The organism is Mycobacterium sp. ST-F2, assembly GCF_001905655.1.
Lineage (GTDB): Bacteria > Actinomycetota > Actinomycetes > Mycobacteriales > Mycobacteriaceae > Mycobacterium.
This window is the reverse complement of the sequence record NZ_JMHT01000002.1, coordinates 1-56093: the sequence shown is the minus strand read 5'-3', so window position 1 is coordinate 56093 and position 56093 is coordinate 1. Positions and strand designations below refer to the sequence as shown.

Here is a 56093-nt window from a genome sequence, read left to right as displayed (position 1 = left end):
ACGGCGCCTCCGGCGCCTGCGTGGCCACCAAAGGGAAGACGTGGGGGTGCTGTAGCGCAATCTGACGCACCCCGTGACCAAGACGGATCAGATAGTCCTGCCAGCCGTCCTCTTGCCGACGAGCCGCCAGCTGATCGGCATACAAGCGGTCGATGACGTGATCGACCACACCGGTCAGCAGATCCGCTCTGCCGTGCACGTATCGGTACAGCGCCATCGCTTCCACACCACATGCCGCACCCAGCCGGCGCATGGTCAGCTTCTCCAGGCCGTGCTCGTCGATGAACTCAATGGCCGCGTCCAGGATGAACTCACGGGTCAACGACGGGTGACCATCGCGCGCCCCGGCGTCGACGCCCGAGTCATTGAATCCCGACACCCGTCCGACCTCCCAGCACCCGTGACATACCGGCACCAACGCTAGTTGCAGAAGCCGCGAAATGCTGAACCTTTGCGGCGGGCGGCAGGCCTGTTTCAGGAGAGGGTCCGGAATAGCGTGAGGGCACGGCCGTCGACGGTCACGGTGGCCCCCGCCTCCACGGGTGCTGCCTCGGCGTCTGCGGTCGCCACATCGCCGGCGGTATCGAGTAGTAGTTGCCATCTCTGGCCGAATTGATCTGGCGGCAAAGTGAATTCGATGGCTTCATCGTGGGCGTTGAAGCACAGGACAAACGAGTCGTCGACGACACGCTGCCCTCGCTCGTCCAAGTCTGGGATGCCCTGTCCGTTGAGATAGACCGCGACGGACTTGCCGAAGGCGGTGTTCCAGTCCTCGTCGGTCATTTCCGAGCCGCTCGGAGTGAAGAACGCGACGTCCGGTACGTCCTGCGCCCCGCGGGTCCGCACCGGCCGGCCGGTGAAGAAACGGCGACGCCGGAAAATCGGGTGCGCCGTGCGGATCGCGGCCACGGCGCCGGTGAACGCGATCAACTCGGTGTCAGCGGACTCCCAGTCGACCCAGGTGATTTCGTTGTCCTGGCAGTAGCCGTTGTTGTTTCCGCCTTGGGTGCGGCCCAGTTCATCGCCGTGGCAGATCATCGGGACGCCCTGGCTCAGGAGGGTGGTGGCCAGGAAGTTGCGCTGCTGACGTCGACGCAGCGTCTCGATGCCGGGATCGTCGGTCGGTCCTTCCACACCGCAGTTCCAGGACCGGTTGTCCGACTCGCCATCGTTGTTGTCGTCACCGTTGGCCTCGTTGTGTTTCTCGTTGTAGGAAACCAGGTCTCGCAGGGTGAAGCCGTCGTGGGCAGTGACGAAATTGATCGACGCGACCGGCCGTCGCGAGGTTTGTTCATAGAGATCCGCCGATCCGGTGAGTCGCGAGGCGAATTCGCCGAGAGTGGACTCCTCCCCGCGCCAGAAGTCGCGAACGGCATCGCGGTACTTACCGTTCCATTCCGTCCACTGCGGCGGGAAATTCCCGACCTGATATCCACCGGGCCCGACGTCCCAGGGCTCGGCGATCAGTTTGACCTGGCTGATCACCGGATCCTGCTGGACCATCTCGAAGAACGTCGACAGGCGGTCCACGTCGTAGAACTCCCGTGCCAGCGTCGACGCCAGATCGAAGCGGAAGCCGTCGACATGCATCTCGGTCACCCAATACCGCAGTGAGTCCATGATGAGCTGCAGGGCGTGCGGATGACCGGCGTTGAGACTGTTGCCCGTGCCGGTGTAGTCCATGTAGTACTTCTGGTCGTCGTCGACCAGGCGGTAGTAGGCAGCATTGTCGATTCCCCGGAACGACAGCGTCGGGCCCAGATGGTTGCCTTCGGCGGTGTGGTTGTAGACCACGTCGAGGATCACTTCGATGTCCGCTTGATGCAGCGCACGCACCATGGCCTTGAACTCTTGGACTTGCCCGCCCGCGGTCACTCCGGAGGTGTATTTGGGATCCGGCGCGAAGAACCCGATCGTGTTGTACCCCCAGTAATTCGACAACCCTCTGTCGATCAGCGTGGAATCGTTGGCGAAGTGGTGCACCGGCATCAGCTCGATGGCCGTGACGCCGAGACCCTTCAAATGCTCGATGATGGCCGGGTTGGCGACACCCGCGTAGGTACCGCGGTCACGCTCGGGGACGTCGGGATGACGCTGCGTCAGCCCCTTCACGTGCGCCTCGTAGATCACCGAGTCCGTGTACGGGCGCTGCGGGGGCCGGTCCGTGCCCCAATCGAAGTACGGGTTGATCACCACCGATTTGGGCATGCGACCGGCAGAGTCGTCGTCGTTCCGGCTGTCCTCGTCACCGAAGTTGTAGCTGAAAAGTGCTTGATCCCATTGAAATTCGCCGTCGATCGCCTTGGCATAGGGATCGATGAGGAGCTTGTTCGGATTGCACCGCTGCCCCGCAGACGGATCGTACGGTCCGTGTACCCGATAGCCGTAATGCTGTCCAGGGACGACATCGGGCAGGAACCCGTGCCAGATGAATCCGTCGACTTCCGGTAGTACAACACGTGTTTCGGCGCCGTTGTCATCGAACAGACACAGCTCCACACGTTCTGCGGCCTCGCTGAAGAGCGCGAAATTGGTTCCCACACCGTCATAGGTAGCTCCGAGCGGGTAGGCCTTCCCCGGCCACACCTCAGTGCGACCGGACCCGGTGTCCTGCGAACCGACCTCAGTCATGCGCTCTCCTCGACCAAGAGATAGCCCGAATCAGGGTCGCCCAATCATGTCCAGGGTTGGTTTGACCGGGCACTGCCGTGGGTACCTGTAAGCCGTCGGCATCGACGAACACGTCAATTGCCCTGAGCAAGGAGCGCAACAATGATCATCCTGGGCATCATCTTGCTGATTCTGGGATACGCCTTGGGGGTACCGATTCTGGACACCATCGGGGTGATCCTGATCGTCATCGGCGCGGTCCTCTGGATCTTGGGCGCCGTTGGACGGCCGGTTGCAGGCCGCAAGGTGTGGTTCTGACCGGGCCATGACCGTCCCTGTTCACGACGGGCATTGTCGTGACGCGCGCCAGCCCCGATGCGAGGGGCCAGCCGGTCGGCGAGACGAAACACGTTGATACGACGGGCGGTACGGGACAGTCGGCACACGACGACATGGTGGCGCAGCCGCACGGCACAGATGAGGAACCGATCGCCGCCGCCGAAGCTGCCGCCGCGCAGATGAAAACCGACGCGCGTCCCCACGGGGAACTGGGTCGGCGGTTCAATCGGCAGTCACCATTCTTCGTCGGGATGACAGCGGCGGCCGGCGTGGCCGTGACCTACGGCGCCATGCACATGTTGATCACCGCGCGGTCGGTGCTGGTGCTGATCGGGGTGGCGTTCTTCCTGGCGTTGGGCTTGGAACCCGCCGTCTCGTGGTTCGTCAACCACCAATTCCCGCGATGGCTCGCCACCACAACCGTTTTCGTCATCTTTCTCGCCCTGATGGCAGCCTTCGTGGCGGCTGCCATCCCGCCGTTGTCGCAGCAGGCCACCCAGCTGATCCATCAGGCACCGCACTACATTCAGGAAGCCCAGAGCCATTCGTCCACCATCGGAAAACTGAACGACCGCTTCCACATTCAGCAGCGGATCACCGACATGATGAACGGATCGGGCGGCTCGATACTGAATGAGATCGTCACCGCCAGCTCGGCGGTATTCGCCGCATTGGCCGACGTCCTCATCGTCATCGTGCTCACCGTGTATTTCCTGATCGACTTTCCCCGCATCCGCGCGACGCTGTATCGCCTTGTCCCCCAGACCCGTCGACCGCGGGCGATTCTCATCGGGGACGACATGTTCGCCAAGGTCGGCGCCTACGTGCTGGGAAACGTGGCGATATCGGTGATCGCCGCGGCCGCCACCGCAGTCTGGCTGACGGCGTTCGACGTACCGTATCCCCTGCTGCTCGGCATCTTCGTCGGGCTCTTCGATCTGGTGCCTGTCGTCGGCTCGACCATCGCGGGTGTCGTGGTGGCGGCGGTGGCGCTCACGGTGTCACTGCCCGTATGTATCTCTACCGCAGTGTTTTTCGTGGTGTTCCGAGCCCTCGAGGATTACCTCCTGGTACCCCGCATCATCGGGCACGCCGTCAAGGTGCCCGCGTTGGTCACGGTGGTGGCGGTTCTCGTCGGAGGCGCACTACTGGGCATCGTCGGAGCGCTGGTGGCCATTCCCATCGCCGCCGCCGTACAGCTGATCGCACACGAGGTGTTGTTTCCGCGTCTCGATGACACCTGAGAAACGCGGTGTACGACAAGTCACAGCACCGCAGCGTTTGGAGGCCGGCCGGACTGGAAATTCTTCAGAGCAGGGCGCGACAGCAATGCCGCTCCTGACGCAATCCGTCCCATGAATAGCGGAAGGGTAGATATGACCGAGAAGGACAAGAACACCGGACCCGAGGAAGCCGTGCGCGGCGTGGTGGAAGGTGTCAAGGGTAAGGCGAAGGAAGTCATCGGCACCGTGACAGGTCGCGACGACGTCGTGCGCGAGGGTAAGGCCCAGCAGGACAAGGCCGATGCGCAACGCGACGCCGCGAAGAAGGAAGCGGAGGCAGACTCGGCGCGTGCCGGCGCCAAGGCCGCTGAGCAGCGTCAGGAAGCTGAACAGCGCCGCTGACTCATGACGAAGGAGAGGCCCCGCCGGGATTCATCCGGCGGGGCCTCTCGTCGGAACGAGTTGTCAGTTCGGGGCCGACGTGCACAAGATGCCGTGCGCGGTCTTCACAAGCGCGCCGGCAGGGCCCGCATCGGCCCCGTACTGCCCCGCCAGCGCGCCAATGACATCGGCACGCGACTGGCCACTGAATGCCATCTGACACGCCTGCAGCCCGGCCTGCATCACCGCGTCGTCGTCGCCGGGGAAGCCCACGTTACGGGCTTGGTTGATGAACCGTTGTTGTTCCGGCGTAAACGGCATCGGCCAGGCCGACGCGGGTCCGGCAGCGGCAACGGACAGCGCGGCGGCCGCGGCGACGGCACCTGCAATCAGGCAAATCTTCATGGACCTTGTCTCCCCCAAGTTTCCGGCCCCGCGGGTCGCGCGACCTCAACATGAATGAGCGTAATCCCCCCAGACCAGTCCCCGGACCGATATTTTCGCGCTGCACCGACACGAGCGCCCATCCCTTCGACGTGGCCGGAGCGGCGATCGAACAACACCCCGTCGGCCCTCGCGCTGCCCTTGCAACCGTCAGAACGGTCGGCTGTTCGCCTGCCATTTGGCCGATTCCGGTCGCGGACCGAAGCGCTCGACGTAGCGGTCGTGCATCTGCGACTGCTTCTGCCGCAGGACTTCGTCGATCAGGTTCGGGTCGAGGCCGTGCTGGCTCAGGCGGTAGCGGCGCCACACCTTGTTGAGCACGAACGCCATCACCAGCGCCCAGAAGTAGATCGGCAGCGTCATCTCGGAGTGCACATACACCGACGCCGGCAGCAGCCACAGCGGAGCCAGCACGAAGATCGGCGGGATGGCGTATCGGATCATGTGCCGGCGCACGGCCCCGTCGTCGGTCAGGTCCTGACGAACCCACTCCTGCAGGTGGTCCGGCAGGCGACGCCCGTAGGCATAGGTGATGCGCTGCCAGAACGTCGGACTGTCGGCGACCATGACGACTCCTTTGACTGATCATCTGGGGCCACGGCGCGTGTACCCTAATAGTTAGGACACTAACAGTTAGGCTGCTATTCCAATAGCCCGAAAGAACGTGATCCAGGCCGCAGATGAGCACCACATGCTGTGGGCACAAAATATTAGGACGCTAATTGGGTAATAAGCTGGGCAGCATGTCCGCTGCCTCCGAAGACGTCGACCCGCTGGCCCTGGAGCGGCAGGTCTGCTTCGCGCTGGCCATCACCAACCGTGCGGTGCTGGCCATCTACCGGCCACTACTCGAACCACTCGGGCTGACGCATCCGCAATACCTGGTCCTGCTGGCGTTGTGGGACAACGCAAAAGCCAAGCACGAGCCGTTGACCGTCAAGCAGATCGCCGCGCTGCTGCAGATGGATTCGGCGACCGTGTCGCCTATGCTCAAACGGCTCGAGGCCCTTGAGCTGATCCATCGCACGCGCAGCGCCACCGACGAACGCACCACCCACATCACCCTGACGCCGAAAGGCGTCGCCCTGCGCCGCCGCGCCCTGAAAATTCCGCCGGCGGTTGTCGAACAGCTCGGCGTCGACCTCGACGAGTTGGAACGCCTGCACACGGTGCTGACCAGAATCAACACAGCGGCCGTTGCCGCCGGCACGCTGACGGCAGGTTCGGGGTGACAGTTTCTAACTGAGCCCAGAGGACTGCGCAGCCGGCTGGGCCGGCTTCCCCGTGACCCCGAGTCGGCTCGCCACGTGGTCGGCGGCGCGGTCGGTGAGCCCGCGCGCCTGGTACGCACCGTGGGCGCTCTGATCGCCGCCGGTCGGTGAGCACACCGGATCCTCGGGGATGCACACGTCATCGGTCTTGCCGATGTAGCGCGGGCCGACGGTGATGGGCGGCGCGCCCGTGTAGATCATCTGCAGGAATCCGCTGGACGGTTTCCCGAAGAGGACAACGCCGGCCACGCGATCGGCCACCGATGCCGGCATCGGTCCGCTCAGCCCGGGCGGCAAGACGAAGCCCTGCGGCACGCTGTCCTCGGTGATGTAGGCGGCGACCGCCGCGCCCTGCGAGTAGCCGCCGAGCACGACCTTGGTGTTCGGGCAGGTGTTGGCGGTGGCCATGACCTTGTTTTTCGCGTCGATCACGCCGTCCGCAGCGGTCGCGAAATCAAGTGAGGCAGGGTAATTGACGGCGTAGACGTCCACCGACTTCCCCGGCGTCCTGGCGCGGAGCGCATCCACGAACGCCTGCCCGACGCCACCGACACCCGCGGGTTCGAAGGTGCCGCGGGCGAATACGACTTGCACGTCCGGGCAGGCCTCCGCCGCGACGTGCCCGGCAGTGGCGACGCCCCCGGCCGTGACCGACACCGCTGCGGCGGCAGCAATCAGCCACCGATCATTTCGATTCATCAGGACGCGCCCCCAACTCGACAACAATGCAGCGGCGGCGGCGATGCCCCCGCGATCACCCAATCCATGTCTACCCCATCTGACGCAGTTGAATCCCCCACCGCCCAGTGATTCACACCACGTGGGCGGCCCGAGGCAGCGAAATCGGCTGCCTCGGGCCCGAACTCACGCTCAGACGGACGTCAGCTCAGATTCGCGTTCGACCGGCTTCGGCCAGGGCTGCGGAATCGGGCGCTGACGCACGCGCTGCGGCCACCAGAACCAGCGTCCGAGCAGGCCGGCGATCGACGGCGTCATCAGTGACCGCACCACCAGGGTGTCGAACAACAGACCCAGACCGATGGTCGTACCGACCTGGCCGATGATGATCAGCTTGCTCACCGACATGGACATCATGGTGAAGGCGAACACCAGGCCCGCCGAGGTGACCACCGAACCGGTGCCCACCATGGCACGGATGATGCCGGTGTTGAGCCCGGCGTGGATCTCTTCCTTGATCCGGGAGACCAGCAGCAGGTTGTAGTCGGCGCCCACCGCCAGCAGCACGATGACCGACATCGGCAACACCATCCAGTGCAACGGAATACCGACGATGTGCTGCCAGAGCAGTACCGACAGGCCGAAGGCCGATGCCAGGCTCAGTACCACGGTGCCGACGATCACCGCCGATGCGACGACCGCACGGGTGAGGACCAGCATGATGATGAAGATCAGGATCAGCGCTGCGGCCGCGACGATCATCAGGTCGTAATCGGCACCGATCTGCATGTCGTTGTACATGGCTGCGCTACCACCGAGATAGATCGAGGAGCCCTCGAGCGGGGTGCCCTTGATCGCGTCGGCCGCGGCGACCTTGAGCGGCTCGATACGCGAGGTACCCTCCGGCGTCAACGGGTCACCCTGATGAATGATGGTGAACCGCACCGCATGTCCGTCGGGCGACATGAACAGTTTGAGCCCACGCTGGAAATCGGCGGTCTCAAAGGCTTCCGGCGGCAGGTAGAACGAGTCGTCGTTCTTGGCCGCGTCGAACGCCTCACTCATCGCGGTGCCGGTCTTCTGCATCGCGATGGTCTGATCCTGCTGCGCCTTCTGCATCTGGTACTGGTTCAGCAGCACCTGCTTCTGGTGCTTCATCGACGCGATCTGTTTGGGCATGGTCGCGACCATCTTGGGCATGAGGTCAGCCATGCGCTGCATGTCGGGAACGATGGCCTGGAAGTCATCCGATATCAAGCTGATGCCGTCGATGCTCTCGAAGACCGACCGCATGGACCAGCACACCGGGATATCGAAGCAGTGTGGCTCCCAATAGAAATAGTTGCGGATGGGCCGGAAGAAATCATCGAAGTCCGACAAGTGATCTCGAGTGTCACCCATGTCATCCGAGGTGGTCTTCATCTTGTCGGCCATGCGCTGTGACACCGCTGCCAGATCTGTCTGAACGCTCATCATCTCGGTCATGGCGTCGATGCTGTTCTGCAGATCGTCGGCCTGAGAGAGCAGATTGTTCAGATTGGTCTGCGTGTAGTCGTTGTTCATGAGCTGCGTGGAGCCGCTCTGTCCCACGGTGTACGGGATGGTCGAGTGCTTGATCGGGTCACCGTCGGGTCGGGTGATGGTCTGCACCTGGGCGATGCCGTGCACGTTCTTCAGCGCCTTGGCGATCTTGTCGATCACCAGGAAGTCGGCCGGGTTCCGTAGGTCGTGATCGGACTCGACCATCATCAGGTCCGGATTCATCTTTGCCTGCGAAAAGTGCCGGAACGCCGCGTCATAACCGACGTTGGCGGCGACGTCCTTGGGCAGGTAGATGCGGTCGTTGTAGGTGGTTTGATAGCCCGGCAGCGCGATCAGACCGACCAGTGCGGCCACCACAGCACCGACCAGGATGGCGCCGGGCCAGCGCACCGTTGCGGTGCCGACCCGATGCCACCCGGCGGTTCTCGTGTTCATCCGGGGTTCGAGGACCCGGCGGAAGCGGGTGCAGACCGAGATCACCGCCGGCCCCAGGGTCAGCGCCATCGCGACCACCATCACCATGCCGATGGCCAGCGGGAAGCCCATGGTCTGGAAGTACGGCAGCCGGGTGAAGTGCAGGCACAGGGTCGCGCCGGCAATGGTCAGGCCCGAGGCCAGCACCACGTGTGCGGTGCCGTGAAACATGGTGTAGTAGGCCGATTCTCGGTCCTCACCGGCCCGCCGCGCTTCCTGATAGCGGCCGATCAGGAAGATGGCGTAGTCGGTGGCCGCGGCGATCGCCAAGGTCACCAGCAGGTTGGTGGCGAAGGTGGTCAGCCCAAAGACGTTGTGGTAGCCCAGGAATGCCACCAGCCCTCGCGCCCCGGACAGCTCGAGCACCACCATCACCAGCACGATCAACGTCGCGATGACGGATCGATAGACCATGAGCAGCATGACCGCGATGACGGCGAAGGTGACCCCCTCGATCAGCTCCATGCTCTTGTCACCGACGGCGTTCTGATCGGTGCTGGTCGCCGCGGGGCCGGTCACGTAGGCCTTTACCCCCGGCGGAGCGGGACTTTCGGTGGCAATGTGGCGCACCGCGTCGACCGACTCGTTGGCCAGCGTCTCACCTTGATCACCGGCGATGTAGACCTGAACGTACGCCGCCTTGCCGTCGCGGCTCTGGGCGCCCTTGGCAGTCAGCGTGTCGCCCCAGAAGTCCTGGACGTGCTGTACGTGGGTGGTGTCGGCGCGCAGATCGCTGACCATCTTGTCGTAGAACGCATGGGCGTCGGCTCCCAGCGGCTTATCGCCTTCGAGCACGATCATCACCGAACTGCTGGTGCGGTATTCGTCGAATACGTTGCCGACGCGTTTGGTGGCGATCATCGATGGCGCGTCGTTGGGGCTCATCGACACGGCGCGCAGCTTGCCGACTTCCTCGAGTTGCGGGACGACAGTGTTCAGTGCGGCGATGACTCCGATCCAGGCCAGGATGATCAGCACGGCGAATCGTCGGAGGAACCGCGGTATTCCCTTGTGCCCCTTGCTCTCCGCCACCGGGATGGCGTCGGTCTGGGCCTCGTTGGCCGGCGCGCTCATGCGGCCTTCACAAAGCAGAAGGTTTCGGCGTTCATACCGGTGGCGGTCCTCTCTTCTTTGACCACGTCATCGACACTGACCCGGCAGCTGATGCTGTTGCCGTCGCCCTGGGCCAGGATGTTGGGCTGGACCGAGGGCAGAGTGGTCTGCAGGACCAACGTCCACGGCAACGACACCCCCGCGGCGCGCTGCGGCTTGCCTTCGAGGTCCATGTAGTTGATGACGGCCGTGCTACCCGTGCCGAAGATCTCGTACTTGACGAATTTGGGGTTGAAATCCTCGGCGTTGTCCGAGCTCTTCTCGGTGATGACCACGGGATTCGAGCCGAATACCTGTCGTACGTTCGACACGATCACCACACCGGCGGCGACCGCGACGATCACCAATAGCGGTAGCCATGCCCGCCGAAACACTCTCGTCATCGCTGCCTTCTTCAGAAGTTGCCGACCGCGCGGTCGTCGGGCATCTCGGGGGCACACCGCCATTGGCGAGCCGCCGCACATCTAGCTAGGTAACCTAACGGAAAAAGTGGATAGAGTCCATCCGCTTAAGTGTCGTCTTCGTTACAACCCGACGCAGGCCCGGCGCATTCCTGCCGCGGGCACTCAAGACTGATCTGCGACGGGAAACCCTTGGCCAGCAGGGAAATTCAGCCGCCGATCACCAACTGTTACTCAGCTGTTGGAGGCGAAGTCCCAGACCTGCATATTGCCGGCGGGGTAACTCATGCACACGTCGGTGGCCTTGGCGACCACGCCCTTGTTGTTGAAGAAGATCTTGGCCCAGTTGCCCCAGTGGGTGGCCACCTGTTCGTAGTAGACGTTGGTGGCGGTGTCCTCGGAGTACTGCCGGCGACCCGCGGGATCGAGCGAGAAGAACCAGTGGATGCGGTCCTGCGCCATCTGCTGAATGTCGGCGGGCCGGTTGTTCCGGTCGATCATGTAGCGCTGGTAGTACACCGGACTGGTGTCACGTACCGCCTGCAGGTACTGCTCGGCATCGCAAGTGGTGGCGACGATCCGGTGTGGGATCGGATAGTCGTCGGTCGCGTCAGCGGCAGCCGGCCCGGCCAGCGGCAGAGAGGTCGCCGCGAGGCCAATCACCATGGCGGCCAACGCATGTGCGGTCCAGTGGTGTCGCGTCATGCTGCGGGCCTTCCTCATGGCGGATCACCCACAACCGTCGGCCGATCGCAGTGTTCGACAACGAAACTATTCCAGTAAGTGGATGAAGTCAATCCACTTACCGGAACAGTGTCTCGGATTACACTGCGTGGGTGATGACCCGCCCGACCACAGATCGACCGTTGCGCAAGGATGCTGTGCGCAATCGTCAGCGGGTGATCGATGCGGCCCGCGATCTGTTCGCAACACGGGGCCTGAGCGCGACGCTCAACGAGGTGGCGCACCACGGTGGCATCGGCGTCGGTACGGTCTATCGCAGGTTCCCCACGAAGGAAGAGCTGATCGAGGCCATCTTCGAGGACGCGATCGACGAGGTCGCCGCCTTGGCCGATACGGGATTGGAATTCGACGACTCCTGGGCGGGATTCACCTGGTTCGCGGAACAGATGGGTCAGCAGACCGCCACCGATCGTGGCCTGCGAGAAATCCTGTACGGCAAGGGCGGCGGCAACCGGGTGGGAGCGGCACGTACCCGCCTGGTGCCGAAGCGCGCGAAACTTGTTGAGCGCGCCCAGAAAGACGGCTATCTGCGGCCGGGTATCACCGACAGTGACATGCCGATCCTCGGCCTCCTGGCGGGCACCGTCAGTGAATTCGCCGGGCACGTCGACCCCGAACTGTGGCGACGGTACGTGGCGATCTTCCTCGATGGGCTGCGCAATCGCGATGGGCAGGACAAGCTGCCGGTCGATGCCCTCGATGAAGACCAGGCCGCGATAGCCATGACCACCGCACCGCCGGAATCCTGCTTCCGCAGGTAGCGGCCGGCGCCGCCGTCTCCCCCTGGTTCCTGCCCGCGGGCTACTGGCTCATGTCCGGACCCGCACAACCGCCCTGGTTCCCCTGGCCATGGCGCACCCAGCTGTACTGACGACCAACGCCAATACCGTTGGAAGCGTTGATAACCCAGCGCATCGGTCGGTACGTGATCTGGATTCAGGCCCGCCTGGGGACCGTTGCCACGACAGTATTGGTCGTTCTGCTGCGACGGTGGTGTGCTTGAGGTTGTATTCGGGTGGCGACAGCGCTGGTGTCGTCGACCAGTTTCTGCGCGATCGAGGTGAGCGGTGCCTGACGGATTCAGCGGCCCGCCGGATGCGGCGGCACACGGCGCCCGTTCGTGGGAGGTCGCCGCTGTGCTGGCCGGCGGCTACGCGCAGAAGATCGGTAGGTTCCAATACTTCGTCGCTGATCACCGGTGGGTGTGGTCCGATGAGGTCGCCCGCATGCACGGCTACGAACCCGGGCAGGTCGAGCCCACGACCGAACTGCTCCTGAGCCACAAGCACCCCGACGATCGCGCCGAAGTCGCCGAGATCCTGCAGCGGGTCACTGATGGCGGCCTGTTCAGCAGCCGGCACCGGATCATCGACACGACGGGGAACATCCATTGGATGGTGGTGGTCAGTGATCACTTGTTCGACGACAACGGGAAACGCGGTGGGTACTCAGGGCTACTACATCGACGTCAGCGCCGGCTTACAAGCCGATCTGACCAAGGCGATGGCCAAGGTGGTCGAGTCCCGCGAGATCATCGACCAGGCAAAGGGCGTGCTGATGGTCGCGTACGGCGTCAGCGCCGATCAGGCCTTCGGCATCCTCACCTGGCGCTCGCAGGCCTCCCAGCGCAAGCTCAAGGATGTGGCAGCGGACTTCGTCAACGGGTTGATGCGGGAAGGTCTGTCCGCTGAAAGTGTCAACGCCATCGATCGCTTGCTGCTGGCGGATGGCTCGGGCGAGGACTGAAACCCGTTGCGGCATAGCCGACCTGGTCATCGGCCGACGGCGACCGGCCGTGGCTTCGATGAGTTAGTCCGCGAGTGCATGCCGGTCAGACCTTTCCACGAGCGGGTGCCGCAGGGTGATCCACACGGAATCATCGAGGGTGGTGATTTCGAATTCACCGTCATGTACGGTGCCAACTTCTGTTGGCACCTCGGAGTGCCGCACGTCGTGGCACATGATGCTGAGCTCCAGCGCATCTGAATCGACTGTCAGTGTGATGCGGGCAGTGCCCATGGTCGCAGTGAGGGCATGGGCCGTCAGTTGCGCGAGACGCCGCGCCGCGGTGTCGTCGACCGCGGGCAAGGCGCCGTAGGCGGTGATGGATGCGTCGATGTTGCGGTCCTGGGCGGCCTCGACGACGGGACGAAGTTCACGCAACAACGTGTTCTCGAATGACGACGATTGGTCGAAAAGTGCACGCAGTCGCTGATATTCGAGTTGCGCTTGACGCCGCATGGCCGCGTCTGCTGGTTTGCCCTCGGCAAGCGCCCGAAGCAGTGGGCTGATCGTCTTGGCCAGGTCGGCGTAGCGGTTCGTGTACTCCGCCTGCACCGCTTCGGCAATGCGAGCCGAGGCAAGGAGGCGCTTATGGCCGGAGATTTCCGCGTCGGCTGCAGCTGCCGACGCGCGAATGAGATTGTCGAACAACAGCGCTCGCAACTGGACCAGCAGAATGCCCGCAGCGCCGAATCCGACAGCAACGACGTTCGGAGTCGACGGATCACGAACGAGAACGGCGACGGCGGGGACGGCCCAGCACCAGGCGAGGACAGCAATGCTGTAGCGGAGACGCTCGTTGAGCACCAGTGGTAGGGCAGACCAGCCGATGGCGCCGTAGGTCCACTGCGCGTGCGATTCCAAAAGTTCGGTCGGCTGAAACACCGTCTGCACCGATGAGATCGCCAGGAGTGCCGCGATTGCGGCACGGCGGGGCAGGCCGGGTAACCCGGAGCTGCGAGCGGCCGATGAGACGGTGATCATTGCAGCTGCGGCCAGCAGCGCTGAATGCAACCGTGGATGCGTGGTCGCGTGCAGGGCGAACGGGATGACGGCGACCACATTCGCGACGGCGTAGGTCGTCATCGCCAGGTAGTACCGAGACCGGCCCCGTTCGATCAGCCGTTCCGGATCATCTGGCAGCTCCGCGGCGACGGGCACTTCAGCGGGCCAGCGCAATTCAACGGTTGTGCCGTGGCCAGGCCGGCTCAACACCACACCTTCACCACCGAGTCGCTGCATGCGAGCGACGATCGAGTCAGCGATGCCATGACCGCGCGACGGTCGAGTGGTGTCGAACCCGCAGCCGTCGTCGGCAACGCGCACCAATTCCGGCTGCACCGTGATTGTCACCTGGGAAGCACGGGCATGGCGATCCACATTGGTCAGTGCCTCGCGGGCGGCAGCGGACACCAAATTCGCGATGGCACCATCGATCCACATCTCCTCCGCGCCGTCGATCCGGCACGGTGTCGCGAGGTGATCTGTGTTATTTCGCAGGGCCGCAACCAGATCGGCGCGGGCTGCCGGCGTAGTGGTCTCATCGGTGAACACCAACAGATCACGCCGTGCCTGCACGGCGACCCGTCCCGGCGACAGGGACGTGCCGGCACTCACCATCAGCAGCGTGGACGCAACGGTGTCATGCAGCAGCCGTAGCTGTTCACGGTCGTACTCGCGCACCGCGGCGTCGACCTCGTGTTGCAGCTCTGCGGCGAGCCGGTCGGTACGCGCGGCGTCGACCGAGTCCGTGAGGCGCAATATCAGGGCGCGAATCACCATCGACATTGCCCAAAGCCCGGCAAAGTAGTAAACACCGAAGTTGTCGGCGACGTGACTCCAGCCAACAACGGAAGCGGCACCGATCGCATATGCGGCCGCAACCCCGGCAGTGAGGGCGACGTTGACCCGTGGACTCAAACCGGTGAAGCTGCCTATCGCCGTTCCGGCGATGGCCAACGGCCCCAGCGCGGCAAGGTGGGCCTCGGACACCAACTCCGGGATGGCCGCGCATGCGGCGACGATGACGATGTAGTCGACGGCGGTGTACCGCGGTGTGGTGGATCGGTTGAGCAGTCGGAATACCGACCAGCCGCCGGCGACGACACCGAATGCGACGCCGCCCGGTCCAGCCGCCGACGAGGTGCCGAGCATGACCAAATACACCACCAGGCTGCCGCCGTGGCGCAGGATCAAGCTGAGTGGAAGTGTCTGCTGCACCAAGTTGCGCCGTGCCGCGTCGGCGGCTTCAGACATGTCGGAACCACCGGATCGTATCGAGATCGAGAACAACGAGGCGTACCCGGGCATCACGTTGATCCGGCAAAATCATCGGCGCTCTCGCTTCTGGGCCACTCACCCCACTCGTGCGATGGTTCTAACACGCGGGGAGACACTTGGATCAGTGGCCGTGCAGCCGCCGGGCGAACGAGCGGTCAATTCATACGTTCGGACGACACAATTCGCCGCCAGACATCCGGTGCCGCCACTCATCGAGCCGGCGGTTTGCAAAGTCCTGCCATCTCAGATGACGAAGTGCCACGGAGTTTGAGAAGTGACACCCTCGGTCACTTTGCAAACTCCGTGGCAAACCGTATTCGTGGGTTGCTCCAGTTTTCGGATGAGCCAATTACGCTTGTCGCGTCACCTCGCCGGCTCAGGCGCCGGCGCCGCCACCAACGATTCGCGGGTCTGCCTGCGGGCGATGCGGGCAGGCCCTGCCACATACCACGCGGCCGCGGCGAGCAGCACTGCCAGGAAGATCCACGGGATCACGTCTGCCGGCCAGGCCGGGATCGGATACACGTTGCGGTAGAAGACATACGCGAGGCAGCACGTGACAGTCAACCCAATGATGGCCGCGACGCCAACGCTGGTCTGTGGCGCCAGGCGCCGCACCAGAATCGGGATACCCAATCCCATCAGCATGTAGGCGATCATGTAGCCGAAGGTTCCCATGGTTCCGGTGTAGGAATACACATCGAGCTCGTTGATTCCGCTGAGCCCCAAGCCGAGTGCCGCGATCAGGGCAGCCGCACTGAGCAAGATGATCGCCACATGCGGCGTCTTGCGGGTGGGATGCGTCGCGGCGAGCTTGCTGTGCACCAACTGCGACTCACCCATCGATCGCAGTACGCGACTGGCCGCTGTCAGTGAGCCGGCCACACAGGCGAAGTTGGAGGCCACCGCACCCAGATCGATGGCCAGCCCAAGCCAGTGCATGCCAAGGCCGTCGGCCAATGTGTTCAAAGGCGTTGCGTCGGCGGCCAGATTGTCGGCACCACCGAATCCGACGATCTGTGCATAAGACCCATACAGATACAGCGCGCCGGCCAGTAGTGCACTGCCGGTGACGGCCCGTGGGATTGTCCGTTGCGGGTCCTTGGCCTCGACCGACAAACAAGCGGCTGACTCGAACCCGACGAAACCCAGGGTCGCCAGCACCATGCCGCTGACCACCTGTTGCACCGTGATTCCGGTGGGCATCAGCGGCGCGAGACTGACCCCGTGCCGAACCAAAACCAAGGTGAGCACCAACAGAATTGCTCCGATAGAGAGCACCTCGAGTACCACACCGGTCCACGCGGAGATCCGGACGCCGCGGATCATCATCCATGCCGCGCAGACCACGCACACGATTTCCAGGATCACCGTGACCGAGATCGAAGTAGCGGGCGCTCCGGCGCTCGCCGGTGGCGCCACTCCGAGAAGGGGTTTGGCGTACTGCGAGAATTGTGCGACGCAGCCGACGGAGATGAGCAGGTACCCGAAGGCGAGACCGGTCGACCCGACGAACCCGACCGCCCTACCGAACGCGGCGGTGATGTGTGAGAGCAGGTCTTCTCCCGGCCGCAACCGCGCCGCCCGGGATACGCACCAGCCCACCAGGAGCAGTACGCACAAAGAGACGGCGTAGGAATACAAGGTTCCTGCGCTGGCGCTGGCGGCCACAAGCGTTGCGCCGGAGACCATTACAGCACTTGGCGCGATGCCGGCGGTCGACTGCGCGACAAGCTCGACACCGCTCATGCTGGCGGCCGCGAGTCCGGTACCCGAATTCTGCTGAGCATCTCTGAGTTCCTCGAGCCGCTCGACATTGGATATAGACGGCATTGATCGGCCTCCTCAATGGTGATTGGTCGGTCCACGAACACGGCACGACCGCATGCCGGCTACGATGCCGACGGCTGATGTGTGTATTGGGCGAAGTGACCAAGCAGCACAACCGCTTTCGGTCCATCACCACCCTCAGCCAACATTAGGGTCGGGTTGTTACCAATAGTGACAACGAATGTTAAAAACACCAACAAAAACGCTCTGCCGCTCGGCATTGAATGTGTTCTCGATTACTTTCGCCCACCGCGTTGCGGGATGCGAAAGCACTACCGATGACGCAGCTCACATGGTCAGAATTATTAGACCTGCGGCGGGCCAAGTGGAATTGAACTTCGCAGGAATGCGCCTGGTTCTGCAATCAGCGATCTGACTGTCAATGAATGGCCGCGCGGCTGGATCATGTTGCACCACAAACCCACCCGGTCAGGACGCGCAGATGTTGGCATCCTCGTCACACTTCATGACGAGCGGTCCGGACGATACGTTGTAGGCCCTATATCCCCGGACCCCGAATTCCTCGCACATTACCAACGTGAAGTACTCAACAGGGATATTGGCGCCCAGGATTGACGTCGGTGATCGCGCGTACTGCTACCTCTTGGCGAAGATAATTCGATGCCAGTCTTTTTCGGCGACCGAGGTGATGTCGCTCATCACGTGTTTGATGGTCAGGTATTCCTCGAACGAATACGCGCTCATGTCTTTACCGAACCCGGAAGCACCGAAACCGCCATGTGGCATTTCGGAAATGATCGGGATGTGATCATTGATCCACACGCAGCCGGCCTGGATTTCGCGCGATGCCCGCTGAGCCCTGTACACATCGCGAGTCCACGCCGAGGCCGCCAGCCCGTACTCGGTGTCGTTGGCCTGCCGCAGTGCGTCATCGTCGTCGGTGAAAGGCCGTACGGTCAGTACGGGGCCGAAGATCTCATCGCGGTAAATCTCGGAGTCTTCCGCGACATCGGCAATCAGTGTCGGCGGGTAGAACGTGCCCGGCCCCTCCGGCAGCGCTCCCCCGGTGACGATCCGCCCGCCGTGCTGCTGCGCGCGCTCCACCATGCCGGCGACCTTGCTCCGGTGTGGCGCCGAGATCACCGGTCCCAGATCGGTATTCGGGTCATGCGGGTCTCCGGTGACGACCTTGCCGAACAGTTCGGCAACTCCGGCCATAAAGTCGTCGTACAACGGTTGTGCCACGATGGCCCGGGTCGCCGCGGTGCAATCCTGGCCGGTGTTGATCAGCGATGCCGCCACCGCGCCATGGATCGCGGCATCCAAGTTTGCGTCATCGAAGACCACGAACGGCGCCTTGCCGCCCAGTTCGAGCTGAGTGCGGTGGCCGTGGACCGCCGCAGCTGCCATCACTCGTCGCCCGACTGCCGTCGAGCCGGTGAACGTCACCATGTCAACATCACGATGCTCGGCAAGGGCCGCGCCGACGTCCGCGCCCAGCCCAGTCACGACATTGAACACACCTTCGGGCAGGCCCGCTTCGCCGGCCAACCGGGCCAGCGTGAGGGTGGTCAGTGGGGTAATCTCGGCCGGCTTGATCACCACGGCGCAACCAGCTGCCAACGCGGGCAACGCTTTCCAGACCGCCATCTGCAGCGGGTAGTTCCACGGCGTGATCGTGGCGACCACGCCGACCGCCTCACGTCGGATGCTCGACGTGTGATCGGCCGAGTACTCGGCCGTGGCCTTGCCCTCGAGGTGTCGGGCGGCCCCTGCAAAAAAGTCGATGTTGTCAACGCTGCCGGGAACATCGAAGTTTGCCGCGAGCCGCACCGGTTTACCGGTCTGACTCACCTCCTGATCCACGAGCTCGTCAGCGTTCTCGGCGGCCAGTCGGGCCAACCGCGCCAGAACTGTGGCCCGCTCGGCCGGAGTTGCCCGCGCCCAGCTCGGCTGCGCGGCACGGGCCGCGGCCACGGCACTATCCACGTCAGCTGGCGTCGCCAGCGCATAGGACGCCACGACAGCACCCGTCGCCGGATTGATGATCTCGAACGGACTTCCGGCCGTGGTCACGCTCTTTCCGTTGATGAAGCTGCCTGCGACGACCTGGCCTGCACCTGCACCTGCACTCACGATCCTGCACGCTACCCCAACCCAGTTGCGGTTTCCACTCGAAATAGCATGCTCCACGACTGATTCCGTCGCATGCGTTGTGCACAACGACGGAATCCGTGCACAATTGACGCTATGGCCCTCTCCGATGCACCGCCCGACGCCACTGCGACGCCGGCACGCAGCAGCCAACCGAGGGGCGGCGGCGCATTCCAGCTCGACGAACTCTCGAAAGAGATAATCGAGAAGCTGCAGCAGGATGGCAGGCAGTCCTACGCGGCCATCGGGAAAGCGGTCGAGCTGTCGGAAGCGGCTGTGCGCCAACGGGTCCAGCGCATGATCGACTGCGGCGTCATGCAGATCGTCGCCGTGACCGACCCCGTGCAGATGGGCTTCGGACGCCAGGCCTTGATCGGTGTTCGCTGCACCGGCGATACCACCAAGGTCGCAGACAAACTTGCCGCCATCGCGTCCGTCGACTACGTCGTGCTGACCGCCGGAACCTTCGACATCATCATCGAAGTCGTCTGCGAAGACGACAGCCACCTGCTCGACCTGCTCAACAGCAAGATTCGAGCCGTACCCGGGGTGCTGTCCACCGAAACGCTCGTCTACCTCAAACTCGTCAAACAGCAATACAACTGGGGCACGCGATGACAACAATCAATGCAGCACAACCGCTTTCAACCGACCTGGCAGCCAAGGCCAAGCGGCACCTGTGGGGCCACTTCGCCCGTCATGGCGCCGACATCACCCCACCCATCATCACCCGCGGCGAGGGCGTCACCATCTTCGATGACCGCGGCAAGAGCTATATCGACGGACTTTCGGGCCTGTTCGTCGTGCAGGTCGGGCACGGCCGCGAGGAACTCGCGGCGGCCGCTGCCCGCCAGGCCGAGCAACTGTCCTTCTTCCCGTTGTGGTCCTACGCAACGCCGCCCGCGATCGAACTGGCCGAGCGCATCGCCAACTATGCGCCGGGTGACCTGAACCGAGTCTTCTTCACCACCGGTGGCGGCGAAGCAGTCGAGAGTGCCTGGAAGCTGGCCAAGCAGTTCTTCAAGCTGACCGGAAAACCCGGTAAGCACAAGGTGATTTCGCGTTCCATCGCGTACCACGGAACCCCTCAGGGTGCACTGGCGATCACCGGCATCCCGGCGTTCAAGGCGCCGTTCGAACCGCTCACCCCCGGCGGCTTTCGCGCACCGAACACCAACTTCTACCGGGCGCCCGATGCCTACGCGCACGACCAGGAGGCATTCGGCCGGTACTGCGCCGACCGTATCGCCGAGGCCATCGAATTCGAGGGTCCCGATACCGTCGCCGCAGTGTTCCTGGAGCCGGTGCAGAACGCGGGTGGGTGCTTCCCGCCACCACCGGGGTACTTTCAGCGGGTCCGTGAGATCTGCGACCGGTATGACGTGCTCCTGGTGTCCGACGAGGTGATCTGCGCCTACGGCCGCATCGGCTCGATGTTCGCCTGCGACGATTTCGGCTACCTCCCCGACATCATCACCAGCGCAAAGGGTTTGACATCCGGCTACTCCCCCATCGGCGCGATGATCGCCAGCGACCGCCTGTTCGAACCCTTCAACGACGGCAAGACGATGTTCGCCCACGGCTACACCTTCGGCGGACACCCGGTGTCGTCAGCGGTGGCACTGGCCAACCTCGATATCTTCGAGCGTGAGGGCATCAACGCTCACGTGCAAGCGAACGCCCCGGCATTCCGGGCAACACTCGAGCAGCTGTACGACCTGCCGATCGTCGGCGATGTCCGCGGCGAGGGATTCTTCTACGGCATCGAACTCGTGAAAGACAAGGCCACCAGGGAAACCTTCAACGCCGAGGAGTCCGAACGCCTGCTGCGCGGCTTCCTGACCCCCGCGCTGTGGGAGGCGGGTCTGTACTGCCGCGCGGACGATCGTGGCGACCCAGTGATCCAGCTGGCTCCGCCGCTGATCAGCGGACAGAAGGAGTTCGACGCGATCTACGACATCCTGCGCAATGTCCTCGAGGAAGCGGGGCGCCGCCTGTAGACGCTTGTGTCGTGGGCGTCCAGTTCGGCTTCGCGATGGTCGGGTCCCTGCCGGCGGGCACAGCCGATCATGTCAGCCAGGCCGCTTGATCTTGGCGATCTGCACCACGGTGCGTACCGCCACCGGGCGATCACGGGTATCCCCGAGGGCTCGAGCGATATCGGCGCAGGTGCTGTCGATCACCGGGATGACACGCGGCAGGCCGGCCGGGTGGGAGACAGTGACAGTCAGCTCGACGTTCGATGCCCGGCGATCGATGACGGCTTTTCCCTTGGCGGACTGCACATCCGACTCACGCTCCAAGGCGGCTGCGGCCGCCGAGGCGACACCGTCGAGGTTCACGGTGATGAACCCCGGATCGGTGGTGCCAGGCATACGCAGGACCGGCGCCTTGCGCGTCGGCACATGCGAGACCAGCCAAACCAGACCGATCAGTACCAGTAGCGTTCCCGCGCCGGCCAGCCCCCAGGCCCACCACGTAGCGGTGGTGGCTCGCACGACCGGCCCGGTACTGATGCGTTCCGGCGCGGCGCGCACCCAATGGGTGGGCCACAGCACCGCCGCGGCGCCGATCATGGTCACCGCGATTCCGGCGACCAGCGTCGCGGCGCGGTCCAGCAGATCGGTCGGCCGCAGGCTCATGCCGCCCCGCTCGTTCCGATGCGCACAGTGATTCGCGGTGTCGGAATGAGGATTTCGGTGGCGCTGCCGACCACGGCGGCGATGGCACCCTGGGTCGCAATTTCGGAGTCAACACCGGTGAGTCCGACGTACAGCGTCACCTTCCGGCGGGTCGCCGCCGCATTCAGAACCTCGACACCCGGCACGGAGCAGGCCGCGTACGACGCCAGCCGGGCGACATCGCGCGGACGCATCCACACCGATCCCGCCGCGTCGACAGCGACGACGGTCTTACGCCGCGGCAGTAACGCCATGACCACCAGCCATACGCCGATGGCGACCACACCGGCACCCACAGGAACCATCCACCACTGGCTGCGCAGGCCGTTCAGACCGGTGGCGGCCGTGGCGATCCATGGTGTTCCTGCCACGAAGCCCAGCTCGACACCGGCGTCGCGCAGTGCCACGACCCCGACGGCCAGCACAATCAGCGCCAGCGCCACAGCGATGCACCGGGCGGTGGCGGCGGTGACCGGGGCGCGACCAGGTGTCGGCAGCACAATTGCATCGGCGGTCATCATTGAGTCCTTTTCACGTCTTTGGTGGCGGTACTGAATTGTTCGACGGTGACGTCCACGCGGTCGACCTGCAATCCGGCCATGCTCGACAACGTCTGCGCGACATTGCGTTGCACGGCGCGTGCGACGTCTACCGCCGGCGCAGGCCACGCCACTGTGACCTTGAGATGGGCTGTGACGCGGTTACCGGTGACGGTGAGCTGCGCTTGCGGCAGAGACCGGCCGGCGATCTTCGTCAGACCTTCCGAGAACGGCAGCACATCGGGTGTGTCGAGTGCCGCACGAACCGCGAGCCGATGGGCCACCTTCTCGCGTACGGTCAGGGTGCCCCGTGTGGCGGGTTCGTCGTCGTCCTCGGATTCACGTTGCGGCAGTATGGGTTCCGCAGCAGTTGACTCAATCACGGCCGCGACCCCGCAGCAATGCGGTCACATTGGCCAGGTCGAGTTCGCCGTCACGGTGGGCCCCGATCAGGTATCCCGCCGCGCCGAGCAACAACGCGACAATGAAACCCCACAGTCCACCGGCCGCCGCGGCCACGCCGAGTAGCAGACCGGCAACCAGACCCAGTGTGGATGAGGTCATGATGTGAACCTTCCTCGAATCGAAGTTGTTCGCGCGCTGAGGAGTTCGCGGACCGCGGTGTGGCGGCACGCCCCTCGTCGCGCCGCCACACCGGGGCGCTCCAGGGCGGCCGTCAGCCGGAAGCTGGTGTCACCGGCAAGAGGTCTTCAACGGTGACGTCGACCGGTAGGTCGCTGATCTCGGCGACGGCACGCTGGATGGCCGTAGCCGTCTGTCGCACTGGCGCGTCGAGCGCAAGACTGACGTGCACGTCAACACGGCCGGCCCCGATCCGAATCCCGGAGACCCGCCGGCCGGGTAGGTAGGTGGCCACCTCGCCGAACATGCCGCCATGCAACCCGGCCACGCCCTTGACTGCGATCACCGCGGCGGCGATGCGATCAGCTTCGTCCTCCGGAGCTGCCGCCCGCGCCGGGACGTCACTGGACACGGGCAGGCGCGGCGTCGGCGTCGTCGCCGCCGCTGCCGTCAGTGTCGAGGTGCACGTCGTGCACGGTGATGTTGACCTCGGTGACCTCGAGTCCGGTCATCCTTTCGATGGCGGCGATGACGTTGCGCCGGATACCTGCGGCCAAGTCGGCGATCGCCACGCCGTATTCGGCGACGATGTCAATGTCGACTGCAGCCTGCTTCTCGCCGATCTCGACGGACACTCCCTGGCTCTGGTTGACGCTGGCACCCGGGATGCGTTCACGAAGGGCGCCGACCATCCGCGACGCACCGCCGCCCAGGTCATACACGCCGCTCACCTCGCGGGTGGCGATCCCAGCGATCTTCGAGACCACGATGTCCGCGATGGTCGTCTTGCCCTGCGAGCTCACCAACGGTGATCCCTGGTAGGGGCTCATTTCCTTGCTGGACGTCTCCACTTCGGCCTCCGCACTGGTCATCGTCACTCCCCATTCGATTGCCGACATATGGGTAGTCGCTACCCAGGGCCGGAACCGAACGTGCCCATTGAGTGATACAGGACACATTTTCAAGACTCTCAGCTCAGCATGCCCCGAGCGGAACCACAACCCGACGAATTCTTGCGGTGAGGGCCTATATTTCAGGAGCGGCGAAGCGCAGCTGAGAGCGGAGTGTGGTGATAGCGCCAACCGGTGGCGACCTACGCGACGCCGACGACGCGGCGTTACGAGCCGCGGCCGTCATCGGCGATCGCGAGGCGTTCGACGTCATCGTCACCCGGTACGGCCCCGCGCTCTACCGGTATGCACGGCGGATGCTTGCCTCCGAGGCCGATGTCCCAGATGTCGTGCAGGACAACTTCGTTGCCGCTTGGCAACAGATCGCGGGCTTCCGTGGCAGCTCGTCGCTCCGGACGTGGTTGTTCGCGATCTGCTACCGCAAGATCGCCGACACACACCGGCTCAAACGCGCGAAACCGGTCGAAGATTGGGTGCTGGAACCGTTGGCCGGACCAGACCCGTCCGCGGACCCTTTCACCGCCGCGTCCAATGCGGCGTTTTTGGCCGCCCTCGAACAAGCGCTTGACGAACTGCCGGTACGCCAGCGCGCGGTGTGGATGATGCGGGAGATCGAACAGATGACCTTCCCTGAGATCGGAGAAGTGCTACACCTCAGTTCCGATGCGGTGCGCGGGCACCACGTTCGGGCCGGCAAGACGTTGCGTGTTCTCTTGGGGAGGTGGCAGTGACGGAGACTGATCCCATCCTGCACCGCGCAGCCTCGTACTTGCGATCTGTGCCCGAACCCGGCTGGGACGCCATCAGCGACAGAGTGCGGGCGGCGGTGCACAGCGCAACCCGGACCGGTTGGCCCATCCGCGCCTCGCGGGATACCGACGGCGGGGTGGTGTACATCAGCGATCACGCGCTACGCAGCCTGCTGGCCCGGGAGCTGCGACGGAAGTTCGTCTGCCAGCCGACCCGAATCGACTTCACTCTCGAGGGCGCCGTGCTGCGCGCAGTCGACATCGATGTCACCGGAAGCTACGGCACGCAACTGCGCGAGCTCGGCGACGACATCCGCCGCCTGGTACTGGACACAATCCGCCCCATCCTCGACAACCTCGACGACAACGGCAGCACTCCGGCCGGGCCCATCGACGTGACCGTCACCGATGTCGTCGACGGCGACCCGCTGGGATAGCCAGGGACAACGAGCGCGCAGGGGCGAATTTCCCTCCGCCTGGATGAAACTTGTTGTCCCGCACTATTTCGCGGGACTGACGCAGGCGCCTAGCACCTACTCCGATCGCCCGCAGCGATGGCGACGTCGGTGCCGGCGATGCCAGCCCGGTCGGCTGCCCGGTCGGCCATGCCCAACAGGCGCCGAAGACGGCCGGCGACCGCGTGCTTGGTCAGCGGGGGCTCGGCGAGGCACCCCAATTCGTCCAATGACAGGTCGGGATGCTCGATGCGCAAACGCGCGACCGCGACGAAGTGGGCGGGCGCCGCGTCACCGAGAATCGCCAGGGCGCGTTGCGCCCGAGCCGCGGTCACCATTGCCGACTGTTGCGCGCGACGTTGGTTGGAGTCCACCAGTGCCGCGTCTACGGTCGAGGTGGTGTCAGTTCGTTGGTGCGATTGCCAGGCTGCCCAGGTTTGTTGAGCGCCAATGCGATTCAGCACGGCGGCGATCGTGTCGACGTCACGCACGGTGACCCGATCGGCCCTACGCAAGTGGCGTGCCCGGATGTGCACACCGAATCTACGCGCCGCCCCTGCCAGGGCCGAGGCGGCTTCAACCCCGGGGCATTCGACCTCGAGCCCCCGGGTGCGACCCGTAAGTGCCAGCGAACCCCGCCAGGAACGCACCACGCCAAACTGCTTCGGCGTCGGCCGTACTACCAGCGACGATCTGGGCCGGCATACCCCGGACCGGCCGTCCCCGACGGTCGATCAAACCAGTCCACCGGGCCACATCTTCGGCTTCGTGAACAACGTGCACCAGGTACCGGGTGCGGGCAGCGATGCCCGGCAGTGCGCGTACTTCGGCCGTACATCCGTATAAGTCCTTGAGGTTCTTGCAAATACGCGTGGCGACCGGCTCTCGGTCAACCTCTGCGTCAATCACGGCGCGTCCCTTGACGATACGCAGCCCACCGGCGAACTGCAGCAGGGCAGTTACTTCAGCCTTGCGCGCACTGACCAGATGCACGACGGTACCGGCGAGTTCGTCTTTGGCGCTCGGCGTCAATATCACAAGTCCCCCATTGCCTTACCTGATCGAAAACCGTTGGTACAGCGGCCTTATGCGCCGCGGCGCGAATCGCCGTGTTGGCGACACTGTGCGAGCTGGCTGATAAGGCGCTCGGCGGCCGGACCGTCCGGATGATGCAGCGCGCGCCAGGCTTCTATCGTTTCGATGAGGGCATCGGGGACCGTAAGCCGTTCGCGGACAACGACACTGATCAACGTCTCAATGACGGTGCCGAATTCTCCGATGCCCAGGTTCACGTACGCGTTGTTGAGCTCAGCGACGGTCAAGCGAGACCGAACGCACTCCACCAGTTGCCACGCAACATCGGACTCGCTGACCAATGACATCAATCCCTTCACCCTGATCGCCACCACTCCCCCATCTACTGCGATATAGGCATAGTCGTGATCCGGCGGCCGAACCGAACGTCTCCGTTGCGTGATCCGGGACACATGCCGAGGGATTCGACGAACTTCAGCAGGCAGTACCCGAAATGGGAGCCACGACGCCATACACCGGGGTGACCGGGGCGCTTTCGCTATGGCCGCACCACCGGCACCTCGGCCGCGGCATTCTCGGGGGTGGGGGCCTGCAATGGCAGGCACACGATGAATCGGGTGTCGGCGGGCGCCGATTGCACCGAGACGGTGCCCCGGTGCTTCTCGACGATCCGCCACGCCAAGTCCAGACCGAGTCCCGTGCCATCGCCCACCGGCTTGGTCGAGAAAAACGGCGTGAAGACGCGATCGATGATGTCCTCGGGGATGCCCGGTCCATCGTCGCGGATCTCGACGCGGATCATGGTCTCGCAGTCCCGGGCCGTGCTGATGGTCAACGTGCCGCCACCACCACCCATGGCCTCTACTGCGTTCTCGATGAGGTTGGTCCAAACCTGATTGAGATCGCCCGGATAGCAAAGGATTTCGGGGAGGTTCTGGTCCCATTCGGTGACTACAGTGATGTCTGCGGTGTCGAACATCTGCAGCGTACTGCGCAGCAGGTCGTGCACATCGGCGTACTGATAATCGCCGCGATCCATCTGTGAATACTGTTTGGCGCCCGCCAGTAGTGCTGAGATGCGAGTACTGGCCTCGGCGATCTCTCGGGTACTCAACTCAGCGTCGATCCCGTGTTTGAGCCGGTGCAGAACTGCGGGTAGATCATCGGCGGTCGCCGCGACATCTTCCAGCCAGGCAATATCCAGGCCCGCTTCGGCGAACGTCGGTGCGTAATCCCAGCCCTCGGGGATGCCTCGCGCGTCGAGCCAGTCGCCCAGTTGTTCTTCCCGGTCAGCGGCTTCCAGCGGGCTCAATTGGGCTGCTTTCACCGGGACGTCGGTAAACAGGCTCCGCATGCTTTGGCGCAAGCTCGCGACGGCGCGGCTGATGGCGGCGGCCGGGTTGTTGAGCTGATGGGTCAAGCCGGCGGTGATGGTTCCCAGACCGAGCAAGCGCGCACGCTGCCCGAGAACTTGTTGCTGACGCAGCGTTCCGAGAGTGTGACCGGACAACAGATGCACCGCCATCGGAAACTGGGTGCACATGAAGCGGGCGAAGCTGTCTGCGTCGAGGACGAAGAACCGGGACGGTCGGACCAGGCGGACCGAGACTTCATAGACCTGCTCTGCCGCGGGCACGTAAGCCGACCATGCCCCGCAGTACGCACCGTGTTGGGATGTCCGATGCGTCTGCACGTCGATGCCCGCCGTCCGTCCCGACATCACCAACTCACCGTCGATCAGCACGTAGAAACAGCGGGCTGCCTCGCCCTGGGTGAACAGCACTCCTTCCGGGAACGTCTCGATGCGTCCGTCGGTGCACAGGATTCCGAGTTGTTCATCCGAGAGTTGCTCGAACAGGAACAGGGTGCGCAGCTCGTCGGCATCGCACGGCTCGCTCATGCCATCGCCCTCTTGTTCTGACTCGCTTTGCGACACACGCTAGTTGAAATCCGTTGCCGGAAGAACAATCCGCAGAAATGCGTCATGGTCAGACCGCAATGTGCTACGGAATGCCTAAGCACAGCTTTGTTGGATGGTGCGGCACAGGAGGCCATGGTGAGTGAAACACCCGACCCCGGATTCGCCGGTGTCCACCATCTTTTCGTTGACCGTCACCGACCTGCAGGCCAGTGTGGACTGGTATCAGCGGGTGTTCGGCATCCGGTGTCTGGATGTGCGGATCCCGCACCGGGGCGGCGAGGAGACCGGCTACTGCGTGCTGCTGCCGGAGCAGGTGTCCGCAGCACTTCGCGAGCGGGCAGGTGGCAGTCGAGACGTCACTCTCTGGCCATACAGCGGCGATATGGCATGGCGCGGAATGCATTTGCGACGGGATGCCAGCCGATGTGGGTACCAGCGCGGTGATCAACATCGCCAAGAAGATCATGGTGCTGAGACAGATCGAAACCAGCAGCAAGATAATCGTCCGTATTCCTGTCGCCGTTCGCGGCATGCTGGGGTCGTTGATGCATTCCATGGGTGGTCCTCCGGCTCAGGGCCGGGGCATCACCGCCGTCGGCCTTTAGCAACTAAGACACCGCAGAACGCGAGTCTGTGACGTGACTTAGGACACGTCACCGGACGCGGGCAGCAGCTTCGAAATGCCGTGCAGCTTGGCGGGACTCAGCACCCACAGCAGTTGATCGATGCCCCGCTGCGAGGTACTGATGGCCAGATAAGCAACGATGCCCGCGCCACGCCTGACCAACACGGATGGCTGTGCATTGGCCTCGATCCAGGTCAGTTTGGTGTCTTGCCACCAGCGCGGCGCGAATGCCTTGAGGAAGTGTGCGACCGCCGATCTGCCGACAACGGGAATACGAGATGCGCCGCGCATGCCGTTTCCGTCGGTGTAGCTGACCACGTCGTCGGCGAACAGTTGCTCGAGCGCATCGACGTCGCCCTCCTGCGCTGCCGCAACCAAAGCCTCCAGCAGCCGCTTCTGCTCGGCTGGACTCGTCTTCTCCCGGCGGCTGGTCGAGATGTGCTTGCGCGCGCGGCTGACGAGCTGTCGTGCGTTCGCCTCCTTGACTTGGACGATCTCGGCAATCCTTGCGTACGGATAGTCGAAGGCCTCGCGCAGAACATACGCGGCGCGTTCAGTGGGCTGCAGTTTCTCCATCAGCATCACGGTCGCCAGCTCCAACGCTTCGCCTCGCTCGGCGCCGAGATGGGGATCGGCGCTGGTGTCCACGGGTTCGGGAAGCCATGGGCCGACGTATGTCTCGCGTCGCGCGCGGGCGGATTGCAGGGCATTCAGGCAGAGGCGGGTGGTGGTTGTTGCCAGGAATGCGGCCGGATCGACGACCGCGCTGCGATCGGCCGTCTGCCACCGCAGCCAGGCCTCCTGAACGATGTCCTCGGCCTCCGAGCTACTGCCGAGCATGCGATACGCGATGCCGAACAACCGGCCTCGCACCGCGATGAACTCGGCCGTCGCTTGCTCGAGGTCGGTCGACGAGTCATCGCCCGCAACCATCCGGCAATCCAAACACAAACGGCGCGTGACGTCCCGAAGTCGGACTGGCTCTCGTGTCGACAGCCGACGAGGTGTTGACACCGACAACACTTGCCGTGCACCCGCAGGTTGTTCTGTGTGCGTTCAGAGCCTCCGGTGGAGCACCGAATGCCGACCCGGTCACAGGTGATGACCTGCATCCACGCCCCGGATTTACTTGCTGATCAACAACATTGGCGCGTGACCAGACTAAGTCGTGTACCGGGAACAGCGATCAGGGCGCCCAGTTTTCCGGTACCCAACGAAAGACGTCCCGGGCAGCCGACACCCGGCCGACAGCCGAGTGCAGGTGAGTGGCCGCATAGGGCTGACGGCTCGCCGCCAGCTCCTTCAAGAGTTCGACCCGAACGCGAACGGTCTCTTCGGGCTCGGTGTCGAAGCCGTTGTGCCAATCGGGGCAGTCAAACCCAGGGTGGAATGTCGCGTCGCCGCCGAACATCAGTCGATCGCCGCCAGACTCCAGCCGGACCACGCTGTGCCCGGGGGTATGTCCGCCGGTGCGAGAGACGAGGACCCCCGGTGCCACCTCATATTCCCTCTCGAAAGTTCGCAGCAGACTGTCGTACTGATCCAAGAACCGTTTGGCGATCGAGCGAAGTGCCTCCGGAATCCCCGGCGGCATGGTGGCGCGGGACAGATCAGCCTTCCCCGCCCAGAACTCGGCTTCGGCGGCCGATGCGTGAATACGCAAGTCTGGACTCAACCGATCCTTCACGCCATCGCCGAGCAGCCCGCCAATGTGGTCCATGTGCATGTGGGTGAGCACCACGTCGGTCACTGACGCGGGGTCGATACCAGCGTCCTCCAGTCGCCGGAGCAACCTTCCTGCCCGCCGGAAACCCTCGTACTCAACTCCCATCCCAGCGTCGATGAGAACGGTCCGGTCGCCGCTACGCACCACAACCACGTTTACCGGCCAGTCGAAGGCCGGTGGCAGCACCATGTCGTCCAGCCAGGCCTTCAAGATCGTCGGGCCGGCGTTGACGCCCAATGTCGCGGCCGGCAGTGCGCTGAGCACCCCGTCGCTTATCACCAACACATCGACTTCACCGACCTTCAGCGCGTAATGCGACGGAACCAACTCGTCGAACCCGGGGCGCGCGGCGACGTCCAAGCTCACCTTTGTCTCGCTCATGATTGCCTCCTCGATTGTTGAAAGCGGTGCGACGCCTCCGCGGGTCGGGGCGCCAACGAATATCAGACCGTCGGCGGCGGGACCTTGTCTGTCGGCACTGCCCGGTCTGTCGGCACTGCCCGCGGGCGGTTGGCCCGATCGCATACCGCCCAGTCGGGCGCAGAGGCCGTGGATGAGGACGATCGGCGCATTCATGCTCGGACTCCGTTCACGGGCGGCGATCGGTGATGCGGAAATGATTCCGGTCCGCCATCGCACCAGTTGAGAATCTCGCGTCAATGCGCTCGCTGACACCCTTGACGGCGCGTAGTCCGTGTCGTGGTGTGCGTAGCTCCGCATTTCCGAGTGGCGATGGGGTCTGGTGCCCGTGAACCGCTGTTGTTTTTGCGGCGTAGGCGCGCTTGTTTCACAGCGAACCGGTAGGGTTCTGTTCTGCAAAAGACGCGGTGGAGCCTATGCCAAGCCAGGGTCGCGGGACACGCCTTCGCGGTCGCGCCAGCGAGTGCGCGACGCTTCGCGGTCTCATTTCGACAGTCCGGTCTGGCAGCTGCGTAGTGCTGGTGCTCAAGGGGGAGGCCGGCGTCGGCAAGACTGCTTTGCTTGAGCATGTATCGGAGTTGGCATCCGGGTTTCGCTGTGTCGAGGCAGCAGGCGTGGAATCCGACATGGAACTCGCCTTTGCCGGCCTACAGCAGGTCTGCGCGCCGCTGCTGAGTCGCCTTGACGAACTGCCTGAACCACAGCGCGAGGCGTTGAACGTCGCCTTCGGGCGCAGAGTCGGTCCGACTCCGGATCGGTTCCTCGTCGGGTTGGCCGTGCTCAGCCTGATGGCTACAGCCGCCACGGAAAATCCACTGCTGTGCCTCATCGACGACGCCCAGTGGCTGGACGAGGTGTCGATGCAGACCCTCAGTTTCGTTGCGCGGCGGTTGCTTGCCGAACCGGTTGCGATGGTCTTCGCGACACGCACGACTGGTCACCAGGTGTTGGCCGGACTTCCTGAACTGACGATCCACGGCCTCTCCGACGCCGATGCCCGCGCGTTGCTCGAGTCTGTGGTCCTGGGGCGGATGGACGAGCGAGTGCGGGATCGGATCGTCGCAGAGACGCATGGCATTCCGCTCGCCCTTCTCGAGGTGCCGCGAAACATCTCGGCAGCCGAGTTGGCGGGCGGTTTCGCCAACACTGCCACCTCGGCGGGACAGGTCGAAGCCAGCATGATGCGCCGAATCCAGGCCCTCCCAGAACCGACCCGGCGGTTGCTTCTTCTCGCGGCGGCCGAACCGGTGGGCGACGCCGCACTGTTTCTGCGGGCGGCCGCCCAACTGGGCATTCCGGTAGATGCACTTGGGCCCGCCGAGGCCGCCGGCATGGTCGAGTTCGGTCCACGCATCCACTTCAACCATCCGCTGATGCGCTCGGCCGCCTACCGCGCGGCCGACCTGACTGAACGCAGGGCAATCCATCGGGCATTGGCCGACACGACTGATCCGGAAACCGACCCCGACCGTCGGGCATGGCACGCGGCCACCGCCACCACTGGGCCTGACGATTCGGTGGCCGCGGAGCTGGAAGCTTCGGCAGGCCGAGCACAGCGGCGGGGCGGAATCGCGGCGGCAGCAGCATTTTTGGAACGGGCCTCCGTATTGACAGCGGACCCGGCCCGGCGGGGTGCCCGGGCGCTCGCAGCCGCGCAAACCAAACGCGACGCGGCCGCGCCTGCGGCGGCGTACGAGCTTCTCGCGATCGCCGAACTTGCTCCGTTGTCCGACCTTCAACGCGCCGAGGCTGCGCGATTGCGCGCCCAAATGGAGTTCGCCCGCAGCCGCGGAGGCGGTACCGGAGCCCCGAGGCTGATCGACTCCGCCGTTCAGTTACTGAGCGCTGCAAGGCAATTGGAGAATCTTGACGACGCACTGGCGCGTGAGACGTATCTGGAGGCGCTCGCCGCCGTCATGTACGCCGGGCGACTCGGTGACCGCCACGTATTGGCCGATGTGGCCGATTCGGCGCGCGTCGCCGTCGGTCGGCTACCGAAGCTGGAACGACCAGTTGACTTCCTTTTGAGTGGTATAGCGGATCGACTCACAGGTGCCGGGAGTTCGGGTTCCGGTGCGCTGCGTACCGGATTGGAGCTCATGTGCACCACGACAGAACAGAACGATGGCCAGGTCCTGCACTGGATGTCGCTGGGTTTGGCCATCGTGCAGGAAGCCGCGGCGGGCGAACTGTGGGACGACGAGCTTCGGATTCAGCTGGCCACCAAGATGGTGAGACAGGCGCGTGACTGCGGGGCACTGACCGCGCTCCCGGCCGCGCTCGCCTTCCGGGCCGGAACTCACCTTCTGGCGGGTGAGTTTGCCACGGCGGCAACGCTTATCGAAGAGGCGGATTCCATCGCGGTCGCGACGGGCTACACCCAGACGCGCTACCACTCGCTGTCGCTGCCCGCCTGGCGAGGGAATCCGGCTGACGCGCTCGGTCTGCTGGAGGCGGCCGCCGACGCCGGAACTGCCAGAGGCGAGGGCCGCCTCGTCGGCGTTGTGGACAACCACACCGCGATGCTCTACAACGGCCTCGCGCGATATGAGGAGGCTTTCGTGGTCGCGCGGCGGGCCTGTGAGCACGACGACCTCGGATTCGGCGGGTGGAGCCTGCTGGAGCTCACCGAAGCAGCGGTGCACACCGGTGAATCGGAAACGGCCGTGCTGGCCGCGAGCCGCCTCGAAGAACGTGTATTTCCCAGCGGAACGGACTTCGGCCTTGGCTTCGTGGCAAGTGCGCGAGCGCTGGTCGCCGACGACGACCACGCCGAAAGCCTGTATATCGAAGCCATCGAACGCCTCGAGTGCACCCGCATGGTCGTGTACCTTGCTCGCGCCCGATTGCGTTATGGCGAATGGTTACGCCGTCTGCATCGCCGCAACGACGCCCGTCAGCACCTTGGCGACGCCTACGAGATGTTCATCCGAATGGGTGCGCAGGCCTTCGCTGAACGGGCTCGCCGTGAGCTGGTTGCCACCGGAGTAAAGGTGCGCAGACACCAAGTCAGCTCCGGCGGTGAGCTAACCGCGCAGGAGGCACAGATCGCACGACTGGCCGGCGAGGGCCTGACGAATCAGGAGATCGGTGCGCAGCTGTTCATCAGCACGCACACCGTCGAATGGCACCTGAGGAAGGTCTTCGTCAAGCTCGGTATCACTTCACGTAGACAGCTCAGGACGATTTTCTGGGCGAGGTAGAAGTATGTCGAGCACAGCGCCGAACCCTCGGCTCGAACGCGAACGACAACAGTCGATCGGCAGCTGAGGCTGCCGGCGCCGAATCCAGCATGGAGTAGAACAGACCGACTCAGTCATGTTGCTCCGACCCCATTTTAGCTACCTTGTGCCACAACAGATTTCATTTCTCTCAGTCCAGTCTCGGTGCGCGGACGTCAGCGTGAGGAGCTGAATTCAGTGGAACATCCCATCGCCTGAAGTCGCCTGAATGTGGCAGGCTGGCGAGATGTCATTGTGGAATCCGCGGGAAGTACCGGCGTATCCGCCAGCCCGTTACACCAGGGATGAACCGGAGGCCAGCGCCGGGCTTCGGCGCAACGACGAACCACCGTCCTACGTCACCGTCGGCGGCGTCGAATACCACTATCTCGCCAAGCAGCAGCAGACCGACGGCGACTACGGCCTGTATCGCCTGGACATCCCTCCGGCGGCCGGCGGTCCCGGGCCCCATTTCCACCGCGCCATATCGGAGGCGTTCTTCGTGTTGTCCGGCGGTCTCGAGCTCTACGACGGTAACGCCTGGATGGACGGCGCTAAAGGCGACTTCATGTACGTTCCGCCCGGCGGCATTCACGGATTCCGCAACCAGGCCGATGAACCTGCGTCAATGTTGATGCTGTTTGCTCCAGGCGCGCCGCGGGAGGCCTTCTTCGAGGGCACCGTGCACCTGGCCGAGATGACCGACGAGGAACGCCGGGAGTGGCTGGCCAAGCACGACAGCTTCTTCATCGACTAGCCGTATCGCATATGCGTGGCGCAATCCGTTGGATCAGGCCGCTCATCGATCGGTGAAGGAGTCTTGGGTGCGCGCCGCCACCCATCATGACATCACGCAGAGACGGGCTGGTTACCGAATTACCCTCTGCGCTAACGAGATATCGTCGCGAGACGCTGTCGGCATCCAGTCGTACCTGTCAATCCAAGCGACTTGTGGTTCACTCCCGAGTCGGGCGTCCATTGTTATTGCAGTCCATTTGGCGGCCCCGTCAACTTCCGCCATCCCGGAAAGCAATCCGTCACGCAGAATTGCGCAACCCCCTCCACCTTCAACATATAGCGCACCCCGGGGCTTGTGGCAAGACCCCCCTCATGGTCCAGAATCGCTGGGCTGCAACGTAACTGCAGCTGCATCGTCTTGAGGGGGACGTATGACCGATACCGACGTGATCATCGTGGGCGCGGGACCGACCGGCCTGACGCTGGCCACCGAACTCTGCCTCGCCGGGGTCAAACCTCTTGTGCTGGAACGGCTCACCGACATCCGCCAGGTCGCCAAAGCCGGCGGCATCGGCGGCCAGATCCTCAACCTGCTGCGCTACCGAGAACTTGGTGACCTGCTCGACGAAGCGGCGGGCGAACCCGTCACCGCCAAGCTTCCGTTCGGCGGCATCCACGTCGATCTCACTCAGCTGGACGAGTCACCGATGCAGGTGCAGCGACTCCCCCAGCCTCAGCTCGAAGCGCTGTTGCAGAGGCACGTAGAAAACCTCGGCGTCGAGGTCCGGCGCGGCCACGAGGTCGTCGGCCTGCAGCAGGACGACGACCTCGTGCACCTGGACGTCCGCGGTCCCGACGGTCCGTACCGCATCAGCGCGAAGTACGTGGTCGGTTGCGACGGGGTGCGCAGCCGGGTGCGGGAACTGGCCGGCATCGGCTTCCCAGGCATCGTCTATCCAGAAATCCACCGAATGGCCACGGTGGCATGGCCCGCCGAGATCACCATCCGCGACGACGGCGACTACGACGTTCCGGGCTACGGCCGCCTGCCCTGGGGATACAGCCAGACCGAGGGCGGCATCTTCGCCATCGCATCATCGGAGCCGGGATGGTTGGGCCTCTACACCAGCGAGGCGCCCGATCGCGACTACGACGATGACGACCCGATGACACTGGACGAATTCCGTGCCAGCATCCACCGAGTGCTCGGCGTGGACATCCCGCTCGGCGAGCCAAAACGGTTGACCCGCTTCACCTATGCGGCCCGGCACACCGAACACTACGTGTGGGGCCGGGTGCTACTGGCCGGCGATGCCGCACACCAGATTCCGACGGGCGGGGTGGCGGTCTCGGCCGGGATGCTCGACGGGGTGAACCTCGCGTGGAAACTGGCCGCAACACTCCAAGGCTGGGCGCCGCCGAGGCTGCTGGAGACGTACCACTCCGAACGGCACCTCGCCGGTGAGCGCCTGCTGTTGCACTCCCAGGCCCAGGTGTCGTTGCGGCGCGGGCACGACCCGGCTGATGAGGCACTGCGAAAAGTGTTCAGCGAGTTGGTCTCTGACGCGCCGGCGCTCGCCCGCGTGGGCGCGATGATCGCCGCGTCCGATGTGCGCTACCCGATGCCCGACGCGGAGTCGCACCCGCTGGCCGGGACGTTCGCGTCGCACCTGCGCGACGACGTCGCGGCAGCCCTGCGCGCGGCGCGCCCGGTCTTCGTCGGACCATCTGAGCTCTGCGACGTCACCGCGCCATGGGCGGATCGCGTCGACATCCTCAGCCGCCAAAGCGAGGCCCTACTGATCCGCCCGGACGCACACATCGCCTGGTCGGGTAGCACGGATCAGGGACTACGCGAGGCGCTGACCTATTGGTTCGGCGCTCCGCGATGAGTATTCGCGCCCGCCGCGGTCTATCCATTGAAAGCCGCAACACCCAGGAGGAACAATGACCGAGCAGACCGCTCTGCCGCCGGTGGTCGACCAGGACACCTGGCGCGCCGCCCTCGATGAGCTGCGTAAACGGGAGAAGGCCGCGACACGTGAACTCGACGCCATCGCCGCCCAGCGGTGCCGGCTGCCGATGGTCGAACTGCCCGACTACACCCTGATCGGGGCCGACGGCCCGATCCGCCTGGCCGACATCTTCGACGGCAAGTCCCAGCTGATCGTCTACAACCACATGTGGACTGACGGGGCCGAGTGGCAATGCTCCGGGTGCACCGGGTACACCTCGCAGTTCACCCGGCTGGACTTCCTGGCCAACTACGACGCCCGGTTCGTCATCGTCACCAACGGGCCAATCGAGGAAGCCCTCGCCTACAAGACCAAGGTCGGCAACCAGATGGATTGGTACTCGTCGTCGGAGAGCACCTTCGGATCCGACGTGGATGCCGCCCCCGGCGACGGCTTCGCCGTCAACGTCTTTCTGCGTGACGGCGACACGGTGTACCGCACCTGGCACACCAACGGCCGCGGCACCGAGCAGCTGGGCTACAGCTTCTCACTGATCGACGTTCTGCCCTACGGCCGTCAGGAGCAGTGGCAGGATTCGCCTGAAGGCTGGCCCAAGTCGCCGACGTACTCCAAATGGGCAAGCTCCCCCGACATCGCACGCCTCTACGGACCGAACGGACAGAACCGATGACCAGCAGCTCAGTTGCCCAGGAACGCTACGTCGCCACCCGCACCATCGCCGCGCCGCCCGCCGCGGTCTTCGCCGTACTGGCCAACCCGGCCCGGCACAAGGAGACCGAGCCGGGCGACTGGGTCCGCGACGCCGTCGACCCCGCTCCGATCACCGGCACCGGCCAGGTGTTCGCCATGAACATGTACCTCGACCAGGCGGGCGGCGACTACGTCACGTACAACCTGGTGACGGATTTCGAGGAAGACAAGACCGTCGGGTGGTCAACCGGCAGCCTGAATGAATCGGGCGAGCACCTCCCCGGCGGTTGGTGGTGGCGCTACGACCTGACGCCGAACGGCGATGGCACCGACGTGACCCTGACCTACGACTGGACCGGGACGCCCCAGGCCTTTCGCGATCAGATCGGCGGCATGCCACCGTTCCCGCTCGGGTTCATCGAGGAGTCGCTCGCCGCGCTCGATCGCGCCGTTACCGGGTAAGACCGGCGCCTGCCACCTCTGTCGCGACAATGGTTGTACGGCAACGCATTTGTCGCGCAGAGGAGGGCATGGTCGGGTGCGCATCACCTGATCTGGTTTGGTCCTGCGCATTTCCCGCGTATGCTTGATCCATCGGCGGTACTTCGTCGCGTGGCGGTTCAAAGCCACGCCGTCGCCGATTCGAAGAAGTTTGACCGATTCGCGGTCAAGGCAGGAGCGTCGCAATGACGCCGCAACATGACCGCACGACCCCAATTCATCGCACGTCACCGACGCAGACTCCACGATTGCGGTTGAAGCCCAAGGCTCCCCACAGTGGATATGTCGACGGGGCGTGGTGGCCACACACCAGCAACCTCAGCACCGAACTGCCCGACCTCCTGGCCGTGCTGTCTGTTCGCCTCGGCCAGATCGACCGAGTGCTGTACAACGTCGGCGAATGGTCGGCCGCCCCCACCAAACTCGCGACAGGTGGACGGCGAGTGCGCCTCGACGGCTACCAGCGCCAGCCGATCAACACCGTCGAGGTGGTTGGGCTCGACCGCGACCGGATCGTGCTCCTGACCGTGCCCGTCAACACGGACCCGGCAGAGGCGCATTGCGCACTCATGAGCGCAGCGCAGCCCAACGACCACACCACGGTGTCGGGCATTCTCGCAGCCGCGCAGCACGCGGACTAGCGGTTCTTCGCTTCTTGCGCTGAATCACAACAGATTTGGATGCGATGTTTCGCATTCATGTTCAAAGAAAGTAGTAGTCACATGACCGAAGGAACCGTGAAATGGTTCAACGACGCAAAAGGCTTCGGCTTCATCGTCCCCGATGACGGCACACCCGATGTTTTCGTACACCACAACGAAATCCAGGCCGGCGGCTTTCGCTCGCTGCAGGAGAACCAGCGGGTGAAGTTCGACGTCACCCAGGGCACCAAAGGCCCGCAGGCGGTAGGCGTCACCGCCCTCTGACCCCGGGATTTCTGGGCTGACGCGCCACGCGTCAGCCCAGAACTTTCCCCGACATTTGTTGCCGCCGTGCGGCTTTCAAGATTTCCTCAGCGGTCTCCAGCATCGCATCCTCGCCACGGCGTGGATCGACCGGCTGACCAGCGGCGCGGCGCAGCACCATACCGGCGAGGGTGTTGTTGGTCGTGCTGGGCACGATCAACACTGACGCGGTGGCGTCACACCCTTCAACGGTCATGATGTGCTGCGCGCGACCACGCCACGCTTGCCAATTGAGGTTCGGCGGATTGTGCAGGGGTGACCAGTTGATGCCGACCTCCGCGATCTTTCCGAGTCGGTCATCCAGAACCGCCATCAGGCCTGCGAATTCGTCTGCCAGTACTCCGCTGTACGGCCACCAGGCGCCGTCGATCCGTCGGCCGAGCTTGTCGGCCAGGCACAGACGCACGGGCTTGTCTGCGCGTACCCGCTGCGCGACGTACACCATCAGGTCGCTCCGGAATGCTGAAGCCGAATGGTGCGCCATCCCATGACAAATCCTTACGGTTGGTGCCGCGATCACCCACCGGCAGAATCACGAAGAGACCTACGCTGCCAATGACTTCGAGCGGAGCCGCCAAGCAACATACGACGCGGCTCTACCTATGACGCTACGCCGCATATGCGGCAACCGCGTCCCGCAACCGTCAGTCGCCGTACTCCGCGGTCCCATCTTCGAGGACCAGGCGGGCGTTGCTACCGTCGGGCCCGGCGGCTTCGGTGCGGAACACCGCGTGCCCTGGCTCGGTGCGCCACACCGACGTGGTCAGTGTTTCGCCCGGGAACACCGGTGAGGTGAAGCGGGCCCCGACAGCCTTGATCTTCGACGCGTCACCGCCGCCGAGCTCGGCGACCAGCACCCGGCCGGCCACACCGTAGGTGCACAGGCCGTGCAGGATCGGCTTCGGGAATCCGGCGAGGGTCTGCGCGAACCACGGGTCGCTGTGCAGCGGATTGCGGTCTCCGGACAGCCGGTAGATCAGCGGCTGGTCCTCGGTCGTCGGGAGTGCGACAACAGCGTCGGCCGGGCGATCGGGAATCTCCGGAGCCGCCGCCCGCTCCCCGGGCTGACCGCCGAAGCCACCCTCGCCGCGGATCACCGCGGTCGACCAGGACTCGGCGAGCACGTTGCCGTCGTCGTCGGTGGCGGTGCCCTTGAACGTGAGGATGGCGTTCTTGCCCTCACCCTTGTCCTGGATGTCGACCACCTCGGAGCTGACGTTCAAGCGGCCCGAGGGCGGCAACGGCGCGTGCAACCGAATCTGCTGGCTGCCGTGCAGCAGTTTGCCGAAATTGAAGCTGCCGACCTCACCGACCGCGCCCCACGCCGGGCAGCAGATCACCGCATACGTGGGCAGCACCTGCTGATCGATGTCGTGGCTGTTCTCCGTGGTGAACGCCAAATCCTTCGTCCCGCAACCCACTCCGAGTGCGTAGAGCAGGGTGTCGCGTTCCGTCCACTCGAAGGGCTGCGGTGTGGTCTTGGCTCCGATGGCATTGGGGTTGATCGGCATTCGGCGGTTCTCCCTCAGAGGTGGGTGTGACAAATCCGGACCTTACGCGCTATTGACCTCGGCCCGCGAGAGGTTCACGATGACTCGCATGCGATATGTCGTTACCGGCGGTACCGGGTTTATTGGCCGCCGCGTCGTCAGCCGGATTCTGGCTCAGCACGACGACGCCGAAGTTTTCGTTCTCGTCCGTCGGGCCTCGTTGGCCCGCTTCGAAGAACTGGCCGCGGAATGGGGTGACCGGGCAAAACCCCTGGTCGGCGACCTCACATCCGCGGGTCTGGGCCTGGCCGACCTGGCCGATCTCGGTCCAGTCGACCATGTGGTGCACTGCGCCGCCATCTATGACATGACCGTCGACGCCGCCACCCAGCGAGCCGCCAACGTCGAGGGCACCCGCGCGGTGATCGAGCTGACCCGCAGCCTCGGCGCGACGCTGCACCACGTGTCATCGATCGCGGTGGCGGGCAACTATCGGGGCATCTTCACCGAGGACGACTTCGACGTCTCTCAGGAGCTGCCCACGCCGTACCACCAGACCAAGTTCGAAGCCGAGCAGCTGGTGCGCGCCACCCCGGGCGTGCGGCACCGGATCTACCGGCCGGCTGTCGTGGTCGGCGACTCCCGGACCGGCGAGATGGACAAGGTCGACGGGCCGTACTACTTCTTCGGGGTGCTGTCCCGGCTGGCGGCGCTGCCCAAGATCACGCCGATGCTGGTGCCCGATACCGGCCGCACCAACATCGTGCCGGTGGACTATGTTGTTGAAGCCGTCGTCCATCTCATGCACGCCGATGGCCGCGACGGTCAGACGTTCCATGTGACGTCTCCGAATCCCATTGGACTCAAAGACATCTACCGCGGTGTCGCGCGTGAGGCCGGGTTGCCGCCACTGCGTGGCACTCTGCCTGGAGCCACCGCCGCTCCGGTGCTCAAGGCCACCGGGCGGGCCAAGATTCTCCGCAATATGGCGGCCACTCAGCTGGGTATCCCCGGCGAGGTGCTCGACGTCGTCGACCTGGCGCCGTCGTTCTCCTCGGAGAACACCGTCGCGGCACTGCAGGGCACCGGCATCGTGCTTCCCGAATTCGCCTCGTACGCACCGAAACTGTGGCGCTACTGGGCCGAGCACCTGGACCCCGACCGGGCCCGCCGCGACGACCCCCGCGGCCCGCTGGTCGGCCGCAACGTCATCATCACGGGCGCCTCGAGTGGCATCGGCCGGGCCTCCGCCATCGCCGTCGCCGAACGCGGTGGACGGGTGTTCGCCCTGGCCCGTAGCGCCGATGCCCTCGACGAACTCGTGACGGAAATCCGCGAATTCGGCGGCGAGGCATACGCTTTCACCTGCGATGTGGCCGACGGCAACTCAGTGGAGCACACCGTGAAGGACATCCTGGGCCAGTTCGACCACGTCGACTACCTGGTGAACAACGCCGGCCGCTCGATCCGCCGTTCGGTGGTCAACTCGACCGATCGGTTCCACGACTACGAACGCGTGATGGCGGTCAACTACTTCGGCGCGGTGCGGATGACGCTGGCGCTGCTGCCGCACTGGCGCGAACGCCGGTTCGGTCACGTGGTCAACGTGTCGAGTGCCGGGGTGCAGGCCAACAGCCCGAAGTACAGCGCCTACCTGCCGAGCAAGGCGGCGCTGGACGCGTTCTCGGAAGTGGTTGGCACCGAGACCCTTTCGGACCACATCACGTTCACCAACATCCACATGCCGTTGGTGGAGACCCCGATGATCGCGCCGTCGAAGCGGCTGAACCCCATGCCGCCGATCACCGCCGAGCACGCCGCGGCGATGGTGGTGCGTGGCCTGGTCGAGAAGCCGGCCCGCATCGACACCCCGCTGGGCACGCTGGGTGATATCGGAAATTACCTGACCCCCAAGCTGTCTCGCCGGGTCCTGCACCAGCTGTACCTGGGCTACCCGGATTCGGCAGCGGCGCGCGGTGTCACCGAAACCCCGCCGCCGGCGTCGACTTCCGAGCGTCCGCGCAGTCCGCGCCGACCCAAGCGGCCTCTCGCGGTCAGCAAGGTCCGGGTGCCCCGCCCGGTCAAGACCGCGGTGCGGCTGATCCCCGGCGTGCATTGGTAAACGGCCGGACCTATCGTTGGCGACGTGACTGGGGGCTTACTTCCCACCGGCCAGGCCAGGGTGCAGCCGGTTTTTGCTGATGTCGACACCGGCGTCGATGACGCGATGGCGCTCGCCTATCTGCTGGCCAGCGCCGATGCCGAGTTGGTGGGCATCGCCTCGACCGCGGGCAACGTCCCCGTCGACCAGGTGTGCGTCAACAACCTGGGGTTGCTGCAGTTGTGCGGGGTCGGGCCGATCCCGGTATCCCGGGGCTCGAGCGTCCCGCTCGTCGCGCCGTTGCGGACCGCCGAGGACACCCACGGTCCGCGGGGGCTCGGGTACGCCGAACTGCCCGAGCCGCGCGCCGACTCCGACACCGGCGGTGTGCTCACCGAGTACGACGCCGCCGAGGCGTGGATCCAGGCCGCGCGCGAATATCCCGGTGAGTTGATCGGTCTGGTCACCGGTCCGCTGACCAACTTCGCACTGGCGCTGCGGCTGGAACCGTCACTCCCCCGGCTGCTGCGGCGGCTGGTGATCATGGGCGGGGCCTTCGACTACCGGGGCAACACCACGCCGGTGTCCGAGTGGAACATCAGTGTCGACCCGGAGGCCGCTGCCGAGGTGTTCGCGGTGTGGGGCGCGGCATGGGGCCTGGAAGATCCGACGCACCTGCCAATTGTGCTGGGGCTCAACCTGACCGAGAACATCGCTATGACGCCGTCGCTGCTGAGCCGGCTGGCGACCGCGGCAGGCGGGCCGTCATCGCCGATGAGCGTGCTGGACCATCGCGGTACCCGGTCCACGTCGTCCAACGCGCTGATCCGGGTCCTGGAAGACGCCATGCGGTTCTACTTCGAGTTCCACTACGACCAGGGCGAGGGCTACCTGGCGCACCTGCATGATCCGCTCGCGGCGGCCGTTGCGCTGGACCCGGGCATCGTCCGGTACCAGCAGGCGACGGTCGACGTAGAGCTGCTCGGCACACTGACCCGCGGCATGACAGTGGCCGACTGGCGCGGGCATTGGCGGCGTCAACCCAATGCCCACATCGGTGTCGAGGTCGACCCGGTGGCGTTCTTCGACCGGTTCATCGAGCGGGTCGGGGCTTTCGCGTCCACCCTGTAGTGCCGAAAAGCCACTTATGACACGCAAATTCGTCACAAGTGGCCAGTCGGCGGCGCGATTTCAGTCGTCGGTGACGGTGATCTTTACGTCGATGTTGCCGCGGGTCGCGTTGGAGTAGGGGCACACCAGGTGAGCCTTGTCCGCCAGCTCCTGAGCGGCGTCGTGCTCCAGGTTGGGCAAGGTGATCTCGAGCTCGACCGCCAGACCGAATCCGCCGTTGTCCAGCTGGCCCAGCGAAACCCGAGCTCCCACAGCCGAATCGGTGACGTCGGCCTTGGCCTCACGAGCGACCAGACGCAGCGCCGAGTGGTAGCAGGCCGCGTAGCCGATGGCGAACAGCTGCTCGGGGTTGGTGCCGTTGCCGCTGCCACCCATCTCCTTCGGGATGGCCAAGTCCAGGTCCAGCTTGCCGTCGGAGGTGCGGCCGTGGCCGTCGCGACCTTCGCCGGTGGCCAGGGCTTCTGCGGTGTACAGGGTCTTCATGTCGATCTCCTTGTTGTGATTGTTGCCGGTGACGCGGGTTGCGTCGGTAAATCAGTGCGATGCGGTGAGCGCATCGGTCAATCTGTGAATCGCATCGCGCAGGTCTGCCGCATCCCGCTCGCTGATGCCCATCCGGGCGCCCAGCTTCTGGGGAATGCACTGGGCCTTCCCTTCGAGCTTGCGGCCGGGCGAGGTGAGGGTCACCTCGACCTGACGCTCGTCCTGCAGCGACCGTTCACGACGGATGAATCCATTGGCCTCCAACCGTTTCAGTAGCGGTGAGAGAGTCCCCGAATCCAGCTGCAGCCGCTCGCCCAGACGCCCGACCGTGACCCGATCCTCTTCCCACAACACCAGCAGCACCAGGTACTGCGGGTAGGTGAGGTTCAGCTCGGACAGGATCGGCCGGTAGGCCGCCGTCATGGCCCGCGACGCCGAGTACAGAGCGAAGCAGAGCTGGCGATCCAAGGTGAGTGCGTCCACGTGAAGAACTGTAGCCCACAATTCAGTTGTGCACAACCATTGTGTTCGACAGCACCCGGGTGCGGTGTGCCATGCTCGACCTATGGACTGGTTCCCCGACCAGGACGCGTTACGCGGCACGGTCGCGGTAGTGGCCGGCGCGACGCGTGGTGGCGGCCGCGGCATCGCCGCCGCGCTGGGCGAGGCGGGGGCGACGGTCATCTGCACCGGTCGCAGTAGCCGCCGCGGCGGCATGACGTCCGACTACGACCGGCCCGAGACCATCGAGGAAACCGCCGAGTTGGTCACGCGTTTGGGCGGCGTCGGCGTCGCGATTCCGGTCGACCACCTGGACTCGCATCAGGTCCAGCGCCTGGCCGACCGGTTGCGCGACGATTACGGCACCATCGACGTCCTGGTGAACGACATCTGGGGTGCGGAGAAGCTTAAAGGTGCACCGCCCGAATGGAACACACCCATCTGGGAGCATGACCTGGATCGCGGACTGCGGATCGTGCGCCTCGGCATCGAGACGCACCTGATCACGTCGCACCATCTGCTGCCGCTGCTCGTCGAGAAGCCGGGCGGCCTGCTCGTCGAGGTCACCGACGGCACAACACATTTCAACGCTGATCGGTACCGCATCTCGGTGTTCTACGACCTGGTGAAGGTTGCCGTGAACCGGCTGGCGTTCTCGCAGGGACATGAGCTCGCCGGCCACGGCGGCACCGCGGTGGCCATCACCCCGGGCTGGCTGCGCTCAGAGATGATGTTCGACAACTGGGGCGTCACCGAAGACACCTGGCGCGACGCACTGCAGCCGAACAGACCCGGCGGATTACCCACCGCGCCAGAGGCCTTCGCATCGTCGGAATCGCCCCGCTATCTCGGGCGGGCCGTGGCGGCCCTCGCTGCGGACCCGGACAAGACGCGCTGGAACCAGCGTTCGGTGACGTCAGCAGACCTGGCCCGCGAGTACAGATTCACCGACGTCGACGGCCGCAGGCCTGACAGCTGGAATGTGTGATTCCGCGAAATCCGCACTCCGGCAGTGCCATCCTTTACCCATGCGTAAACGACGCAATGACGCACCCCGGGTAACCCGCGGTTGTGCCGTCATCGCGTCGATGTCGGTCCTCGCGGCATGTACCCAGACGGCCGTCAATGACCCACCGCCCACATCATCGATCGAAACCACGACACTGCCGACGCCGACCCACCAGTCGACGCAGGCAACGACCACCACAACCACGATGGTCACCTACTCCCCGCCGCCGACCACATCGGGCCCGATCCCGACATCGACAACATTCACCAGCGCGCCGACGACCACCCAGACAACGACCACCACGACCACCACACCGAGCGGGCCACACCCGCCCACCAGTTCGCCGCAGCCCACACCCTGATGGAGCCCGCCGACGAGTCACGCACCGTGTCGCCACATCTGCAATCGTGGCTCGGCGTGGTTGGCGTTGTCGCCGCACCACTTTCGGCGATCACGGCACTCTGCTACTACTTCGGCCGGGTCTCGACCAACGCGAAGATGACGTACCTCGGGGTGTCCACCGACGTCGTCGGATACACGACGAATGACTATGTGGCGCAGAGCGCCGGCGTGTTGTTCGTCATCGCATTGTCCGCGGCGCTTGTGTGCGCCACGGTCCTCGCCCTGTGTCTGATGTTCCGCAGTCTTGTCCGCCGCGGCAGATATGTCGTCACTCTGCGGCGCACGGCGCTCCTGGTGATGATCCTCGGCGCCGCCGCGCTATTGCGCGCCGTCCGTGGGGTGTGGTCACCCGACTCGTATCACGACGACCAGGGCTGGCAGACGCCCGGCGCGCTCGCGCTCGGCGCCGCGCTGCTGCTGGTGGGTGAATGGATGCGACGCGCGTGCGACGACCCGTCGCAGTCCGTCCTGCCACCAACCCGAGTCGGTCAGGTACTGCTCGCCATCAACGCAATTGTGTTGATACTGGCCCTGTTCTGGGTCACCAACGTGTTCGCCGAGAAAGCCGGCAAGGTAGAAGGCACCAACGCGGCTGCCGGCCTGTGGGCGACCAACAGCACCGTCATTCTCGACACGCAAGATCAACTCGACCTGCCACCCGAACTGATCAAAGTACGCCCCTTGCCCACCCGCGATGCGCAGCAACAGCCGACCTACCGCTATGAGTGTTTTCGGACCATCGCTGTGCGCGATGATCGCTGGGTCCTGATGCCGGCGAACTGGAAACCCGAATTCGGATTCACCGTCATCGTGACCGCCGATGCGTCACACCGCATCATGTTGCGCAACATCAAAGGCAATCCCCGAGAGATGGGCACCGGGGCAAATGTCCGCGACTACTGGCCATGCCCGGAGTTCGTGCAGACGGTCAAGGGCGACGCGGTGGTCGGTCAGCTTCTGAGCCTCGACGACATCAAGCGCCTGACCCAGATGCCCGCGTTGACGGTGGCGAAGGAGTACACACAACAGCCGCACCGTGATTCGGCGCCCAGAGCCCCGTCCTGCGCCGACGCAGTGAACCCGACGACCTACGAACCCGGTCGCGACAGCGGATTCCTGCGACGGTCCGGCCGCGAGATGGTCGACACGACATCGCAGACCCGGATCGACGAAAGCGTCATCGAATTCGCGACTCCGCTTCAGGCCTCCGAATTCTTCGAACCGATCAGGACGCAATGGGACGCCTGTAAGAAGTCCACCGTTCCCGTTGGTGCACAACGTATTACCGTCGGAGACCTCACCGAGGACCACCATATCTGGACCTTGGCGGTAAAGACATCCGACGAACCGGGCGGTCAATGCGCTCGCGCTTCTGCGGCGATATCCAACGTCATCTCCGACGTGGTGGCGTGCGGGCCAAAGGCATCCGAACACGCCACCACGGTCGCCACCTCCATCCGGGACCGCTTCCCCAGGGAGTGACTGCCTATTGGTGCCGCCACGGGAATGGCGATTCCGATCGCATCCGGAAGGCCCTGAAGTACTCGAACATGCCGACAAACATCACCGCGGTGAAGATGTGCCAGAGAGCGTGGCCTTGAATGACCGACGTGTGGCTGTAGAGGCATTCGTAGTAGTGCCCGTCGTGCTTTGCCAACAAGTTGTCGGTGCCGTCGGTGTACTTGAAGACAAGCGCCAACAGACCGGCGGAGACGGTGATTCCGAAGCCCCACCACATGTTTCCCTCCGCTGCCGGCTCGACGCCGCGCGGCGTGTTCCGCGCCAAGGCCGACCACACCATCCAGCCGATGATGACCACTACCAAGGCGGGGGTGAAGACATCGGAATTGAAGACGATGACCTCCGAACGAAGAAAGCCACCGATGAATGCGACCACCACAGCGCCGATCATCAGAGCCCACGACTGCCAGTCGTCGTACTCCCAATTCATGAGCTCGATGAACCCGTAGGCGACGATCGCAAGCAGCACCGCGTAGACGCCCACGATGTCCAACGTCTGACCGAGGCCCGTCAACGTGCCGTGAAACCAGGCGCTGCACAAGGCCAGGAAGCACAGCGAGCCGCCGATGAACCGGCCCGGCATCGAGCGATTGAAGAACAGGATCATCAGGCCGGCGGCCAGATAGGCGAAGTTTGACCAGAAGTTCGCGATCTGCAGAAAGAAGGCCGTCTTGTCGATCGCCTCGCACTGTTCGCTCCGGTACGCCTTGACATCAGTGGACGCGACGTCGGCCCATGGTGAACCCGACGCGACCGAACCGAGCAGGGCAATGCATGCCACCACGAGAATGCAGCCACCGCAGATGATCAACCAACTCCAGCGCCGCACGAGACTCATTGATACCTGTGGCTTTTCACTCATGTGCGCCTCCTACGCAACAGATCTGATGGCCTTGACCACCGAGGGAATCGAGCCGATCAGCAGAACGATGCCCCAGATGATCGCGATGACCGCGAAGACGATGGCAGCGATGTCGTCAGTGATGCTCACCAAGATGATCGGCACCAGCCCATGGAGAAAACTGAGGATGACGCCGCACACCAGCGAGGTGAGCAGCATCAGCACCAGCCCCTTGTTCTGCAGAAATCGCTGGTGCGCCAACAACAACAGCACGCAGACGGCGACCTTGAGGAACATCAGCAGGCCGTTCAGCATCGAGGCGTCCCCCGTGGGAAAGAACCCCCACACCGCGAGGTACGCGAGCGTGCCGAACGGCGGACTCATGAAAAGGGCGATCATCACCAGCAATTCGACGAACGCGATGATCGCCATGACGATGGCCCCGATGATCAACAGGATCGAACCGATGATCGTCACAATGCCTTGAATGCGGCCGTGAATGCGCTCGGGCACGAGCAATGAGATCCCCATCAGGCCGAGCGTGTAGAACAGAATCCCGTCGACCAGGGCCATGTACGGAATTCCGCGACCGGGCGGTTCGACGACGCCGCTGCTGCTCGGCATCTCCTCCAGGTCCAATTTTGCGGCCTGGACAAGGAATTCCGCGCCGGCGCCGTGTCCGCCCGTGATCATCGGTGATCCCAGCTCGATCAGCACGATCAGCGCGCAGGCGACGAGCGCGAGGACGAACAACGGCGTGCGCAGCTTGTCCATGGCCTCACCCGCCGGCACGTAGTTTGCAGCTGAAACAGCTCAGTGAGATCACCGCTCCGTCCTTGCCGACAGCGACGCTGATGTCCTCCCCATCGTCGAGTTTCTTACTGACCGTGCGAGTGGGCCCGCCCTTCGGATCGGGCAGCGGTGCCGAAATACCAACGGAGCCATCGGTTGTCGTCAATCGGACGGTACGGAGACCGTCGCCACCGCCCGGTACCTTCAGCGCGCAGCCGCTTTGCACGACGAGCACCCCGCCGGGTTTCAGGCAATCGGCTTTGAGTTCACGCAGCGGCACCTCGGTCCCGCCCGCTGCGCTCTTCATGAGGCGACCGAGGAGTCCGTCGGGAGCCTTACCGGCATCGCCGTCGCCCTGGCGGGTGCCGACCGCCACGAAAACGACGAAAAGCACCACAACAGCGATCAATACGGCGACAAAGGCCTTTTTGCCCATGACGGCACCACTCAGTGACCCGGTCCGACGGGAACCGTGAAGCTAGGCATGAGGGTGGGAACGAGGATGTCAGTGATTCTCACCAGGCACCACTTGGGGGGATGGATGCCCTTACAGGCATCGTTTGTACCGGAAGGCCCCTTCGACACGTACAGAATTACCTTGCTTCCCTTGGGAACTGGCACGTGATCCGGGTCGGTCCGATACACGTGGTTCGCCGGCACAGAGCTCGCGCCCTGGGCGAAGCCGGGAACAAGACCCGCTTTCTGAACCCGGTCCACCGCGTCGTTGACGTCCATGCCGACCACGTCCGGTATCTGCACCAGATCGGCGCCTGATGACACCGCAATGGTGACCGTCGAGTCTTTCTTGGCGCTGGCGCCCGCTGTCGGGTCCTGACTGATCACGTTGCCGTTCGCGACGGCGTCGCTGGGCTGCTGCGCAGCCTTCGGCACCAACCCGTTGTCCTTGAGCATCTGCTCGGCCTGCGCCTGGGGTTTGCCGACGACGTCGGGCACCTCCACGCCACTGCGCCGCGTCATCAACGTCACCATCACGACGATGATGACCAGCACCAGGACACCGCCGGCGATCAGCGCCCACAACCAGTCCTTGGATTTCGGCTTCTCCGGCGGAGGTTTGATCTCGAAGGTGACGCGGTTGGAGGTGACCGAATCCTCCTCTGGCGCAGCGTCTGCCGAGTAGACCCGGCCCGACAGCCAGTGTGTTCCGGCGGGCGCCTTCTCCCCGGGCTTCACCGTCGCGGTGAACTGCTTGGAGCCGCCATGCGGTATCACCTGCTGCGGCTCGGCGACCGTGAACCACGACGCCTGCGCCTGCTCACTGCCGACGATGTCGACGGTGGCGCGCGTATCCACCGGGCCGGGGTTGGTGACGGTGAACACCACCTCGGCCTGTCCACCCGCGAGTTCGACTCGTTCGGTGGCCGGACTGATCTGCCATGCGGTCATCGTGTTGCCTCCGTGAGCTGTAGGTCCGCCGTCATCGCTGCGGGTTTCTCATGGTTGACGATGTGCTGCACCACACCGGCATACGCGGTGGCGTCCGCCGGTATCCGTACAGTGAAATGGAACGGCTGATCGGGCGTCTCGATGATCTCGAAACCGACCACCCCCGTGGCGATTTCCAGGAACCGCCGCAGGCCGTCACTGGTGCCGCGCAGCTGTGCGAGAGTGGCCGCTTCGGCGATGAGATTACGCATCTGGGCCGGCGGGATCAGCAGGGTGTCGGTCGCGCCCGGACGGCGCACGCCGACAAGGTAGTCCAGCGTCACCCACCTCGCGAGGAAGGCGAGGAAGTCTTCGCGCGCGGTATACGGGGCGAACTGCGCGCCGAAATCTCCGATCAGTGCCTCATCGGGCGCCTGCAGCGCCTCCATGGCGTCAAGCAAGGCCGCCAGGACGGTCCCCTCGAAGGCCACGTCCTGGTACGCCGACGGCAACAGCCGCTTAATCGCTGGGCTGCGCATAGCTTCCCACCACGGTGATGTTGTGTTCGCCCGAGCACAGCAGCCAGGTGTCGGGGATGGTCACCTCGTCGGTGCTGATCCGGTTGGCCGCAGGCATCCAGCGGCCCGCTACGCCGTTGCGGTACACACCCTTTGGCCCTCCCACGATGACCGTGCCCGCTTTGGCATCGGCACTCTGCACCGCCTCGAAGCGGGCGCGCTGTTCAGGACGCAGCGGCAGCCCGCTGCTCGCATCCGGCGCCTGCCACGTCGGGTTCTGCGCCGCGGCGTCCAGCATCAGCACACCGGCGCTCTGCGTCGCGGCCAGCGCCCGACTGCCGTCCAGCGCAATGTCCCAACAGGTGCCACCGGCCCACCCGGCGCTCAGCGGCTCCCATCGCAGATCGGCTTCGAAGAGCCGCGCCCGCAGGCATCCGGTCCCGACGCCACCCTGTTCCGACTCACCGATGCCGACCCAGACCACTGTTGTGGGTCCGTTGATCTGCATGGTCAAACAACGGCTGTCGATCCCCGGCACAGGGCCGACTTGACCGAACGAGCCGGCCCGGCCGCCCTCGACGGACAGATAGATGCCCTGCTTGGCCTGTGCCGCCACCATCACCGCCCACTTGCCCTGCTCCGAGATGGCGGTCTCGACCGCGTAGAGCGCCCGATCCTGTTCTGCGGGTTCGAAGATCACCAGATCGGGTGCGGGCGGCTCGGCAAGCAGCTTGAGTTCGTAGAGTCCACCGTCGGTGGCCAACAGCAGCGCGGCGACGGTGTCGCGCTCGATCCAGGCGATGTCGTTGACCGTGGGTCCGAGTTCTTCGATCATCTGCCAGGTTTCGCCGAGATCGTCCGACAGGTACACCCGGGAGCCGCCGGTGTCGGTCCTCCGGGTGGCCAGCGCCAGCGTTCCGGTGCGCTCGACCATGCCCGCGCGCACCGCGCGGGGCGCCGGCACGATCGTCATGACCTCCTCGCCCGGGAACCGCCAGATGCTCTCCCAGCCCTTGCCGTCGTTGACCGACCGGAACAGGATTTCGCCTGACCCGCAGTACCACGTGTTGTCCTGGTAGGGGTCTGCCACCGTGCCGCGGATCTGCCCATCGGGCGCTTCGCCGATGACGAACCGCAATTCGTCGACGTAGCGCACACCCGGCTCGGAGCCTTCCAGCAGCTGGTACACCGTCGACGCCCGCAGGGACTCACCGAACTGCCACCCGGTGGTGTTCTCGGCAGACGCCAAGGGACTGATCACGCGGTTCAGGCGTTCATGCACCCTGTCCCGCACCGCTGCCGCGTCTTCTTCGGGCCGCACCACGATGCGCCCTTCGACCGAAACCTCTTTGTACTTGGCCCAACTCGTGACGCAGGTGGTGCCGATCATGCCGCGGTTGCTCAGGTCGGTGGCGGTGCGCACGCGGGCTTCCTCCACTTCATGCGCCAGCATGGTGGCCAGGCTCAACCTGCCGCCGGGCCGGTCCTGCGCCGAAACCTGCGGAACCAGAACCACTTCGATGGAGCCGCGCTGTGCAAAGGGTCGGACGTCGACGCGGGTGAAGGCGCGGGCACGCGCTACTCCACTGGAGCTGACGGTGGCCAGCACCTCGTAGTCCCGCGCTGTCACAGCGCGTTTCAGGGAGAAGAACTCGTACGGCCCGCGCTCCAGCGCAGCACCGACCTCTTCCAGATCTGAACCCCCTTGGGCCGGCGGTACATTGGTCACCGTGACGCCATTGATGCGCGGTTCGATGGCGGTCAGTTGGCCGGCCGCGACGTTGCCTCCCACTCCCCCGCCGGTCCGGTACCACAATCGGATCTCCGCGCCGGCAGCTGGGACGACGGCCCCGGAGACACTGGGAGCGAAGATGATGGTGCCCGTGGACCGGTCCACGATGTAGGACCGGTCTTGTGGCCCCACGTCGGCGAAACTGTCGACGGACTGCCAGATCTCGAACTCGTGGCCGCCGAATTCACGGGCCGCGCGCCGCTCGTCACGGTCACCCACGACCTGCACACCCAGCACCATGGACAGCGGTTCGGTGGTCGTGACGATGGGCGCGTGCGCGGCCGTGAAACGCTGACCGGCACGGCCTGTTCCGGTGCCCAGCAGCTCGCCGTCGATGATGGTGCAGTGGTGACCACGGGCGACGGCGGAGTCCTGCCCGGCGGGGATCACGACGGCATCGGGGACGACGAAGACCGTCTGCGACAGCGCTCCGGCGCCGGTCGTCACCCGGGTACCCGGCGCAATGGTGATTGTCGGCTTCTCCGAATCGGTTTCGCGGCTGTCCCGGGCGAAGGTCAGCTCCACCCACGCCGCGCTGGGCGGCCGGCGGGAGAGCCCGATCAGGTTGAGGAACGTCAGGTAGGACTTCTCCGGCAGCCGGTTGAGCCGGTAGATCATCACCTCGGTCAGGTGCGCGAACACCTCGATGAGCGCCATGCCCGGGTCGTTGACGCTCATGTCCGTCCACGCCGGGCAGGCGTTGCGCGCGCGTTCCCGGGCTTCGAGTACGAGGTCGACGAACGTGCGGTCGTCCAGATTGGGCACGGGGAACGTCACGGCGCACCTCCCTGCAAATCCAGCGGATACACGAGCGTCTCGGTGCTCAGCGTCGCGCGAATGCGGTAGGTCAGCGTGATGTTGAGCCGGGAGTCGATCTCGGGGTCCACATCAGCATCGACGTCGATGATGGAAACCCTTGGCTCCCAGCGGTGTACCGCCTGCCTGACATAGTGGATGGCCAGTCCGGCGGTGGTCTGATCATTGTTGGCGAACAGTAGCCGGTGCAAATACGAGCCGTAGTCGGGGCGCATCAGCCGGTCGCCGGGCACCGTCGACAGCAGTAGCATCAGGGCCTGCCGGATGGCGCCGGCACCGTCGACCATGGCCACCTGTCCGGTCGGTGTGGTCGACAGGCCGGTGGGGCCGTAGGCATCCAGGCCTGCCCCGGTGAAACGAAACGCGTTGTAGTCGGCCGTCATCCGTCGGCCCTCACAAACCTCTGCTTGGGATCTTCGACGGTGTAGTGCACGACGCCGGGCGGGGTGCCGTCGGTCAACCCGTCCAAGGTGGCCAGCACCACCGCGTGACCGTCGATCCGGATCCAGGTGCTGTAACCGACGGCGACCTTCAGCGTCTTGCCGCATTTCTTGATGGTGGGACCGCTGTTGGGGCACCAGTCGATGTCGCGGCCCTCAGGGTCGTTGTCGACCAGCACCGGAACGTCGATGGTGACCCAATCCTGTTGATTGACATTCTGGATCACGCCCTTGTGATCGCACTTTATGACCGAGTCCAGCGTGATCCACTCCGCCATCACTCCTCCCGCATGAATTCGACGGCTTTGGCCTTGATCGTGATGGTCTTGCCGGGCGCGGTGATGTCGAGATCCGTCTCGGCGTGCAACGTGACCTTGCCCGGGGCCAGACTCAGCGTGCTGCCACCCCGGTTCGCGACGGTGATCATGTGGGCACCGTCGTCGACGACGATCCGCTGCCCGTCATCGGTGTGCAGCGACCACCGCTTGACCTTGCCGCCGTCGACCCCGGCATCGGGTGGCTCCTCTCCGCCGAACAAGCCGCCAAGCACCACGCCCCCGACCGGACCATGGGAGAGCGCGACCAGCACGGTGTCGCCGACATCGGGCAGCACCACCAGGCCGCGCTTCTTCCCCGCGCCCGCGCACAGCACGGCCAGCCAGCCCACATCGGGATCACCGTAGGCGGGCAGGCAAACCTGCACGCGCCCAAGCCCTTCGGGGTCGGCGACGTCGGTCACTGTGCCGAGGGTGATGGCTGTCGACGGCCGCGCGACCGGCAGCGCCGACGGCTCGGTGCTCAGCGTGGTGTGGAATCCTGCCGCATCAACGGTGTGGATGGCTTCGGTGAGCACATAGCTTCCGGCGAAGTCCGCAGCCACGCCACTGACCTCGACACACACCCCGGCCCGCAGGGCGGCGTCACCGGCCGCGGTGCCCCCGCAACGTCACCGTCGACGCTGCCCGGACGTCGAGTTCGGCCTGCGCCCGCGCCGCAACCTCGGAGGCGCTGGCACCCTGCTGGTCCAGGAGCATCAGCTTGCCGTCGAGACCGAGCGCGCTCAGGTCGGGCTCGGTCTGCACGGCCGCTCCACCCCGGGGGCTGTCGACCTGCTCGCGAAACAGCTTCGCGCTCTGGCGATCCCAGCCGAAAGCGGTGAAGCCTTGTGCTGCCCGGTCCAGGTTCGCCTCAACGGTGGCGTCTAACAGGGTCCGGCCGAGTTCGAGCTGCACACAGTCGTCACCGCCTCGTAAGGTGCAGAGCCGCAAGTCATCTCCCACCAGCACCGGGTAGAGCCCGGCACTTGAGCAGACTTCGCGGAGCAATTCGAAGTCAGTCTGGCTGTATTGGACGATGCGCTGAAACTCCGGCCCGGGGTCGTCCGCCGACACGCTGATGCCGTCCGGCCCGCACAGCTTCTCGGCCAGCTGGACCGCCGTGACATCCGAGAAGTACCGCAGCTGTTGACGTTTCCGCAGTAGGTGCAGCTTGTCGTAGCCGCGGACCCGGATCTGCGTGGCGCCGTCGGGCCCGTGCACCAGCGCGCTGGCGGTGATCTGGCCTTCGAACAGCGGCTTCGGGTCGCCTTCCAGCTGCGCGGTCAAGGCGGCGCCGAGCGGGAAGGTGCTCAATTCGGTTCCGCTGCCACGCACCACCGCGTAGGCCAGCTCGGCCTGCGCCGGTAGCCCGAGACGCGTTGCGATCCTGGCCGATACGATGCGTGCGGTGAGGTCGGCCGGTACCGGCGACCCGTCCACGGTGACCGCGAGTGCGGCGGTACTGGTCAGCATCATGGGACCGATCCGCCCGGCGTACCGGCGAGTTCGGTGGGGATGGAGAGCACTTCGCCGGGATTGATGGCTCTTCGCAGTTGAGGGTGTAGAGGTCATCGGCGCGTCGTTGCCGGGA

General features: G+C 64.7%; 57 protein-coding genes and 4 pseudogenes (1 of these 61 running past the window's edge). 25 read left to right on the top strand and 36 right to left on the bottom strand.

From position 1 onward, the window contains the following. Both EB75_RS00720 and glgX read right to left on the bottom strand, forming a co-directional pair. Positions 1-379 carry the 5' portion of a TetR/AcrR family transcriptional regulator gene (locus EB75_RS00720; RefSeq protein ID WP_073693571.1) on the bottom strand. The gene continues 338 nt to the left of window position 1, outside the view, so the window shows 379 of its 717 coding nt (coding positions 1-379); the start codon lies at positions 377-379; its stop codon lies beyond the left edge, outside the window. Positions 380-474: 95 nt separating this feature from the next. Next, positions 475-2631, bottom strand: a complete 2157-nt coding sequence (gene glgX / locus EB75_RS00715; RefSeq protein WP_073693570.1) for a glycogen debranching protein GlgX — start codon at positions 2629-2631, stop codon at positions 475-477. Between the two features lie 141 nt (positions 2632-2772). Between glgX and EB75_RS28600 the strand changes: the two genes are divergently transcribed. The 3 genes from EB75_RS28600 (at position 2773) to mbp1 (ending at position 4574) form a co-directional block, all read left to right on the top strand. Then, the gene (locus EB75_RS28600; RefSeq protein WP_142239346.1) at positions 2773-2928 is read left to right on the top strand and encodes a hypothetical protein; all 156 of its coding nucleotides are present in this window, start codon (positions 2773-2775) and stop codon (positions 2926-2928) included. Positions 2929-3062: 134 nt separating this feature from the next. Continuing rightward, complete coding sequence (locus tag EB75_RS00710; RefSeq protein ID WP_174557606.1) at positions 3063-4193, top strand: AI-2E family transporter; 1131 nt, start codon at positions 3063-3065, stop codon at positions 4191-4193. A 132-nt stretch (positions 4194-4325) separates the two neighbouring features. Next, a complete protein-coding gene (gene mbp1 / locus EB75_RS00705) occupies positions 4326-4574 on the top strand; it encodes a microaggregate-binding protein 1 (RefSeq protein WP_073693569.1) in 249 nt (82 codons plus the stop codon). Positions 4575-4637: 63 nt separating this feature from the next. Here the strand turns inward: mbp1 and EB75_RS00700 are convergent, their stop codons facing one another. Beyond that, complete coding sequence (locus tag EB75_RS00700; protein ID WP_073693568.1) at positions 4638-4958, bottom strand: DUF732 domain-containing protein; 321 nt, start codon at positions 4956-4958, stop codon at positions 4638-4640. A gap of 189 nt (positions 4959-5147) precedes the next feature. Next, on the bottom strand, positions 5148-5564 hold the full coding sequence (locus tag EB75_RS00695; protein WP_073693567.1) for a DUF5313 domain-containing protein: 417 nt from the start codon (positions 5562-5564) through the stop codon (positions 5148-5150). 176 nt (positions 5565-5740) lie between these two features. On the opposite strand from EB75_RS00695, the gene EB75_RS00690 reads away from it, so the two are divergent. Next, positions 5741-6229 carry a MarR family winged helix-turn-helix transcriptional regulator gene (locus EB75_RS00690; RefSeq protein ID WP_073693566.1) on the top strand — a complete coding sequence of 163 codons (489 nt, stop codon included), beginning with the start codon at positions 5741-5743 and terminating at the stop codon, positions 6227-6229. Between the two features lie 6 nt (positions 6230-6235). Here EB75_RS00690 and EB75_RS00685 read toward each other — a convergent pair whose 3' ends face one another. The 4 genes from EB75_RS00685 to EB75_RS00670 all read right to left on the bottom strand — a co-directional run bounded on the left by EB75_RS00685 (position 6236) and on the right by EB75_RS00670 (position 11142). Further along, a complete protein-coding gene (locus EB75_RS00685) occupies positions 6236-6967 on the bottom strand; it encodes a cutinase family protein (protein ID WP_073693565.1) in 732 nt (243 codons plus the stop codon). Between the two features lie 171 nt (positions 6968-7138). Next, on the bottom strand, positions 7139-10036 hold the full coding sequence (locus tag EB75_RS00680; protein ID WP_073693564.1) for an MMPL/RND family transporter: 2898 nt from the start codon (positions 10034-10036) through the stop codon (positions 7139-7141). Then, positions 10033-10458, bottom strand: coding sequence for an MmpS family transport accessory protein (locus EB75_RS00675; RefSeq protein ID WP_073693563.1), 426 nt, complete (start codon positions 10456-10458; stop codon positions 10033-10035). The genes EB75_RS00680 and EB75_RS00675 overlap by 4 nt, the downstream gene beginning before the upstream one ends. Positions 10459-10710: 252 nt before the next feature. Next, positions 10711-11142, bottom strand: a complete 432-nt coding sequence (locus tag EB75_RS00670; RefSeq protein WP_142239349.1) for a DUF5078 domain-containing protein — start codon at positions 11140-11142, stop codon at positions 10711-10713. A 173-nt stretch (positions 11143-11315) separates the two neighbouring features. Here EB75_RS00670 and EB75_RS00665 point away from each other — a divergent pair, with 173 nt between their 5' ends. Together EB75_RS00665 and EB75_RS00660 are read left to right on the top strand one after the other, a co-directional pair. Then, positions 11316-11981: a TetR/AcrR family transcriptional regulator gene (locus tag EB75_RS00665; protein WP_073693562.1), complete on the top strand. Its 666-nt coding sequence runs from the start codon at positions 11316-11318 to the stop codon at positions 11979-11981. Positions 11982-12383: 402 nt separating this feature from the next. Beyond that, a pseudogene (locus EB75_RS00660) lies at positions 12384-12966 on the top strand (PAS and ANTAR domain-containing protein). A 63-nt stretch (positions 12967-13029) separates the two neighbouring features. On the opposite strand, the gene EB75_RS00655 reads toward EB75_RS00660, so the two are convergent. The 3 genes from EB75_RS00655 to EB75_RS00645 all read right to left on the bottom strand — a co-directional run bounded on the left by EB75_RS00655 (position 13030) and on the right by EB75_RS00645 (position 19266). Further along, on the bottom strand, positions 13030-15258 hold the full coding sequence (locus EB75_RS00655; protein ID WP_168175953.1) for a sensor histidine kinase: 2229 nt from the start codon (positions 15256-15258) through the stop codon (positions 13030-13032). 387 nt (positions 15259-15645) lie between these two features. Continuing rightward, positions 15646-17115 carry an APC family permease gene (locus EB75_RS00650; RefSeq protein ID WP_073693560.1) on the bottom strand — a complete coding sequence of 490 codons (1470 nt, stop codon included), beginning with the start codon at positions 17113-17115 and terminating at the stop codon, positions 15646-15648. A gap of 594 nt (positions 17116-17709) precedes the next feature. Then, entirely contained in the window at positions 17710-19266 is a 1557-nt protein-coding gene (locus EB75_RS00645) for a gamma-aminobutyraldehyde dehydrogenase (protein ID WP_502689323.1), read from the bottom strand. Between the two features lie 15 nt (positions 19267-19281). Here EB75_RS00645 and EB75_RS30240 point away from each other — a divergent pair. The 3 genes and pseudogenes from EB75_RS30240 to EB75_RS00635 all read left to right on the top strand — a co-directional run. Beyond that, positions 19282-19482 (top strand): annotated as a pseudogene (locus EB75_RS30240) (hypothetical protein); the annotation flags it as partial. A 21-nt stretch (positions 19483-19503) separates the two neighbouring features. Then, positions 19504-19845: an Lrp/AsnC family transcriptional regulator gene (locus EB75_RS00640; protein WP_502689324.1), complete on the top strand. Its 342-nt coding sequence runs from the start codon at positions 19504-19506 to the stop codon at positions 19843-19845. Further along, the gene (locus EB75_RS00635; protein WP_073693557.1) at positions 19842-21227 is read left to right on the top strand and encodes an aspartate aminotransferase family protein; all 1386 of its coding nucleotides are present in this window, start codon (positions 19842-19844) and stop codon (positions 21225-21227) included. Before EB75_RS00640 ends, EB75_RS00635 begins: the two co-directional genes overlap by 4 nt. Before the next feature lie 72 nt (positions 21228-21299). On the opposite strand, the gene EB75_RS00630 is transcribed toward EB75_RS00635, so the two are convergent. The 6 genes from EB75_RS00630 to EB75_RS00605 all read right to left on the bottom strand — a co-directional run bounded on the left by EB75_RS00630 (position 21300) and on the right by EB75_RS00605 (position 23901). Then, positions 21300-21869 carry a hypothetical protein gene (locus tag EB75_RS00630; protein WP_073693556.1) on the bottom strand — a complete coding sequence of 190 codons (570 nt, stop codon included), beginning with the start codon at positions 21867-21869 and terminating at the stop codon, positions 21300-21302. After that, complete coding sequence (locus EB75_RS00625; protein WP_142239344.1) at positions 21866-22426, bottom strand: DUF6286 domain-containing protein; 561 nt, start codon at positions 22424-22426, stop codon at positions 21866-21868. The genes EB75_RS00630 and EB75_RS00625 overlap by 4 nt, the downstream gene beginning before the upstream one ends. Next, the gene (locus EB75_RS00620; RefSeq protein WP_286150031.1) at positions 22426-22830 is read right to left on the bottom strand and encodes an Asp23/Gls24 family envelope stress response protein; all 405 of its coding nucleotides are present in this window, start codon (positions 22828-22830) and stop codon (positions 22426-22428) included. The genes EB75_RS00625 and EB75_RS00620 overlap by 1 nt, the downstream gene beginning before the upstream one ends. Further along, positions 22823-23011 carry a DUF2273 domain-containing protein gene (locus EB75_RS00615; protein ID WP_073693554.1) on the bottom strand — a complete coding sequence of 63 codons (189 nt, stop codon included), beginning with the start codon at positions 23009-23011 and terminating at the stop codon, positions 22823-22825. The genes EB75_RS00620 and EB75_RS00615 overlap by 8 nt, the downstream gene beginning before the upstream one ends. Positions 23012-23123: 112 nt before the next feature. Further along, complete coding sequence (locus EB75_RS00610; RefSeq protein ID WP_073693553.1) at positions 23124-23441, bottom strand: Asp23/Gls24 family envelope stress response protein; 318 nt, start codon at positions 23439-23441, stop codon at positions 23124-23126. Continuing rightward, positions 23431-23901: an Asp23/Gls24 family envelope stress response protein gene (locus tag EB75_RS00605; protein WP_073693602.1), complete on the bottom strand. Its 471-nt coding sequence runs from the start codon at positions 23899-23901 to the stop codon at positions 23431-23433. The genes EB75_RS00610 and EB75_RS00605 overlap by 11 nt, the downstream gene beginning before the upstream one ends. 197 nt (positions 23902-24098) lie before the next feature. Between EB75_RS00605 and EB75_RS00600 the strand changes: the two genes are divergently transcribed. Both EB75_RS00600 and EB75_RS00595 read left to right on the top strand, forming a co-directional pair. Next, the gene (locus EB75_RS00600) at positions 24099-24671 is read left to right on the top strand and encodes an RNA polymerase sigma factor (RefSeq protein ID WP_073693601.1); all 573 of its coding nucleotides are present in this window, start codon (positions 24099-24101) and stop codon (positions 24669-24671) included. Then, positions 24668-25126, top strand: coding sequence for a hypothetical protein (locus EB75_RS00595; RefSeq protein WP_083611838.1), 459 nt, complete (start codon positions 24668-24670; stop codon positions 25124-25126). Before EB75_RS00600 ends, EB75_RS00595 begins: the two co-directional genes overlap by 4 nt. Positions 25127-25215: 89 nt before the next feature. Here the strand turns inward: EB75_RS00595 and whiA are convergent. From whiA to EB75_RS00580, 3 genes and pseudogenes are all read right to left on the bottom strand, one after another. Then, positions 25216-26176, bottom strand: a pseudogene (whiA, locus tag EB75_RS00590) (DNA-binding protein WhiA). A gap of 53 nt (positions 26177-26229) precedes the next feature. Continuing rightward, a complete protein-coding gene (locus EB75_RS00585; RefSeq protein WP_142239343.1) occupies positions 26230-26550 on the bottom strand; it encodes a hypothetical protein in 321 nt (106 codons plus the stop codon). Between the two features lie 167 nt (positions 26551-26717). Continuing rightward, positions 26718-28079: an ATP-binding protein gene (locus EB75_RS00580; protein WP_073693600.1), complete on the bottom strand. Its 1362-nt coding sequence runs from the start codon at positions 28077-28079 to the stop codon at positions 26718-26720. A 160-nt stretch (positions 28080-28239) separates the two neighbouring features. Between EB75_RS00580 and EB75_RS30140 the strand changes: the two are divergent. Both EB75_RS30140 and EB75_RS00575 read left to right on the top strand, forming a co-directional pair. Next, positions 28240-28476: pseudogene (locus EB75_RS30140) on the top strand (VOC family protein); the annotation flags it as partial. A 37-nt stretch (positions 28477-28513) separates the two neighbouring features. Then, positions 28514-28705, top strand: coding sequence for a hypothetical protein (locus tag EB75_RS00575; protein ID WP_073693550.1), 192 nt, complete (start codon positions 28514-28516; stop codon positions 28703-28705). Between the two features lie 38 nt (positions 28706-28743). On the opposite strand, the gene EB75_RS00570 is transcribed toward EB75_RS00575, so the two are convergent. Together EB75_RS00570 and EB75_RS00565 are read right to left on the bottom strand one after the other, a co-directional pair. Further along, positions 28744-29658 carry an RNA polymerase sigma-70 factor gene (locus EB75_RS00570; RefSeq protein ID WP_073693549.1) on the bottom strand — a complete coding sequence of 305 codons (915 nt, stop codon included), beginning with the start codon at positions 29656-29658 and terminating at the stop codon, positions 28744-28746. A gap of 253 nt (positions 29659-29911) precedes the next feature. Beyond that, positions 29912-30832: an MBL fold metallo-hydrolase gene (locus tag EB75_RS00565; RefSeq protein ID WP_073693599.1), complete on the bottom strand. Its 921-nt coding sequence runs from the start codon at positions 30830-30832 to the stop codon at positions 29912-29914. Positions 30833-31287: 455 nt separating this feature from the next. Here EB75_RS00565 and EB75_RS00560 point away from each other — a divergent pair, with 455 nt between their 5' ends. The 7 genes from EB75_RS00560 to EB75_RS00530 all read left to right on the top strand — a co-directional run bounded on the left by EB75_RS00560 (position 31288) and on the right by EB75_RS00530 (position 38923). Next, positions 31288-34074 carry an ATP-binding protein gene (locus EB75_RS00560; protein ID WP_073693548.1) on the top strand — a complete coding sequence of 929 codons (2787 nt, stop codon included), beginning with the start codon at positions 31288-31290 and terminating at the stop codon, positions 34072-34074. Positions 34075-34339: 265 nt separating this feature from the next. Further along, complete coding sequence (locus tag EB75_RS00555; protein ID WP_073693598.1) at positions 34340-34849, top strand: cupin domain-containing protein; 510 nt, start codon at positions 34340-34342, stop codon at positions 34847-34849. 412 nt (positions 34850-35261) lie between these two features. Further along, positions 35262-36722, top strand: a complete 1461-nt coding sequence (locus EB75_RS00550; RefSeq protein WP_073693547.1) for an FAD-dependent monooxygenase — start codon at positions 35262-35264, stop codon at positions 36720-36722. Positions 36723-36777: 55 nt separating this feature from the next. Next, on the top strand, positions 36778-37476 hold the full coding sequence (locus EB75_RS00545) for a DUF899 domain-containing protein (RefSeq protein ID WP_073693546.1): 699 nt from the start codon (positions 36778-36780) through the stop codon (positions 37474-37476). Beyond that, the gene (locus tag EB75_RS00540; RefSeq protein ID WP_073693545.1) at positions 37473-37958 is read left to right on the top strand and encodes an SRPBCC family protein; all 486 of its coding nucleotides are present in this window, start codon (positions 37473-37475) and stop codon (positions 37956-37958) included. Before EB75_RS00545 ends, EB75_RS00540 begins: the two co-directional genes overlap by 4 nt. Before the next feature lie 224 nt (positions 37959-38182). Further along, positions 38183-38638, top strand: coding sequence for a DUF5994 family protein (locus tag EB75_RS00535; protein WP_073693544.1), 456 nt, complete (start codon positions 38183-38185; stop codon positions 38636-38638). 81 nt (positions 38639-38719) lie between these two features. Beyond that, positions 38720-38923 carry a cold-shock protein gene (locus tag EB75_RS00530; protein ID WP_073693543.1) on the top strand — a complete coding sequence of 68 codons (204 nt, stop codon included), beginning with the start codon at positions 38720-38722 and terminating at the stop codon, positions 38921-38923. Between the two features lie 31 nt (positions 38924-38954). Here the strand turns inward: EB75_RS00530 and EB75_RS00525 are convergent, their stop codons facing one another. Beyond that, positions 38955-39407, bottom strand: coding sequence for a DUF5994 family protein (locus EB75_RS00525; RefSeq protein ID WP_073693597.1), 453 nt, complete (start codon positions 39405-39407; stop codon positions 38955-38957). Positions 39408-39606: 199 nt separating this feature from the next. After that, the gene (locus tag EB75_RS00520; protein ID WP_073693542.1) at positions 39607-40473 is read right to left on the bottom strand and encodes a MaoC family dehydratase; all 867 of its coding nucleotides are present in this window, start codon (positions 40471-40473) and stop codon (positions 39607-39609) included. An 88-nt stretch (positions 40474-40561) separates the two neighbouring features. On the opposite strand from EB75_RS00520, the gene EB75_RS00515 reads away from it, so the two are divergent. Further along, a complete protein-coding gene (locus EB75_RS00515; protein ID WP_142239342.1) occupies positions 40562-42574 on the top strand; it encodes an SDR family oxidoreductase in 2013 nt (670 codons plus the stop codon). Between the two features lie 24 nt (positions 42575-42598). Continuing rightward, positions 42599-43684: a nucleoside hydrolase gene (locus tag EB75_RS00510; RefSeq protein ID WP_142239341.1), complete on the top strand. Its 1086-nt coding sequence runs from the start codon at positions 42599-42601 to the stop codon at positions 43682-43684. 60 nt (positions 43685-43744) lie between these two features. On the opposite strand, the gene EB75_RS00505 is transcribed toward EB75_RS00510, so the two are convergent. Further along, complete coding sequence (locus EB75_RS00505; protein WP_073693539.1) at positions 43745-44167, bottom strand: organic hydroperoxide resistance protein; 423 nt, start codon at positions 44165-44167, stop codon at positions 43745-43747. A 51-nt stretch (positions 44168-44218) separates the two neighbouring features. Then, positions 44219-44650 (bottom strand): MarR family winged helix-turn-helix transcriptional regulator, encoded by a 432-nt coding sequence (locus EB75_RS00500; protein WP_073693538.1) that lies wholly within the window; start codon positions 44648-44650, stop codon positions 44219-44221. An 82-nt stretch (positions 44651-44732) separates the two neighbouring features. Between EB75_RS00500 and EB75_RS00495 the strand changes: the two genes are divergently transcribed. The 3 genes from EB75_RS00495 to EB75_RS00490 are packed head-to-tail and all read left to right on the top strand — an operon-like array spanning position 44733 to position 47561. Then, positions 44733-45656, top strand: coding sequence for an SDR family oxidoreductase (locus tag EB75_RS00495; RefSeq protein ID WP_073693537.1), 924 nt, complete (start codon positions 44733-44735; stop codon positions 45654-45656). A gap of 40 nt (positions 45657-45696) precedes the next feature. Further along, on the top strand, positions 45697-46038 hold the full coding sequence (locus EB75_RS29135; RefSeq protein WP_168175952.1) for a hypothetical protein: 342 nt from the start codon (positions 45697-45699) through the stop codon (positions 46036-46038). Then, positions 46038-47561: a sensor domain-containing protein gene (locus EB75_RS00490; protein ID WP_073693536.1), complete on the top strand. Its 1524-nt coding sequence runs from the start codon at positions 46038-46040 to the stop codon at positions 47559-47561. Before EB75_RS29135 ends, EB75_RS00490 begins: the two co-directional genes overlap by 1 nt. Positions 47562-47565: 4 nt before the next feature. Here EB75_RS00490 and EB75_RS00485 read toward each other — a convergent pair whose 3' ends face one another. From EB75_RS00485 to EB75_RS00440, 10 genes are read right to left on the bottom strand one after another with little or no spacing between them, the layout of a single operon-like run. Continuing rightward, a complete protein-coding gene (locus EB75_RS00485; protein WP_083611836.1) occupies positions 47566-48462 on the bottom strand; it encodes a ceramidase domain-containing protein in 897 nt (298 codons plus the stop codon). Between the two features lie 9 nt (positions 48463-48471). Next, positions 48472-49215 (bottom strand): hypothetical protein, encoded by a 744-nt coding sequence (locus EB75_RS00480; protein WP_073693596.1) that lies wholly within the window; start codon positions 49213-49215, stop codon positions 48472-48474. Positions 49216-49219: 4 nt separating this feature from the next. Next, positions 49220-49669: a class I SAM-dependent methyltransferase gene (locus EB75_RS00475; RefSeq protein ID WP_073693534.1), complete on the bottom strand. Its 450-nt coding sequence runs from the start codon at positions 49667-49669 to the stop codon at positions 49220-49222. Between the two features lie 11 nt (positions 49670-49680). Then, complete coding sequence (locus tag EB75_RS00470) at positions 49681-50640, bottom strand: PASTA domain-containing protein (protein ID WP_073693533.1); 960 nt, start codon at positions 50638-50640, stop codon at positions 49681-49683. Beyond that, positions 50637-51158 (bottom strand): phage tail protein, encoded by a 522-nt coding sequence (locus EB75_RS00465; RefSeq protein ID WP_073693532.1) that lies wholly within the window; start codon positions 51156-51158, stop codon positions 50637-50639. The genes EB75_RS00470 and EB75_RS00465 overlap by 4 nt, the downstream gene beginning before the upstream one ends. Next, positions 51139-53706, bottom strand: a complete 2568-nt coding sequence (locus tag EB75_RS00460) for a baseplate J/gp47 family protein (protein ID WP_073693531.1) — start codon at positions 53704-53706, stop codon at positions 51139-51141. Before EB75_RS00460 ends, EB75_RS00465 begins: the two co-directional genes overlap by 20 nt. After that, positions 53703-54128, bottom strand: a complete 426-nt coding sequence (locus tag EB75_RS00455; protein WP_073693530.1) for a GPW/gp25 family protein — start codon at positions 54126-54128, stop codon at positions 53703-53705. Before EB75_RS00455 ends, EB75_RS00460 begins: the two co-directional genes overlap by 4 nt. Then, positions 54125-54463 (bottom strand): hypothetical protein, encoded by a 339-nt coding sequence (locus tag EB75_RS00450; RefSeq protein WP_073693529.1) that lies wholly within the window; start codon positions 54461-54463, stop codon positions 54125-54127. The genes EB75_RS00455 and EB75_RS00450 overlap by 4 nt, the downstream gene beginning before the upstream one ends. After that, a complete protein-coding gene (locus EB75_RS00445) occupies positions 54463-55065 on the bottom strand; it encodes a phage baseplate assembly protein V (protein WP_142239340.1) in 603 nt (200 codons plus the stop codon). The genes EB75_RS00450 and EB75_RS00445 overlap by 1 nt, the downstream gene beginning before the upstream one ends. Positions 55066-55105: 40 nt before the next feature. After that, positions 55106-55978 carry a hypothetical protein gene (locus EB75_RS00440; protein ID WP_073693527.1) on the bottom strand — a complete coding sequence of 291 codons (873 nt, stop codon included), beginning with the start codon at positions 55976-55978 and terminating at the stop codon, positions 55106-55108. Positions 55979-56093: the final 115 nt, after the last annotated feature.

What these genes read in the sequence shown, in the direction of transcription:
- glgX (WP_073693570.1), bottom strand. Translation starts at nt 2,631, where the DNA reads ATGACTGAGGTCGGTTCGCAGGACACCGGGTCCGGTCGCACTGAGGTG.
- EB75_RS28600 (WP_142239346.1), top strand. Translation starts at nt 2,773, where the DNA reads ATGATCATCCTGGGCATCATCTTGCTGATTCTGGGATACGCCTTGGGG.
- EB75_RS00710 (WP_174557606.1), top strand. Translation starts at nt 3,063, where the DNA reads ATGGTGGCGCAGCCGCACGGCACAGATGAGGAACCGATCGCCGCCGCC.
- mbp1 (WP_073693569.1), top strand. Translation starts at nt 4,326, where the DNA reads ATGACCGAGAAGGACAAGAACACCGGACCCGAGGAAGCCGTGCGCGGC.
- EB75_RS00700 (WP_073693568.1), bottom strand. Translation starts at nt 4,958, where the DNA reads ATGAAGATTTGCCTGATTGCAGGTGCCGTCGCCGCGGCCGCCGCGCTG.
- EB75_RS00695 (WP_073693567.1), bottom strand. Translation starts at nt 5,564, where the DNA reads ATGGTCGCCGACAGTCCGACGTTCTGGCAGCGCATCACCTATGCCTAC.
- EB75_RS00690 (WP_073693566.1), top strand. Translation starts at nt 5,741, where the DNA reads ATGTCCGCTGCCTCCGAAGACGTCGACCCGCTGGCCCTGGAGCGGCAG.
- EB75_RS00685 (WP_073693565.1), bottom strand. Translation starts at nt 6,967, where the DNA reads ATGAATCGAAATGATCGGTGGCTGATTGCTGCCGCCGCAGCGGTGTCG.
- EB75_RS00680 (WP_073693564.1), bottom strand. Translation starts at nt 10,036, where the DNA reads ATGAGCGCGCCGGCCAACGAGGCCCAGACCGACGCCATCCCGGTGGCG.
- EB75_RS00675 (WP_073693563.1), bottom strand. Translation starts at nt 10,458, where the DNA reads ATGACGAGAGTGTTTCGGCGGGCATGGCTACCGCTATTGGTGATCGTC.
- EB75_RS00670 (WP_142239349.1), bottom strand. Translation starts at nt 11,142, where the DNA reads ATGGTGATTGGCCTCGCGGCGACCTCTCTGCCGCTGGCCGGGCCGGCT.
- EB75_RS00665 (WP_073693562.1), top strand. Translation starts at nt 11,316, where the DNA reads ATGACCCGCCCGACCACAGATCGACCGTTGCGCAAGGATGCTGTGCGC.
- EB75_RS00655 (WP_168175953.1), bottom strand. Translation starts at nt 15,258, where the DNA reads ATGTCTGAAGCCGCCGACGCGGCACGGCGCAACTTGGTGCAGCAGACA.
- EB75_RS00650 (WP_073693560.1), bottom strand. Translation starts at nt 17,115, where the DNA reads ATGCCGTCTATATCCAATGTCGAGCGGCTCGAGGAACTCAGAGATGCT.
- EB75_RS00635 (WP_073693557.1), top strand. Translation starts at nt 19,842, where the DNA reads ATGACAACAATCAATGCAGCACAACCGCTTTCAACCGACCTGGCAGCC.
- EB75_RS00630 (WP_073693556.1), bottom strand. Translation starts at nt 21,869, where the DNA reads ATGAGCCTGCGGCCGACCGATCTGCTGGACCGCGCCGCGACGCTGGTC.
- EB75_RS00625 (WP_142239344.1), bottom strand. Translation starts at nt 22,426, where the DNA reads ATGACCGCCGATGCAATTGTGCTGCCGACACCTGGTCGCGCCCCGGTC.
- EB75_RS00615 (WP_073693554.1), bottom strand. Translation starts at nt 23,011, where the DNA reads ATGACCTCATCCACACTGGGTCTGGTTGCCGGTCTGCTACTCGGCGTG.
- EB75_RS00605 (WP_073693602.1), bottom strand. Translation starts at nt 23,901, where the DNA reads ATGACCAGTGCGGAGGCCGAAGTGGAGACGTCCAGCAAGGAAATGAGC.
- EB75_RS00580 (WP_073693600.1), bottom strand. Translation starts at nt 28,079, where the DNA reads ATGAGCGAGCCGTGCGATGCCGACGAGCTGCGCACCCTGTTCCTGTTC.
- EB75_RS00575 (WP_073693550.1), top strand. Translation starts at nt 28,514, where the DNA reads ATGCCAGCCGATGTGGGTACCAGCGCGGTGATCAACATCGCCAAGAAG.
- EB75_RS00570 (WP_073693549.1), bottom strand. Translation starts at nt 29,658, where the DNA reads ATGGTTGCGGGCGATGACTCGTCGACCGACCTCGAGCAAGCGACGGCC.
- EB75_RS00565 (WP_073693599.1), bottom strand. Translation starts at nt 30,832, where the DNA reads ATGAGCGAGACAAAGGTGAGCTTGGACGTCGCCGCGCGCCCCGGGTTC.
- EB75_RS00560 (WP_073693548.1), top strand. Translation starts at nt 31,288, where the DNA reads ATGCCAAGCCAGGGTCGCGGGACACGCCTTCGCGGTCGCGCCAGCGAG.
- EB75_RS00555 (WP_073693598.1), top strand. Translation starts at nt 34,340, where the DNA reads ATGTCATTGTGGAATCCGCGGGAAGTACCGGCGTATCCGCCAGCCCGT.
- EB75_RS00550 (WP_073693547.1), top strand. Translation starts at nt 35,262, where the DNA reads ATGACCGATACCGACGTGATCATCGTGGGCGCGGGACCGACCGGCCTG.
- EB75_RS00545 (WP_073693546.1), top strand. Translation starts at nt 36,778, where the DNA reads ATGACCGAGCAGACCGCTCTGCCGCCGGTGGTCGACCAGGACACCTGG.
- EB75_RS00540 (WP_073693545.1), top strand. Translation starts at nt 37,473, where the DNA reads ATGACCAGCAGCTCAGTTGCCCAGGAACGCTACGTCGCCACCCGCACC.
- EB75_RS00535 (WP_073693544.1), top strand. Translation starts at nt 38,183, where the DNA reads ATGACGCCGCAACATGACCGCACGACCCCAATTCATCGCACGTCACCG.
- EB75_RS00530 (WP_073693543.1), top strand. Translation starts at nt 38,720, where the DNA reads ATGACCGAAGGAACCGTGAAATGGTTCAACGACGCAAAAGGCTTCGGC.
- EB75_RS00525 (WP_073693597.1), bottom strand. Translation starts at nt 39,407, where the DNA reads ATGGTGTACGTCGCGCAGCGGGTACGCGCAGACAAGCCCGTGCGTCTG.
- EB75_RS00520 (WP_073693542.1), bottom strand. Translation starts at nt 40,473, where the DNA reads ATGCCGATCAACCCCAATGCCATCGGAGCCAAGACCACACCGCAGCCC.
- EB75_RS00515 (WP_142239342.1), top strand. Translation starts at nt 40,562, where the DNA reads ATGCGATATGTCGTTACCGGCGGTACCGGGTTTATTGGCCGCCGCGTC.
- EB75_RS00505 (WP_073693539.1), bottom strand. Translation starts at nt 44,167, where the DNA reads ATGAAGACCCTGTACACCGCAGAAGCCCTGGCCACCGGCGAAGGTCGC.
- EB75_RS00495 (WP_073693537.1), top strand. Translation starts at nt 44,733, where the DNA reads ATGGACTGGTTCCCCGACCAGGACGCGTTACGCGGCACGGTCGCGGTA.
- EB75_RS29135 (WP_168175952.1), top strand. Translation starts at nt 45,697, where the DNA reads ATGCGTAAACGACGCAATGACGCACCCCGGGTAACCCGCGGTTGTGCC.
- EB75_RS00490 (WP_073693536.1), top strand. Translation starts at nt 46,038, where the DNA reads ATGGAGCCCGCCGACGAGTCACGCACCGTGTCGCCACATCTGCAATCG.
- EB75_RS00485 (WP_083611836.1), bottom strand. Translation starts at nt 48,462, where the DNA reads ATGAGTGAAAAGCCACAGGTATCAATGAGTCTCGTGCGGCGCTGGAGT.
- EB75_RS00480 (WP_073693596.1), bottom strand. Translation starts at nt 49,215, where the DNA reads ATGGACAAGCTGCGCACGCCGTTGTTCGTCCTCGCGCTCGTCGCCTGC.
- EB75_RS00475 (WP_073693534.1), bottom strand. Translation starts at nt 49,669, where the DNA reads ATGGGCAAAAAGGCCTTTGTCGCCGTATTGATCGCTGTTGTGGTGCTT.
- EB75_RS00470 (WP_073693533.1), bottom strand. Translation starts at nt 50,640, where the DNA reads ATGACCGCATGGCAGATCAGTCCGGCCACCGAACGAGTCGAACTCGCG.
- EB75_RS00465 (WP_073693532.1), bottom strand. Translation starts at nt 51,158, where the DNA reads ATGCGCAGCCCAGCGATTAAGCGGCTGTTGCCGTCGGCGTACCAGGAC.
- EB75_RS00455 (WP_073693530.1), bottom strand. Translation starts at nt 54,128, where the DNA reads ATGACGGCCGACTACAACGCGTTTCGTTTCACCGGGGCAGGCCTGGAT.
- EB75_RS00450 (WP_073693529.1), bottom strand. Translation starts at nt 54,463, where the DNA reads ATGGCGGAGTGGATCACGCTGGACTCGGTCATAAAGTGCGATCACAAG.
- EB75_RS00440 (WP_073693527.1), bottom strand. Translation starts at nt 55,978, where the DNA reads ATGATGCTGACCAGTACCGCCGCACTCGCGGTCACCGTGGACGGGTCG.